Origin of the sequence: Aeromonas sp. RU39B (assembly GCF_900156095.1) — a bacterium.
Classification (GTDB): Bacteria; Pseudomonadota; Gammaproteobacteria; order Enterobacterales; family Aeromonadaceae; genus Aeromonas.
This window is the reverse complement of the sequence record NZ_FTMJ01000019.1, coordinates 1-57,671: the sequence shown is the minus strand read 5'-3', so window position 1 is coordinate 57,671 and position 57,671 is coordinate 1. Positions and strand designations below refer to the sequence as shown.

The 57,671-nt window shown below is 59.0% G+C and carries 46 protein-coding genes, 2 tRNA genes and 1 pseudogene (1 of these 49 running past the window's edge); 28 read left to right on the top strand and 21 right to left on the bottom strand.

Going from position 1 to position 57,671, the window contains the following annotated elements:
* The 3 genes in view from glnE to BW958_RS19185 are tightly spaced (at most 60 nt apart) and all read right to left on the bottom strand, a layout consistent with a single transcriptional unit that may run on beyond the window.
* Nucleotides 1–2,454, bottom strand: the 5' portion of a protein-coding gene (gene glnE / locus BW958_RS19195; protein WP_076577518.1) for a bifunctional [glutamate--ammonia ligase]-adenylyl-L-tyrosine phosphorylase/[glutamate--ammonia-ligase] adenylyltransferase. Its footprint begins 408 nt before the window's first position; 2,454 of the gene's 2,862 nt are visible here — the first part of the coding sequence; the start codon lies at nt 2,452–2,454; the stop codon falls past the left edge of the window.
* A 60-nt stretch (nt 2,455–2,514) separates the two neighbouring features.
* On the bottom strand, nt 2,515–2,937 hold the full coding sequence (locus tag BW958_RS19190; RefSeq protein ID WP_076577517.1) for a GNAT family N-acetyltransferase: 423 nt from the start codon (nt 2,935–2,937) through the stop codon (nt 2,515–2,517).
* A gap of 54 nt (nt 2,938–2,991) precedes the next feature.
* Nucleotides 2,992–4,242: a methyl-accepting chemotaxis protein gene (locus BW958_RS19185; RefSeq protein WP_076577516.1), complete on the bottom strand. Its 1,251-nt coding sequence runs from the start codon at nt 4,240–4,242 to the stop codon at nt 2,992–2,994.
* A 282-nt stretch (nt 4,243–4,524) separates the two neighbouring features.
* Between BW958_RS19185 and BW958_RS19180 the strand changes: the two genes are divergently transcribed.
* Nucleotides 4,525–5,124, top strand: a complete 600-nt coding sequence (locus BW958_RS19180) for a TIGR04211 family SH3 domain-containing protein (RefSeq protein WP_076577515.1) — start codon at nt 4,525–4,527, stop codon at nt 5,122–5,124.
* A 251-nt stretch (nt 5,125–5,375) separates the two neighbouring features.
* Nucleotides 5,376–8,540: a bifunctional proline dehydrogenase/L-glutamate gamma-semialdehyde dehydrogenase PutA gene (gene putA, locus BW958_RS19175; protein WP_076577514.1), complete on the top strand. Its 3,165-nt coding sequence runs from the start codon at nt 5,376–5,378 to the stop codon at nt 8,538–8,540.
* Between the two features lie 64 nt (nt 8,541–8,604).
* Here putA and tsaD read toward each other — a convergent pair whose 3' ends face one another.
* On the bottom strand, nt 8,605–9,618 hold the full coding sequence (tsaD, locus tag BW958_RS19170) for a tRNA (adenosine(37)-N6)-threonylcarbamoyltransferase complex transferase subunit TsaD (RefSeq protein WP_076577513.1): 1,014 nt from the start codon (nt 9,616–9,618) through the stop codon (nt 8,605–8,607).
* Nucleotides 9,619–9,799: 181 nt separating this feature from the next.
* Between tsaD and rpsU the strand changes: the two genes are divergently transcribed.
* From rpsU to BW958_RS19135, 7 genes and pseudogenes are all read left to right on the top strand, one after another.
* Nucleotides 9,800–10,015 (top strand): 30S ribosomal protein S21, encoded by a 216-nt coding sequence (gene rpsU, locus BW958_RS19165; protein ID WP_005309452.1) that lies wholly within the window; start codon nt 9,800–9,802, stop codon nt 10,013–10,015.
* A gap of 15 nt (nt 10,016–10,030) precedes the next feature.
* Nucleotides 10,031–10,474, top strand: coding sequence for a GatB/YqeY domain-containing protein (locus tag BW958_RS19160; protein ID WP_076577512.1), 444 nt, complete (start codon nt 10,031–10,033; stop codon nt 10,472–10,474).
* An 81-nt stretch (nt 10,475–10,555) separates the two neighbouring features.
* A pseudogene (gene dnaG / locus BW958_RS19155) lies at nt 10,556–12,344 on the top strand (DNA primase).
* 217 nt (nt 12,345–12,561) lie between these two features.
* Nucleotides 12,562–14,433, top strand: a complete 1,872-nt coding sequence (gene rpoD / locus BW958_RS19150; protein WP_076577510.1) for an RNA polymerase sigma factor RpoD — start codon at nt 12,562–12,564, stop codon at nt 14,431–14,433.
* 139 nt (nt 14,434–14,572) lie between these two features.
* Nucleotides 14,573–14,648 (top strand) — tRNA-Ile (locus tag BW958_RS19145).
* A 213-nt stretch (nt 14,649–14,861) separates the two neighbouring features.
* Nucleotides 14,862–15,551 (top strand): helix-turn-helix transcriptional regulator, encoded by a 690-nt coding sequence (locus BW958_RS19140; RefSeq protein WP_076577509.1) that lies wholly within the window; start codon nt 14,862–14,864, stop codon nt 15,549–15,551.
* Nucleotides 15,548–16,840 (top strand): L-cysteine desulfidase family protein, encoded by a 1,293-nt coding sequence (locus tag BW958_RS19135; protein WP_076577508.1) that lies wholly within the window; start codon nt 15,548–15,550, stop codon nt 16,838–16,840. The genes BW958_RS19140 and BW958_RS19135 overlap by 4 nt, the downstream gene beginning before the upstream one ends.
* A 57-nt stretch (nt 16,841–16,897) precedes the next feature.
* Here the strand turns inward: BW958_RS19135 and BW958_RS19130 are convergent, their stop codons facing one another.
* Entirely contained in the window at nt 16,898–17,653 is a 756-nt protein-coding gene (locus BW958_RS19130) for an outer membrane protein assembly factor BamD (protein ID WP_083687416.1), read from the bottom strand.
* A 117-nt stretch (nt 17,654–17,770) separates the two neighbouring features.
* On the opposite strand from BW958_RS19130, the gene rluD reads away from it, so the two are divergent.
* Together rluD and pgeF are read left to right on the top strand one after the other, a co-directional pair.
* Nucleotides 17,771–18,751, top strand: a complete 981-nt coding sequence (rluD, locus tag BW958_RS19125; protein WP_076577506.1) for a 23S rRNA pseudouridine(1911/1915/1917) synthase RluD — start codon at nt 17,771–17,773, stop codon at nt 18,749–18,751.
* A gap of 123 nt (nt 18,752–18,874) precedes the next feature.
* Nucleotides 18,875–19,618, top strand: coding sequence for a peptidoglycan editing factor PgeF (gene pgeF / locus BW958_RS19120; RefSeq protein WP_076577505.1), 744 nt, complete (start codon nt 18,875–18,877; stop codon nt 19,616–19,618).
* 78 nt (nt 19,619–19,696) lie between these two features.
* Here the strand turns inward: pgeF and BW958_RS19115 are convergent, their stop codons facing one another.
* Entirely contained in the window at nt 19,697–21,595 is a 1,899-nt protein-coding gene (locus BW958_RS19115; protein WP_076577504.1) for a PhoX family protein, read from the bottom strand.
* Between the two features lie 284 nt (nt 21,596–21,879).
* Here BW958_RS19115 and clpB point away from each other — a divergent pair, with 284 nt between their 5' ends.
* Complete coding sequence (gene clpB, locus BW958_RS19110; protein WP_076577503.1) at nt 21,880–24,453, top strand: ATP-dependent chaperone ClpB; 2,574 nt, start codon at nt 21,880–21,882, stop codon at nt 24,451–24,453.
* 477 nt (nt 24,454–24,930) lie between these two features.
* On the top strand, nt 24,931–25,392 hold the full coding sequence (gene asnC / locus BW958_RS19105) for a transcriptional regulator AsnC (protein ID WP_076577502.1): 462 nt from the start codon (nt 24,931–24,933) through the stop codon (nt 25,390–25,392).
* A 66-nt stretch (nt 25,393–25,458) separates the two neighbouring features.
* Here the strand turns inward: asnC and pntB are convergent, their stop codons facing one another.
* The 3 genes from pntB to yqhD all read right to left on the bottom strand — a co-directional run bounded on the left by pntB (nt 25,459) and on the right by yqhD (nt 30,102).
* Nucleotides 25,459–26,943: a Re/Si-specific NAD(P)(+) transhydrogenase subunit beta gene (pntB, locus tag BW958_RS19100; protein ID WP_076577501.1), complete on the bottom strand. Its 1,485-nt coding sequence runs from the start codon at nt 26,941–26,943 to the stop codon at nt 25,459–25,461.
* Nucleotides 26,944–26,954: 11 nt separating this feature from the next.
* Nucleotides 26,955–28,481: a Re/Si-specific NAD(P)(+) transhydrogenase subunit alpha gene (gene pntA / locus BW958_RS19095; protein ID WP_076577500.1), complete on the bottom strand. Its 1,527-nt coding sequence runs from the start codon at nt 28,479–28,481 to the stop codon at nt 26,955–26,957.
* A 463-nt stretch (nt 28,482–28,944) separates the two neighbouring features.
* Entirely contained in the window at nt 28,945–30,102 is a 1,158-nt protein-coding gene (yqhD, locus tag BW958_RS19090) for an alcohol dehydrogenase (protein ID WP_076577499.1), read from the bottom strand.
* Between the two features lie 193 nt (nt 30,103–30,295).
* Between yqhD and BW958_RS19085 the strand changes: the two genes are divergently transcribed.
* Together BW958_RS19085 and BW958_RS19080 are read left to right on the top strand one after the other, a co-directional pair.
* The gene (locus BW958_RS19085; RefSeq protein ID WP_306169670.1) at nt 30,296–31,150 is read left to right on the top strand and encodes an AraC family transcriptional regulator; all 855 of its coding nucleotides are present in this window, start codon (nt 30,296–30,298) and stop codon (nt 31,148–31,150) included.
* A 1-nt stretch (nt 31,151) separates the two neighbouring features.
* Nucleotides 31,152–31,658 (top strand): lipocalin family protein, encoded by a 507-nt coding sequence (locus BW958_RS19080; protein WP_076577497.1) that lies wholly within the window; start codon nt 31,152–31,154, stop codon nt 31,656–31,658.
* A gap of 56 nt (nt 31,659–31,714) precedes the next feature.
* Here BW958_RS19080 and BW958_RS19075 read toward each other — a convergent pair whose 3' ends face one another.
* The gene (locus BW958_RS19075; protein ID WP_076577496.1) at nt 31,715–33,604 is read right to left on the bottom strand and encodes a methyl-accepting chemotaxis protein; all 1,890 of its coding nucleotides are present in this window, start codon (nt 33,602–33,604) and stop codon (nt 31,715–31,717) included.
* Between the two features lie 232 nt (nt 33,605–33,836).
* Nucleotides 33,837–33,913: transfer RNA gene (locus BW958_RS19070), tRNA-Trp, on the bottom strand.
* 226 nt (nt 33,914–34,139) lie between these two features.
* Here BW958_RS19070 and BW958_RS19065 point away from each other — a divergent pair.
* The 4 genes from BW958_RS19065 (at nt 34,140) to BW958_RS19050 (ending at nt 37,039) form a co-directional block, all read left to right on the top strand.
* The gene (locus tag BW958_RS19065; protein ID WP_076577495.1) at nt 34,140–34,712 is read left to right on the top strand and encodes a hypothetical protein; all 573 of its coding nucleotides are present in this window, start codon (nt 34,140–34,142) and stop codon (nt 34,710–34,712) included.
* Between the two features lie 241 nt (nt 34,713–34,953).
* Entirely contained in the window at nt 34,954–35,874 is a 921-nt protein-coding gene (pyrB, locus tag BW958_RS19060) for an aspartate carbamoyltransferase (RefSeq protein ID WP_076577494.1), read from the top strand.
* Between the two features lie 10 nt (nt 35,875–35,884).
* Nucleotides 35,885–36,343: an aspartate carbamoyltransferase regulatory subunit gene (gene pyrI / locus BW958_RS19055; RefSeq protein ID WP_076577493.1), complete on the top strand. Its 459-nt coding sequence runs from the start codon at nt 35,885–35,887 to the stop codon at nt 36,341–36,343.
* A gap of 204 nt (nt 36,344–36,547) precedes the next feature.
* Complete coding sequence (locus BW958_RS19050; protein ID WP_076577492.1) at nt 36,548–37,039, top strand: arginine repressor; 492 nt, start codon at nt 36,548–36,550, stop codon at nt 37,037–37,039.
* 214 nt (nt 37,040–37,253) lie between these two features.
* Here the strand turns inward: BW958_RS19050 and BW958_RS19045 are convergent, their stop codons facing one another.
* Nucleotides 37,254–37,592: a DUF1496 domain-containing protein gene (locus BW958_RS19045; protein ID WP_076577491.1), complete on the bottom strand. Its 339-nt coding sequence runs from the start codon at nt 37,590–37,592 to the stop codon at nt 37,254–37,256.
* Between the two features lie 213 nt (nt 37,593–37,805).
* Here BW958_RS19045 and BW958_RS19040 point away from each other — a divergent pair, with 213 nt between their 5' ends.
* Nucleotides 37,806–38,879 (top strand): hypothetical protein, encoded by a 1,074-nt coding sequence (locus BW958_RS19040; RefSeq protein WP_076577490.1) that lies wholly within the window; start codon nt 37,806–37,808, stop codon nt 38,877–38,879.
* Nucleotides 38,880–38,933: 54 nt separating this feature from the next.
* Here the strand turns inward: BW958_RS19040 and BW958_RS19035 are convergent, their stop codons facing one another.
* On the bottom strand, nt 38,934–39,353 hold the full coding sequence (locus BW958_RS19035) for a hypothetical protein (protein ID WP_076577489.1): 420 nt from the start codon (nt 39,351–39,353) through the stop codon (nt 38,934–38,936).
* A 162-nt stretch (nt 39,354–39,515) separates the two neighbouring features.
* On the opposite strand from BW958_RS19035, the gene BW958_RS19030 reads away from it, so the two are divergent.
* The 3 genes from BW958_RS19030 to dhaR are packed head-to-tail and all read left to right on the top strand — an operon-like array spanning nt 39,516 to nt 43,882.
* Nucleotides 39,516–40,865 carry a bifunctional NUDIX hydrolase/phosphatase PAP2 family protein gene (locus tag BW958_RS19030; protein ID WP_256702080.1) on the top strand — a complete coding sequence of 450 codons (1,350 nt, stop codon included), beginning with the start codon at nt 39,516–39,518 and terminating at the stop codon, nt 40,863–40,865.
* On the top strand, nt 40,846–41,937 hold the full coding sequence (gene ydiK, locus BW958_RS19025) for an AI-2E family transporter YdiK (protein ID WP_076577488.1): 1,092 nt from the start codon (nt 40,846–40,848) through the stop codon (nt 41,935–41,937). The genes BW958_RS19030 and ydiK overlap by 20 nt, the downstream gene beginning before the upstream one ends.
* Before the next feature lie 43 nt (nt 41,938–41,980).
* Entirely contained in the window at nt 41,981–43,882 is a 1,902-nt protein-coding gene (gene dhaR / locus BW958_RS19020; RefSeq protein ID WP_076577487.1) for a dihydroxyacetone kinase operon transcriptional regulator DhaR, read from the top strand.
* On the opposite strand, the gene dhaM is transcribed toward dhaR, so the two are convergent.
* The 4 genes from dhaM to BW958_RS19000 form a co-directional block, all read right to left on the bottom strand.
* The gene (gene dhaM / locus BW958_RS19015) at nt 43,846–44,586 is read right to left on the bottom strand and encodes a dihydroxyacetone kinase phosphoryl donor subunit DhaM (RefSeq protein ID WP_076577486.1); all 741 of its coding nucleotides are present in this window, start codon (nt 44,584–44,586) and stop codon (nt 43,846–43,848) included. The genes dhaR and dhaM overlap by 37 nt on opposite strands.
* The gene (gene dhaL / locus BW958_RS19010; RefSeq protein WP_076577485.1) at nt 44,583–45,218 is read right to left on the bottom strand and encodes a dihydroxyacetone kinase subunit DhaL; all 636 of its coding nucleotides are present in this window, start codon (nt 45,216–45,218) and stop codon (nt 44,583–44,585) included. Before dhaL ends, dhaM begins: the two co-directional genes overlap by 4 nt.
* Before the next feature lie 9 nt (nt 45,219–45,227).
* Complete coding sequence (gene dhaK, locus BW958_RS19005; RefSeq protein WP_076577484.1) at nt 45,228–46,298, bottom strand: dihydroxyacetone kinase subunit DhaK; 1,071 nt, start codon at nt 46,296–46,298, stop codon at nt 45,228–45,230.
* 223 nt (nt 46,299–46,521) lie between these two features.
* Nucleotides 46,522–47,880: an NCS2 family permease gene (locus BW958_RS19000; protein WP_076577483.1), complete on the bottom strand. Its 1,359-nt coding sequence runs from the start codon at nt 47,878–47,880 to the stop codon at nt 46,522–46,524.
* 199 nt (nt 47,881–48,079) lie between these two features.
* Between BW958_RS19000 and BW958_RS18995 the strand changes: the two genes are divergently transcribed.
* Nucleotides 48,080–48,424, top strand: a complete 345-nt coding sequence (locus tag BW958_RS18995) for a cupin domain-containing protein (RefSeq protein WP_076577482.1) — start codon at nt 48,080–48,082, stop codon at nt 48,422–48,424.
* A gap of 43 nt (nt 48,425–48,467) precedes the next feature.
* Here BW958_RS18995 and BW958_RS18990 read toward each other — a convergent pair whose 3' ends face one another.
* Complete coding sequence (locus BW958_RS18990; protein ID WP_076577481.1) at nt 48,468–48,731, bottom strand: hypothetical protein; 264 nt, start codon at nt 48,729–48,731, stop codon at nt 48,468–48,470.
* Between the two features lie 24 nt (nt 48,732–48,755).
* Complete coding sequence (locus tag BW958_RS18985) at nt 48,756–49,127, bottom strand: YacL family protein (protein WP_076577480.1); 372 nt, start codon at nt 49,125–49,127, stop codon at nt 48,756–48,758.
* 89 nt (nt 49,128–49,216) lie between these two features.
* Here BW958_RS18985 and BW958_RS18980 point away from each other — a divergent pair, with 89 nt between their 5' ends.
* The 4 genes from BW958_RS18980 to BW958_RS18965 all read left to right on the top strand — a co-directional run bounded on the left by BW958_RS18980 (nt 49,217) and on the right by BW958_RS18965 (nt 53,543).
* A complete protein-coding gene (locus BW958_RS18980; protein WP_076577479.1) occupies nt 49,217–50,332 on the top strand; it encodes a sugar diacid recognition domain-containing protein in 1,116 nt (371 codons plus the stop codon).
* Between the two features lie 117 nt (nt 50,333–50,449).
* Nucleotides 50,450–51,712 carry a GntP family permease gene (locus BW958_RS18975; protein WP_076577478.1) on the top strand — a complete coding sequence of 421 codons (1,263 nt, stop codon included), beginning with the start codon at nt 50,450–50,452 and terminating at the stop codon, nt 51,710–51,712.
* Between the two features lie 10 nt (nt 51,713–51,722).
* Nucleotides 51,723–52,859, top strand: coding sequence for a glycerate kinase (locus tag BW958_RS18970; RefSeq protein WP_076577477.1), 1,137 nt, complete (start codon nt 51,723–51,725; stop codon nt 52,857–52,859).
* 114 nt (nt 52,860–52,973) lie between these two features.
* Nucleotides 52,974–53,543, top strand: a complete 570-nt coding sequence (locus tag BW958_RS18965) for an NnrU family protein (RefSeq protein WP_076577522.1) — start codon at nt 52,974–52,976, stop codon at nt 53,541–53,543.
* Between the two features lie 182 nt (nt 53,544–53,725).
* On the opposite strand, the gene BW958_RS18960 is transcribed toward BW958_RS18965, so the two are convergent.
* Both BW958_RS18960 and tmaR read right to left on the bottom strand, forming a co-directional pair.
* On the bottom strand, nt 53,726–56,818 hold the full coding sequence (locus BW958_RS18960) for a transglycosylase domain-containing protein (RefSeq protein WP_076577476.1): 3,093 nt from the start codon (nt 56,816–56,818) through the stop codon (nt 53,726–53,728).
* 204 nt (nt 56,819–57,022) lie between these two features.
* A complete protein-coding gene (gene tmaR / locus BW958_RS18955) occupies nt 57,023–57,343 on the bottom strand; it encodes a PTS system regulator TmaR (protein ID WP_076577475.1) in 321 nt (106 codons plus the stop codon).
* Nucleotides 57,344–57,671 lie beyond the last annotated feature (328 nt).

Sequence of the window (57,671 nt, the reverse complement as noted above, 5' to 3'; positions counted from 1 at the left end):
GCGCTCGCGGGAGAGCACCTCACGGCGCACCCGGGCAAAGTCAGCCAGCAGGGTGGCATCGCCGTGAATGGGGCGGGCGCGCACCAGCGCCTGATGCTCCCAGGTCCAAGCCTCGCTCTGTTGATAGTGCTCGAACGCCGCGAGGGAGCAGACCAACAGGCCAGCATCGCCGGAGGGGCGCAGCCGCATATCCACTTCATACAAAATGCCGGAGGCCGTGCGGGTGCTAAACAGGTGCAACACCCGCTGGGCCAGACGAATGTAAAACTGGCGACTGTCGATCGATTTGGGTCCGGTGGTGTAACCGGCCGGATCGCCGCCGTGCAAAAACACCAGATCGAGATCCGAGCCATAGCCAAGCTCAATACCGCCGAGCTTGCCATAGGCCACCACGGCAAACCCGCGCTCACCACTCTCGGCCACTTCGGGCGGCACGCCGTAGCGCTCGCTCATCTGGCTCCAGGCCAGATTGACCACCTCTTCCACAATCGCCTCGGCCAGCCAGGTGAGGTGATCGCTCACCTTCATCAGCGGCAAGGCGCCAGCAATGTCTGCGGCCACGATGCGCAGTAGCTGGATCTGCTTGAACTGGCGCAGCGCTTCCATCTGCTGCTCCACATCCTCTTCCGGCACCCGCAGCAAGAACTGACGCAATTGCGGCTTGTAGTGATCCAGCGGGGTCGGATGATACAGGTGCTGCGGATCGAGCAACTCATCGAGCAGGATCGGGTAGCGGGAGAGCTGCTCGCTGACCAGACCGCTAGCATCGCACAGGCGCACCAGCTGATGCAGCGCCGCCGGGTTTTCCACCAGCAGTTGCAGATAGGCGCTACGGGTAAAGATGCGGGTCAGCAGACGGGAGAGCCGCTCGAACAGAATGGCCGGATGATCGCTCTCCACCACCCGACGCAACAATTCAGGCATCAGCCAATCCAGTGCAGCCCGCCCCTGCGGCCCCATCTGACGGCGCCCCGCCTCATCACGGATGTGCAGCAGATGACCGGCCAGCGACGGCGCTTCGGCCGCGCCCTGCTCGTTGAGCTGGGCAATCAGCTCGTCACGCTCAAGGGAAGTGCGCCACAGATCGACCCACACTTGGGCCACGTTGGCCGGCGCCTCCTTCTCTTCCCCCACCACCTGCACAAACTCGCTGTGCACGGCGGCCATGGCGCTGTCGAGCTGACTCATCAGCGCATCCCAATCCGCCAGCTCCATGGCATGGGTCAAACGCAGGCAATCCCGCTCGTCGCCAGGCAGGGTCTGGGTCTGTTGATCGCCAATCTCCTGCAGCAGGTTTTCCACCCGGCGCAGCAACCGGTAAGCGGCCAGCAGACGGGCGCACGACTCGGGGCTCAGCGCACCGCTCTGCTCGATGGCAGCCAGCGCCAGCGGCAGATGGCGTACTCGCAGCGCCGGCTCGCGACCGCCACGGATCAGCTGCAGCGCCTGCACGATAAATTCCACTTCACGAATGCCGCCAGCGCCAAGCTTGATGTTGCCCACCAGTCCCTTGCGGCGCACTTCGGCGGCGATCATCGCCTTCATCTGGCGCAGGCCATCGATGACGCCGAAATCGATGTAACGGCGAAAGACGAAGGGGCGCAGCAACTCGCCCAGCTCGCGGCTGTAATCACATTCCGGACCGATCACCCGCGCCTTGACCATGGCGTAGCGCTCCCAGCTGCGCCCGTGGTGCTGGTAGTAATCCTCCATCGCGGCAAACGACACCGCCAGCGGACCGGCATCGCCAAACGGCCGCAGCCGCATATCGACCCGAAACACCTGACCGTCGGCGGTGCTTTGATGCAGCGCGTTGATGATGCGCTGCCCCAGCTTGATAAAAAACGGCTGATTGGCCATCTCGCGGCGACCACCGCGGGTCACGCCGTTTTCCGGGAAGGTAAAGATAAGATCGATATCCGAGGAGAAGTTGAGCTCGCCGCCGCCCAGTTTGCCCATTCCGAGGATCAGCAGCGGCTGCGGGTTGCCGGCTTCATCGCATGGCGTGCCCAGCTCGCGGCACTGCAGATCATAGAGCCAGTCGCGCGCCGCCCCGATCAAGGCATCAGCCAGCCGGGTCAGGTGGACAAAGCTCTCTTCCACTTCGCTGTGCCCGAGCAGCTCCCGCCAGGCAATCACCACCATGTGACGGCGACGAAAACGGCGCAGCGCCCGCTTGAGGGCCTCTTCATCCTGCACTGCGTCGAGCGCCGCCGTCAGCCATGCCGGATAGTGTGGCCAACGCTCACTCTCGGCCAGCTCGCCACTGTGCAGCAGATCGAAGAGCAGGGCTGGCTCGCGGATCAGCGACTCGCCCACAAAATCCGACAACCCCAACACCTGCAGCAGAGTGTCACGCTCTGCCAGAGGTAACTCAGCATAATGGGGCGCCAGTGCCAGCAAGCGCTGCCATTGACGTTCGGCGATAGAGGAAAGAGAGGCGGGCAGGGTCACAGCAGAGGCTTCCTTTGCAGCTGGTTATGGCTGCCAATCTAGCATCCCTGCTAGCTCAAGTCACAAGCTGCGCAGGTAGATATCAGGGTCGTAGCGCTCCATCAGACTCTCGGGCTTGGCTGGCGCCACAAAGCCGTGACGAGCGTAAAGTTGATGGGCATCCGAGGTAGCCAGCGCGAATCGGCGCAGCCCCTGCAAGTCAGGATGCGCCATGACAGCTGCGACAAGTGCTTTACCCAGTCCACGCCCCTGCGCCTCGGGCAGCACAAACACATCAGAGAGATAACCGTAGGTGGCGTAATCGGTGATCACGCGGCAAAACGCCAGCTGGTGTCCGTCTTCATACAGACCGAAGCACAGAGAATGCCGCAGGGCTTTTTCCAGGGTGGTGCGCGGAATAGCACGAGCCCAATAACTCTGCTCGCTAAGATAGTGATGGATCAGCCCGATATCGAGCCGGTGCGGGTCAGTTGAAATCTCCACGAGGACTCCCTGTCAAACAGTGGCAAGGAGTCCTTTATGGCGTGATATGGATGCTTAGTCCAGCTTGAAAGCGCGAATGGATTTGTCGAGCGACTGGCTGTGCTGCTCGACTTGGGCACTGGCCTCCATCAGCTCGCGAATGACGATGACCGAGCCCTCTACGATCTGTTTGACCTGAGTGAGGTTGCTCTCCATCTCTTCTGCCACCGTGCTCTGCTGCTCGGCGGCCGAGGCGATCTGAATGTTCATGTCCGCCACGCCGTGCACCCGCTCCACGATGGTTTCGAGCTGACTGCCGGCACGGTTGACCTGCTCTACCCCGGCATCGGCCTGGGCCACGCTCTGCGCCATCAGCTCGGTCGCCTGACGGGCGCCTTGCTGCAGCTGTTCGATCATCTGCTGGATCTCGACCGTTGCCGCTTGCGCACGATTGGCAAGAGAGCGCACCTCATCGGCCACCACCGCGAAGCCGCGGCCGGCTTCACCGGCACGCGCCGCTTCGATGGCGGCATTGAGCGCCAGCAGGTTGGTCTGTTCCGAGATGCTGCGAATGGTATCCACCACCGAGCCAATACGCTGCACACCATGCTCCACATCAGCCACCACGTTGGACGAGCGTTGAATGTTGCCCGACAGCGCCGAAATGGTTGCCACCGTTTCGGCTACATATCCCTGCCCCTCTTCAGCCAAGGTCCGCGTTTGCGTAGTTGCCCGCGATGCCTGTTCGGCGTGGCCGGCCACATCGCGCACCGACGCAGCCATTTCACTCATGGCACCGGCCAGTTGCTCAATCTGTTTGAACTCCTCGGAGATCGACTCATTCGCCTCTTCCATACAGAGGCTGACTTGCGAGGCAAGATCACCCATCTCCTTGCTGATGGCGCGTTGATGACCAAACACATCGCGCAGATGATCCTGTGAATTGGCCAGTGCCCTGGCTATATCACCAAACTCGTCACGGCAGGTGAGCTCGACCTTATGGCTGAGATCTTGCTGGGAAAAGCGCTGCAGGAAACTGACCAGATAGTGCACCTGACGCACCATCAACCGTGAACCGGCCATCAGCACGATGACAAAGAACACCCCCATGGCCCCTGTTTCCAGCAGGCCCGCCCACACCAGTCGATTAGCAATCTCTTCGGCTTGCGCCGGCAGGATCCCCGAGTCTCTCAGCGTGACTTCAAGATGACTGGCGTCAAACCACAGCTTGCCAAGCAGCAACACCGTACTGACGACCATTAATGCCACTACCTTTGGAACTAGACGAACATCGCCCAAACGACGCTCCAACGCATTAAAGCGCATCTTACTCCTCCCCCCGGATTGTCAGTTTTCCCTGACTGATCAACACATATCGACATATTCGACCCTTTCGTTAACACATCCCACGACCAGGACACAAAAATGGCATCTAGCTCACTACTTTGTTGTAAAGTGGATTCATTGGATACCTTTTCATTCATCCATGTTCTGTCGAGCGCCCCGCTGCCTGCCTCACACTCCCAACGACTTGTTCTTGTGGTTTGTCCCTGTCGCGGCTTAACATCCAACACTGTTTTTCCACCATTAGTGAGACCATTAACGATCATGCGTGTCCTCGTCGGGATTCTGCTCGCACTGTGCGCCCATCTGGCCCAGGCCGAGAGCCGTTATGTATCCGAAAATATCTACACCTACATCCATGGCGGCCCGGGAACCCAATTCCGCATTATTGGCAGTATCAAGGCGGGTGAACCGGTCGAGGTTCAGGGTCAGGGTGAAGGCGGTTTTCTCCAGATCGTCGATACCAAGGGGCGCAGCGGCTGGGTTAAAGCCGATGATCTGCAGAGCACGCCCAGCTTCCGTCAGCGTGAGGCCGAGCAGCAAAAGACCATTGATGAGCTCAAGGGTCGCCTGCAAAACCTCAATGGTGATAACGAGCGCCTGTTTGCCGAGAAGGATGAGACCATCAAGTCCCAGCAGCAGCAGCTGGATAGCCTGAAGGCGCAACTCAAACGTCAAACCGATCAGATTGATACCCTCAAGCAGCAAAATGAGGCGCTCAATCAGGGCTATGACAATCGTGAACACGACATGCAGATGGACTGGTTTATCCGGGGTGGCCTGATGGTGGCAGGCGGTCTGGTACTGGGTCTGCTGCTGCCGATGCTGCCGCGTCGTCGCCGCAAAGATCGCTGGATGGATTGATTGCACGAGAGTGATTGATGAGAGGGCGCCCAGGCGCCCTCTCTGCTTTGGCGCCTGCTCGACAAAAATCGTATACGATTTTTATTATCTAAGACCCATAAAGCCCCAAAGAGCGCCGCAATTGGGACCTGATTCGCGATTTTTAACCAGATAAAAACATTTCCATTTCATACATCATAGAGAGATTGTATACATTACTGTCACTCAGGCCATGCGCCATCCCATCCACGGGTGTACAGGAAGACCCCTCTATGTTTAAAGCAACCCAGGTTCTCGCCCCCGATTACCGACCCACCGATCTCGCCGCACTGCGGGAAGCCATCACACAAAACTATGTGGTGGATGAAAATGCTTACCTTGCCGAGCTATCAGCCATGCTGCCAAACGATGGCGCATCACTCGAACGCATCACGGCACGGGCGCGGGCTTTAGTTGGCAAGGTGCGCGAAGAGAACGGCGCCGGTGATGGCATTGATGCTTTCTTGCAGGAGTACAGCCTGGATACCCAGGAGGGTATTATTCTGATGTGCCTGGCCGAAGCCTTGCTGCGCATTCCCGATGCCGAGACGGCCGATGCCCTGATCCGCGACAAGCTCTCCGGTGCCAACTGGGCATCCCACTTTCGCAAAAGTGACTCGACCCTGGTCAATGCTTCGACCTGGGGTCTGATGCTGACGGGTAAGATCATCAAGCTCGACCACAAACTCGACGGTAATCCGGCTAACCTGCTCGGGCGCATGGTCAGCAAGCTGGGTGAGCCCGTGGTGCGCTCGGCTATGTATGCCGCCATGAAAATCATGGGCAAACAGTTTGTCCTCGGCCGCGACATGAAAGAGGCGCTCAAGGCGAGCCGCAAGCAACGCGAACAAGGCTTTACTCACACTTACGACATGCTGGGAGAGTCGGCGCTGACCCTGCAGGATGCCGACAAATACCTGACCGATTATCGCAACGCCATCGAAGCGGTTGGCAGTGAGCGGATCAATGATGGTGGCCCGGCGCCGTCCATCTCCATCAAACTCTCGGCCCTTCATCCGCGCTATGACGTGGCTCACCGCGAGCGAGTGCTCGGCGAGATGGCGGATCGTCTGATCGGCCTGCTGCAGTTGGCCCGTGAACGGGATGTGGCCATCAGCATTGATGCCGAAGAGATGGATCGTCTCGAGTTGTCGCTCGATCTGTTTGAACTCCTCTATCGCAGCGAGGCTAATCGCGGCTGGGGCAAGCTGGGGATGGTGGTGCAGGCTTACTCCAAGCGGGCACTGCCGGTATTGTGCTGGCTGACCGCGCTGGCGCGCGAGCAAGGTGATCTGATTCCGGTGCGGCTGGTCAAGGGCGCGTATTGGGACAGCGAGCTCAAATATGCCCAGCAGGCTGGCCTGCCCGGCTATCCGCTGTTTACCCGCAAGGCAGGAACTGATGTCTCCTACCTCGCCTGTGCCCGCTACCTGTTGAGTGACGCCACTCTGGGCGCCATTTCGCCCCAGTTTGCCACCCACAATGCCCATACCGTGGTCACCATTCTCGACATGGCCGGCCATCGCGCCATCGAGTTTCAGCGCCTGCACGGCATGGGCGATGAGCTCTATCACACGGTTTTGAAGGAAAATCCGGGCTTGGCCTGCCGCATCTATGCACCGGTCGGAGCCCACAAGGATCTACTGCCCTATCTGGTACGCCGGTTGCTCGAAAACGGCGCCAACACCTCCTTTGTGCACAAGCTGGTCGACCCTGACACACCGGTTGACCATCTGGCCGAGCACCCTCTGCGCACCCTCAAACGCACCCCGAGTCTGGCCAACGACCGGATTCCACAGCCGGTAAACCTGTTTAGCGACCGCAAAAATTCCAGCGGCGTGAACATGAATATTGCCTCCATCCAGCGCCCCTTCTTTGCCAGGTTAAAAGAGTTGGAAAACCAGCAGTGGCAAGGCGGCCCTATCGTGAACGGCCAGACGCTGACATCCGGCGAAGCGCGTCATGTTTTGAGCCCACAGGACATGAGCCACAGCGTTGGCAAGATCCACTGGGCCGACAGCCATGCCGTGGAGCTGGCGCTGGCGTCCGCTCACAGCGCCTTCCCGCGCTGGCGTGACACCCCGGTACATCAGCGCGCCGCCGCACTGGACAAACTGGCCGACCTGCTGGAAGCCAACCGCGAGCAGTTCATCTCGCTGTGTACCCGCGAAGCCGGCAAGCTGCTGCAAGATGGTATCGACGAAGTGCGCGAGGCCGTGGATTTCTGCCGCTACTACGCGCTGCAAGCCCGCAACATGATGAACAAGGCGACCTTGTTGCCCGGCTATACCGGTGAGCAAAATGAGCTGTTCTTGCAAGGGCGCGGCGTATTTGTCTGTATCAGTCCGTGGAACTTCCCGCTCGCTATCTTCCTGGGCCAAGTGGCGGCGGCCCTTGCCACCGGTAATAGCGTGATCGCCAAACCGGCCGAGCAGACCGGGTTGATTGCCCACCTGGCGGTGACGTTGGCACATCAGGCCGGCATTCCAGGCGATGTACTGCATCTGCTGCCGGGTGATGGTGCCAGCGTCGGGGCGCCTCTGACCGCCGATCGCCGTATCGGTGGCGTCTGCTTCACCGGCTCCACCGAGACCGCCAAGCTCATCAACCAAACCCTGGCCAACCGGGATGGCGCGATCCTGCCGCTGATTGCCGAAACCGGCGGTCAGAACGCCATGATTGTGGATTCCACCGCGCTGCCCGAGCAGGTGGTGCGTGACGTAGTCAGTGCCGCCTTCCAGAGTGCCGGCCAACGCTGCTCGGCCCTGCGCGTTCTCTATTTGCAAGAGGAGATCGCCGATCGGGTACTGGAGATCCTCACCGGTGCGATGCAGGAGTTGGTCGTCGGCAATCCGGCCGAGCACGCCACCGATGTTGGGCCGGTGATTGATGCCGATGCCAAAAATGGCTTGGAGCTGCACTTGGCGCGGATGATGCCCAAATGCCGCCTGATTGCCCAAGCGCCCATGCCCAGGGCGACGCTGGAGGGACACTTCGTACAACCGACGGCGCTGGAGATCCGCTCCATCACCGAGCTGGAGCGCGAACAATTTGGCCCGATCCTGCATGTAGTGCGCTACGCCGCCCGCGATGTGGAGCAGGTCATCAACGAGATCAACGGCACCGGCTATGGGCTGACCCTCGGCATTCACAGCCGTAATGAATCTCACGCCGAAGCACTGGCCAGCCGGATCCAGGCCGGTAACGTCTACATTAACCGCAATCAGATTGGTGCCGTCGTCGGCGTGCAACCGTTTGGTGGTCAAGGCCTCTCCGGCACCGGCCCCAAGGCGGGCGGCCCGCACTATCTGCACCGCTTCGTGACCGAAAAGACCCGCACCATCAACACCACGGCGGTCGGCGGCAACGCCAGCCTGCTGGCGATGGGCGATGCCTGACGATATGCCATAAATGACAAGAGCCGCCCGAGGGCGGCTCTTTACTTGAGGAGGATCGTCCGGATCACACCGGATCCAGCGTATCGAGCGGCCAACGTGGCACGGCTTTAACTTCAAGCGATTCGAACACGCCTGCCTTAAGGCGCTGCATACCGGCATAAGCGATCATGGCGCCGTTGTCGGTGCAATATTCGGTGCGCGGATAAAACACCTCGCCACCGAGATCCTGCATCATCTCGGCCAGCTGGGCACGCAGATAGCGGTTGGCACTCACTCCGCCCGCCACCACCAGACGCTTGAGGCCGGTCTCTTTCAAAGCCCGGCGGCACTTGATGGCCAGCGTATCCACCACCGCAGCCTGAAACGCGTGGGCGATATCGGCACGGGTCTGCTCGTCACTCCCCTCGGCCGCAATGGTATTGGCCGCGAAGGTTTTAAGGCCGGAGAAGCTCATGTCGAGCCCGGGCCGGTCAGTCATCGGTCGCGGAAACACAAACCGACCCGGAGTGCCCTTCTCGGCCAGCCGTGACAGCAGCGGACCACCCGGATAATCGAGCCCCATCAGCTTGGCCGTTTTGTCGAACGCTTCACCGGCAGCATCGTCAATGGACTCGCCAAGCACCTGATAGCGGCCGATACCATCGACGCGGACCAGCATGGAGTGACCCCCCGAGACCAGCAGGGCAACAAAGGGAAATTCGGGCGCTTGCTCTTCGAGCATGGGAGCCAGCAAGTGGCCTTCCATATGATGCACAGCCACAGCCGGCTTGCCCCAGGCCATGGCCAGGGAGCGACCAATGGTGGCACCGACCAGCAGGGCGCCAACCAGACCGGGACCGGCGGTGTAGGCGATGCCGTCGATGTCATCTTTGCCAAGGCCGGCTTCTTTCAATGCGGCCTGGATCAAGGGGATCGTCTTGCGCACATGGTCACGACTCGCCAGCTCCGGCACAACACCGCCGTAATCCGCATGGAGCTTGACCTGGCTATAGAGTTGGTGGGAGAGGATCCCATGTTGATCGTCGAAGATCGCGATCCCGGTTTCGTCACAGGACGTCTCGATACCCAATACACGCATTGCTTTGAATTTTTCACTGCTAAAATGTGGCGGGTATGGTACCCTTCGCGGGTTTTTTAGACCAGCGATCTCTGCCGGGTTTACTTTCATTCCCGAAGCTGAGTATAATTTCGCACCATTTTAAGTCATGCTGTTCGCGCCTCGCGCCCAGCAACCCATTTATCACCGAGGTGAAAGGCACATGCCCGTAATTAAAGTCCGTGAAAACGAGCCGTTTGACGTAGCCCTGCGTCGCTTCAAGCGTTCTTGCGAAAAGGCCGGTATCCTGTCCGAAGTTCGTAGCCGTGAGTTCTACGAAAAGCCGACCACTATCCGCAAGCGCGCCAAGGCTTCCGCTGTTAAGCGTCACGCCAAGAAGCTGTCTCGCGAAAACGCACGTCGCATCCGTCTGTACTAATCCGGGAACACTGCCGTGTCTCTGAAGGATCTGCTCAAGGATCAACAGAAGGCTGCCATGCTGGCCAGAGCTAAGGCCCGTCTTGGCACCATTCGTCTGTTGATGGCCGAAATCAAGCAGCGCGAAGTCGATACCCGCACTGAATTGGGTGACGAGGAAATCCTGGCTGTGGTGACCAAGATGGTCAAACAGCGTCGTGATTCCATCTCCCAGTTTGAGGCCGCTGGCCGCCAGGATCTCGCCGATGCGGAAGCCGCCGAGATCAGTGTGCTGCAGGAATTCCTGCCGCAACAACTGAGTGCCGAGGAGATCGCCGCCCTGATCGAGCAAGCCATTGCCGAAACCGGTGCCGCCGCCATGGCGGACATGGGCAAGGTGATGGGCGTCCTGAAGCCGAAGATCCAGGGACGTGCCGACGTTGGCGCTGTTAGCGCACAGGTGAAAACCCGTCTGGCATAAGGCAGTTTTCGTATTAGTGACAAAAGAAGCCGTGCTTCTCCGGAATGCGCGGCTTTTTTATTCTCTTGAAACAGGGCAACCATGGCAGGCAGGATTCCACAATCCTTTATCGATGACCTTTTGGCCCGTACCGATATTGTCGAGCTGATCGACAGTCGGGTGCGCCTCAAGAAAGCCGGTAAAAACTATCAGGCCTGCTGCCCGTTTCATAACGAGAAGAGCCCCTCTTTCTCCGTCAGCCCGGAAAAGCAGTTTTATCACTGCTTTGGTTGCGGCGCTCACGGTAACGCCATCGGGTTTGTCATGGCCTACGATGGTCTGGAATTTCCGGACGCCATCGAAGAGCTGGCCAACCTGCATGGCATGACGGTCCCACGCGAGCAGAGCGGCGGCGGTACGGGGGGTTCCTCCCAGCCCGCTGTCAGTAAAGATCTGTTCGAACTGATGGTACAGATTGCCCGCTTCTACGAATCGAATCTCAAGTCGGCGCCCCAGGCGGTGGAATACCTCAAGGGACGCGGCCTGACCGGGGATGTGGTCAAGAAGTTTGCTATCGGCTATGCCCCCAACGAGTGGGATCAGGTTCGCCGCCGCTTCGGTGCCGGTCGTGAGCAAGAACAACAGCTGATCACCGGCGGCATGCTGATCACCCGGGACAATGGTCCGGGCAGTTATGACCGTTTCCGGGATCGCATCATGTTCCCGATCCGCGACAAGCGCGGCCGGGTCATCGGCTTTGGTGGCCGGGTGTTGGGTGAAGGGACGCCCAAGTATCTCAACTCTCCAGAAACCCCGATCTTCCACAAGGGGCGTGAGCTTTACGGCCTTTATGAAGTGCGCCAGGCCCACAAGGACCCGCGCCGAGTGCTGGTGGTAGAAGGCTATATGGACGTGGTGGCACTGGCTCAGTACGACATCGATTACGCTGTCGCTGCGCTCGGTACTGCCACCACCAGTGACCATATCCACACCCTGTTTCGCACGACGGCCGAGGTAGTCTGCTGCTACGACGGCGATAATGCCGGACGCGAGGCCGCCTGGCGGGCACTGGATAACGCCTTGCCCCATCTGCAGGATGGGCGAGAACTCAAGTTCGTGTTCCTGCCGGACGGGGAAGATCCGGACTCGCTGGTGCGCCAGATTGGCAAGGCCGAATTTGAGGCGCTGCTCGAGCAAGCGCAGCCCTTTGCCGAGTTTATGTTCGAGCGTCTCGAGCGCGATGCCGCCCTAGAAGGGGAAGCAGGACGTTATGAGGTGGCCAACAAAGCTGCTGAGCTTATTCGCCGGGTACCGGAAGGATTTACCCGCGAGGGGTTGATTACCCGCCTGTCACGCATGATGCGCTGGGGTGAGAACAAGCAGCGTATCGACGAGCTGTTTGCTCGCCACAGCCAACCGAAAACCGACCAAGCGCGTCCGCAGCGCGGCAAACTGACGCCGCTGCGCCGGGCACTGGCCTTGATGGTGCAATATCCGGTGCTGGCCGCCGAACTGCCCATCATGCCTGAGCTGGCAGAGCTGCGTTTGGCCGGCATGACGTTTCTGCTTAAGTTGCACGAGCAGATCGTCAGCCACCCCTCAGTCACCACCGCCATCCTGCTGGAGCACTGGCGTGGTAGCAAAGAGGGAGAGATCTTGTCGCAACTGGCGATGCATGATCTCTATGAAGGGATGGACATTGAGCAGGATGCCGTGCAGCAAGAGCTGGAAGATACCTTTGTCGGGTTTATCAACCAGTTTCTCAAGCAGAGAGTGGACGATCTGCAAGCCAAAGTAAGCCAGGAAGGGCTGACGCAGGATGAAACCCGCGAGCTGCTGTTACTGCTCAAGGAAGTTTCACAAGAAAAAAAGAAATGACAACGGGGCTTGAAATTTGCCGGTCCAGCCCCTATACCAGAGCTGTTGCCCGAATCAGCGGGATGAAAAGAAGCAATATGATCACTGACCACCTGGCCCACTCATACCACTGGGCAGGGGTTTCTCTCAGTAACGCCGCAACCAGACATGGCATGTCTGGCGGTTTTCTATTAGAATTGGCTATTTGCGCATCAGCGCATTGAATCGCGCAACCTAGCAACACCAACCGGATGAGTTCTATGGAGCAAACCCCGCAGTCTCAGCTTAAACTCCTCGTTGCCAAAGGTAAAGAACAGGGCTACCTGACCTATGCCGAGGTGAACGATCACCTCCCGCAGGATATTGTCGACTCCGATCAAATCGAAGACATCATCCAGATGATCAACGATATGGGTATCCAGGTGGTGGAAAACGCCCCCGATGCCGACGACCTGATCATGTCTGACGCCACTGCCGACGAGGATGCTGCCGAAGCCGCCGCCCAGGCTCTGGCATCTGTTGAATCCGAGATTGGCCGCACCACCGATCCCGTGCGCATGTATATGCGTGAAATGGGCACCGTTGAACTGCTGACTCGTGAAGGCGAAATCGACATCGCCAAGCGAATCGAAGATGGTATCAACCAGGTTCAGAGCTCCGTGGCCGAATACCCGGAAGCGATCACCTACCTGCTCGAACAGTACGACAAGTTTGAAGCCGAACAGCTTCGCCTCTCTGACATCATCTCCGGTTTCGTTAACCCTGACGAAGCCGATGATATGGGCCCTTCCGCCACTCACATCGGCTCCGAGCTCGGTGAAGATGACTTGGCTGATGAAGACAGCTCTGATGACGAAGACGAGGACGAAGACGAGGAAGGCAACGACAACAGCGACGACGATGGTGATGGTGGTCCGGATCCGGAAGTCGCCCGCGAAAAATTTGGCGAACTTCGTGATCAATACGAAGTCACCCGCCAATCGATTCGCAGCAAGGGTCGTGCTCACCCCGAAACCCAGGCCGAAATCGCCAAGCTGGCTGATGTATTCCGCCAATTCCGCCTGATGCCCAAGCAGTTCGACCGCTTGGTCAACAACATGCGTGACATGATGGAGCGCGTGCGTGTGCAAGAGCGCATCATCCTCAAGCTGTGTGTTGAACAGGCCAAGATGCCGAAGAAGACCTTTGTCACCGCATTCACCAACAACGAGTGCGAAACTGCCTGGTTTGAGTACCAGAAGCAGGCTGGCAAGGCTTGGTCGACCTCGCTGCAAGGCGTCGAAGAAGAGGTGCTGCGTGCGATTACCAAGCTGCAGCAGATCGAAGAGGAGACCGGTCTCTCCATCGCCCAGATCAAGGATATCAACCGTCGCATGAGCATCGGTGAAGCCAAGGCTCGCCGTGCCAAGAAAGAGATGGTTGAGGCCAACTTGCGTCTGGTTATCTCGATCGCCAAGAAGTACACCAACCGTGGTCTGCAGTTCCTGGATCTGATCCAGGAAGGCAACATCGGTCTGATGAAAGCGGTAGACAAGTTCGAATACCGTCGTGGCTACAAGTTCTCGACCTATGCAACCTGGTGGATCCGTCAGGCCATTACCCGCTCCATTGCGGACCAGGCCCGTACCATCCGTATCCCGGTACACATGATTGAGACCATCAACAAGCTCAACCGCATCTCCCGTCAAATGCTTCAGGAGATGGGCCGTGAACCGAGCCCGGAAGAGCTGGCCATGCGTATGGGCATGCCGGAAGACAAGATCCGCAAGGTGCTGAAGATCGCCAAGGAGCCTATCTCGATGGAAACCCCCATCGGTGATGATGAAGACTCCCATCTTGGCGACTTTATCGAGGATACCACCCTCTCCCTGCCGGCCGATGCGGCTACCAGCGAAAGCTTGCGCAACGCTACCCGCGAAGTGCTGGCCGGTCTGACTGCTCGTGAAGCCAAGGTACTGCGCATGCGTTTCGGTATCGACATGAACACTGACCACACCCTCGAGGAAGTGGGCAAGCAGTTCGATGTGACCCGTGAACGTATTCGTCAGATCGAGGCCAAGGCCCTGCGTAAACTGCGTCACCCGAGCCGCTCGGAAGTGCTGCGCAGCTTCTTGGACGAATAACTCGCCAAGACTCATTGAGGCTCCTTCGGGAGCCTTTTTTATTTCCAAGCTCACTGCTCAATCCGTCGACAAGTGATTGATCCGACTATGGACGCTCTCCGGTGATTCCCCTATAATCGCCGCCACAAAATGCCATTTCGGCCCCTTAGCTCAGTGGTCAGAGCAGGCGACTCATAATCGCTTGGTCCCCAGTTCAAGCCTGGGAGGGGCCACCACCTTACCTGCGGCTCACGTCTTTATGACGTGGGCCGTTGTCGTTTCTACAGCGTGCCCAGCATCGTAGCGCCAGCCAGAAGGTTGCACGCACATACATTCTGTTGAGAATAATCCTAGTTATTCTCAACAGTGGGGATTGAATAGCCAATTTATGGCGACTATCATGGCGCTCCATCGCATTTACTCAACTTTTGTTGAAAGTGGAACGCCCCATGCAATCTCTTGGCCCCGGATTACCGCTTACCGATGAGGATCGTCACCTGATCGCCAGCTTCGAGCCGGCAGTCGAGGCCATCGCAGCCCTGTTTGGCGACGGCTGTGAAGTGGTTCTGCACGCCTTCGATAACCTGCACGCATCGGTGATCAAGATTGCTAACGGTCACGTCACCGGTCGTCGTGAAGGGGCCCCGGTCACCGATTTTGCCCTCTCCCGCCTCACCAGCGCCGAAGGGATACAGTGGAGCAGCTATTTCACCCGTACCCGCGAAGGCGGCATGATGAAATCGGCCTCGGTCACGATCCGCAATCGCGCCGGTCAGGCCATCGGCATGTTGTGCGTTAACTTCAGCCTGGATGCCCCGCTCGGTGGCCTGCTGCAAGCCCTGACGCCGGTGATGAACCCGGAGGCGACCCGCCATGAGACCTTTGCCCATTCGGTAGAAGATCTGGTCGATCAGGTGATCGCCCGGGTGGATGAAGACCCGGACCAAGGGATCGGTTCGCGCAATAAGGCGATCATCTGCCATCTTTTTGATCAGGGTATCTTTGATATCAAAGATGCCGCCCAGCAGGTTGCCGACCGCCTTGGCATCTCGCGCCACACAGTTTACCTGCATATACGCAATCATAAAGCTACCCAGGCTACGGCCGAGGGCACATCCCACACAGAGACGTCGACATGACACAACAATGGTCTGATTTTATTGTCCTGCTCAAGCGGGAAGTAGTGCCTGCCCTGGGCTGTACCGAGCCGATGTCGGTGGCCCTGGCGGCCGCCAACTGCCGCAAACTGCTAGGCTGCGAGCCTGAGCGCATGATGGTGTGGGTCAGTGGCAACCTGTTCAAGAACGGCATGGGTGTCGGCGTGCCCGGCACCGGCATGATCGGTCTGCCAGTCGCTGCCGCCGTGGGCGCTGTCGGAGGCAACCCGGAGGGTGGTCTGCAGGTACTCAAAACGCTGACAGCCGAGCAGGTAGAGCACGCCAAGACGCTGCTGCCGACCATTGCTGTCGATGTGAAGGATGTGCCCGATGTGCTCTATGCCGAGGTTGTGGCAGAGGCGGTCGGCCACACGGCACGCGTGGTGATTTGTACCGATCACACCCGCATCATCCTGATGGAAAAAGATGGTGAGGTGGTGATGCAGCAAGGCAGCGCCCCTGGCGTGCAGATTCAAGCGGCCAAATCTGACAAGCCCGCCATGTCACTGCGCGAGATTGTCGACTTCGCATTGAGCGTACCGCTGACCGAGATCGACTTCATTCTCGAAGCCGCGCGTCTTAATCAAGCACTGGCGGATGAAGGCTTGCAGGGCTATGGTCTGCGCATCGGCCAGATCCTCACCCAGCAGGTAGAGCGCAAGCTGCTCTCTGATGATTTGATGACGCTGGCCATGCGTCTCTCTTCTGCCGCCTCCGATGCCCGGATGGATGGCGCCATGCTGCCGGCCATGTCCAACTCCGGCTCGGGCAACCAAGGAATCGCCGCCACCATGCCGGTGGTCGCTGCCGCCCGTTTCCTTCATGCCGATGACGAGCAGCTGACCCGGGCGCTGGTGATGAGCCATCTGATTGCCATCTACATCAAGACCTATCAGAACAAGCTCTCCGCCCTGTGTGCGGCCAGTACCGCCGCCATGGGGTCGGGCGCGGCTATCACTTGGCTGCTGGGCGGCCAGTACGAGCAGATCAGCCACTGCATCAATAACATGATTGGCGACGTATCCGGCATTATCTGTGACGGTGCGGGCAGCGCCTGCTCGATGAAGGTCTCGACCTCCACCTCGGCAGCGGTGAAATCCTCCCTGCTCGCCATCAACAATCTGCGCGTGACCCAAAGCGAGGGGATCGTGTCGGATAATGTGGATCAGACCATCGCCAATCTGGGGCGGCTGTCCAAGGAGGGGATGCTCGATACCGACATCGAGATCATCAATATCATGCGCACCAAGCAGCAGAAGAGCGCGGGCTAGCGGATAAAAAAAACCGGTGCAGTTGCACCGGTTTTTTTACTCAACCGAGAGAGGGCGTTAGCCACCCACCAGCTCGTTGTTCGGATAGTTCTTGGCCAGCACGGCACGGGCGTTTTGGGCCATGGCCGGCATCTTCAGGTCAGTGTAGGCATTGACCATCAGCTCCAGCGCCTGCTCGGTCTGCGGCGTATCCGGGAAGTCTTCCACCAGTTGCTTGGCGCGGTTGGCGGCAGCAATCAGGGCACCACGCTTGACGTAGTACTGAGCCACGCTCAGGTCATACTTGGCCAGCCGGGTTTTGAGGCTGATCATACGGGCACGGGCGTCGGCAGCATACTGGCTGGTCGGATAGTTCTGCAGCAGCAGCTTGAAATCCTTAAACGCCTGACGGGCATAGGACGGATCCTTGTCATCACGATCGATGCCAAAGAAGTCCTGGAAGAAGTTAAAGTCTGCCGCCATGTTGGTAAGGCCACGCATGTAGTAGACGTAATCGATGTTCTTGTGCGCCGGATTCAGACGGATAAAGCGATCGATGTTGGCAATCGCCTGAGCGGTATCATCCTGCTTGTAGTAGGCATAGATGAGATCCAGCTGCACCTGCGTGGAATAGGCACCGAACGGGTAGCGTGAATCGAGCGCCTCAAGCAGTTCGATGGCACTGGCATAGCTACCGGAGTCGAGCTTGACGCGGGCTTTCTGATAGAGAACCTCGGGCGGCTCATCCGGGATCTTGGGCTTGGTGCTGGAACAGCCGGTGGCCATCATGGTGACCAAGGCCAGCGACAACAGCAGGCGAGACTTCTTTCCCATCAACAATATCCGGTCCATTTCCACGAAATTGGCAAAGTATCCGTTATGCTTGGCTAAAAGAAAAGCTAGAATGTCGTGATTATTTTTGAATTGATAACCCAGCTCAAGAGACGTTAGATGAGCCAGCAAATCGAACTGACAGGTGCATTCCAGGATCACCAATACGGGCAACGCCTCGACCAGGCTCTGGCCGAACTGTTTCCCGACTACTCCCGGACCAGAATCAAGGAGTGGATTCTGCAAGATCGCGTGACCCTGGATGGTCAGGTTGCCAACACCCCGCGGGAAAAAATTCTCGCCGGGCAGAACGTCCATATCCAGGTGGAGCTGGAGGATGACACACGCTTTGATGGTCAGGATATCGACCTGAACATCGTTTTTGAAGATGAACATATTCTGGTGATCGACAAGCCGGCAGGTCTGGTGGTCCACCCGGGCGCCGGTACGCCGGATGGCACCGTACTGAACGCCCTGCTGCACCGCTACCCCGGCATTGCCGAAGTGCCGCGGGCCGGCATCGTGCACCGCCTCGACAAGGACACCACAGGTCTGATGGTGATTGCCAAGACGGTTCCGGCGCAAACCCACCTGGTCACTGACTTGCAGGCGCGTCAGATCACCCGTGAGTACGAAGCCATTGCCATCGGTCATATGACGGCAGGTGGCACGGTTGACGCCCCCATCGGTCGCCATCCGACCCAGCGTACTCACATGGCGGTTGTGCCGGGCGGACGCCCCTCGGTCACTCACTATCGGGTGCATGAGAAGTTCCGTGGTCACACCCGTCTGCGTCTGCGCCTGGAAACCGGCCGGACTCACCAGATCCGGGTACACATGGCCCATATCAAGCATCCGCTGGTCGGCGATCCGGTCTATGGCGGTCGTCTGCGCCCGCTGCGTAACGCCACCCCGGAGCTGACCGAAGCGCTGCGCGGTTTCCGTCGTCAGGCGCTGCACGCCACCATGCTGCAACTGGCTCACCCCATCACCGGCGAGATGCTGCAGTGGCACTCCCCAACCCCGCAGGACATGCTGGATCTGATGGAGGTGCTGCGCGCCGACACCGAGGCCAACCCGGACGATCTGGTCTGGATGTAAGCATTAATCTGTAACGGGGCTGCGGCCCCGTTTTTTATTTCTCCGTGTTTTCGCCACCCCCTCAGTTGCCTGACAGACCTCATCCCGTTATGGTCATGGGCATTCTGTTGTCGGAGCTTATTCATGTCCCTTGATTTCATCACACCTGACTGGCCGGCTCCGGCCACGGTTCGCGCACTCTCAACCACCCGAGCAGGCGGCGTCAGCGGCGGCGTGTTTCGCGCCCTGAATCTGGGCGACCACGTCGGTGACGATCCAACCTGCGTGGCAACCAACCGCCGCTTGCTGCAGCAGACAGCGGGCATTCCAGGCACCATTCCCTGGCTCTCGCAGGTCCATGGTTGCGTGGTGCATCCTGCCGATGCGCCCTACCGTGCAACGCCAGAAGCTGACGCAACCTGCGCCCATGTCGCCGGGCAACCTTGCGTGGTGATGACGGCAGACTGCCTGCCGGTGCTGTTTTGTAATCGTGCCGGTAGCGTTGTTGCTGCGGCGCACGCTGGCTGGCGTGGTCTACACGGTGGCGTATTAGAGGCGACAATTGCCAGTATGGGCTGTGCGCCAGGGGATCTGCTCGCCTGGATGGGACCGGCTATCGGCCCGGAGGCGTTTGAAGTCGGCCCGGAAGTGAGAGAGGCGTTTATCAGCGAGCAGGCCGAAGCGGCCACAGCGTTTCAGCCCTCGCCCCATCAGGGCAAATGGTTGGCGGATATCTATCTGCTGGCCAGATTGCGCCTGGCGCGAGCGGGCGTGTCGGCTGTCTATGGCGGGGAGCATTGTACCGTCAGCGCGCCAGAGCGTTTCTTCTCTTATCGCCGTGACGGACAGACTGGCCGCATGGCCAGCCTGATCTGGATTGAGCCGTAATCAGCGCCGGACAAACCGCCCCGGCGCATCGTCTGCATGATAGGAAAGCCGGCTCCGAATGAGCGAGCCGGCACCTCGTCATCCCAGTTCTGGCATGCCTGTGACATACCCTACCGCCGCCCCAAAGCGGTCGCGATAGTTGGCTCGCACCAGCGGATCGAGCGTCTCTTTGACCACATCATGCAGTGGGCTCTCCCAATCGCCGGGGTGCTGCAGGTTGCTCATGATGTAGGTCCAGCCATTGATCTCATCCACCGCATGCAGGCCGGTTGACTCGGCGCCTGCCGGGCAGGAGAGGATACGGCTGAGCTCACGGGTATCGACGTTGTAGGCCCACAGGAAGTTGTTGACGTGGTTGCCGCTGTCTTCGCCGATAAACAGGGTGCGTAACTTCTCCGAGAACTTCAGATTGTCGGGATTGGCAATCTTGTCGGCATGTGCCGTGTTGCCGAGGGCATCGGCCTTGGAAAGATCTTCCCCCACCAGCGCAGCCGGCGGTGCCATGTGCGTGGAGACCCACTCACTGTCGATGGGCTGACCGTCGAGATCCTGTTGGCCGCCCTGCAGAATGTGCTCATACACCGCTCCTGCCTTTGGCCCCTCGACGTGAATGTCGCCGCTGCCATCAGTCATGCTTTTGTAGACATACGACATGGCCGAATAAGCGCGCTTGTCGGCAATGTTGAGGGTCGTCCCTTCCATCTTGCTAAAGCCGAGCGAGCCACCAACCAGCGCAGCGTAGCGGTGGGTTTCGAGAAACGCAGCTGCTTTCTCCATGCCCGGTTGCAACTTCACCCAGTGTGGCTTGCCGTTAAAACCGATCTTGGTAAATGACGCATCGCCCGGATCTTTAAAGGCCACCGTCATGATCTGCTCGGGCTTGATACCACCTGCCACCAGCGCCTTGATCTCATCGCTGCTGGCGTGACCGAGCTTGATCCAGCTGATGTCACCCGCCCCCGGCCCTTTACCGGAAACCTGCTTCCACTTGGCCACATACAGGGTGCCGGCAGAGAGATCGCGCGGCCGGTCGGCCACAAACATAAACAACCCACCATTGGTGGCATCGTCCCCCATCAGCACGGTGCGCTCATCCGGCATCACCTGTACCAGCTCATGAGAGATGCGCCCCAAACAGTAGTGTTTTTGCACACTGCCGCTGCCATCAGGATGGACGGTCACTTCGGGCAGATGGCCGTAGTGGTAAGGGTTGGCCTTGGCCGGATCGCCAAACAGATGCTGGCTGTAGCCCTGAAACTGCTCATCACCGGCCGCCTTGAAGGCATCGGGCTCGTACTCTTCACTGGAGAGATGCGTATTCCAGGGGGAGAGGCTAGCGCCACAGGTGATCCACAATCCCTGTACCGGACTGGTATCGACATTGTGGTACTGCACCAGCGTCAGCTCGCCGGTGTCGGGGTTCTGATCGAGCGTCAGCACCGCAATCGGTGATGGCAACTTGCCATACATGTCATCGCCGTTCGCCGCCCGCGAAGTGTATTCAAACTGCACCACGGCAAACACCGTATGACCTTTAACCCCGGCGACCTTGGCGCCCGGCAACGTCAGCAGGCTGCTGCCATCGGGGCAATCAGAGAAAAATTGCTGACCGTTGGTATTAAGGATGGGGGCATGGTGAATATCGTAATACCCCCCTGCCAGAAGGGTGCCGCCCTTGCCGTCCGGCACTTGATCCCCGGTAATAAAGAACGGCTTGTAGCCAAGGCGGAAGGTTTTGCTGCTGCCATCGCTGTAGTTCACCACCATGCTCGATTTGACGGTAGTGGTCGCCATCTCGGCCGGATTGGCCAGTGTAGGCGCCGCCATAGGCACAAAACGAACGGAGGCGGCTTTCAGATCGGCGGCGAACACGCTGTTGCTTATCATGCCAGCTAGTCCACCGGCCAGCGGCAACAGAGGGGTTCCGGCAATAAATTGCAGCAGTTTGCGACGCGCCGGATCTACGCTATGGGTCATGGAGAAACTCCCTTGGTCGAGGATCAATGCCACCTTGCCCACTGGCGCTGGCAGCCCATACCCACCACTAATATCTCTACCAGGTGACAGGGATTTGACAAACCAGCAGCATTTTTCACATCCCTCATCAGTGGGATACTCCCACTGCTCAGCAAGACAACACGGCTATTGAGGAAAAAATCACCAATGGAGCCCTTGAAATCCTAGCTGCGGCCCACATTTTGCTCTGTAGATAATGCTGTTCATGCCGCTAAAGCGGTACTCGCTCTCGAAGGGGGAATGCGATGCGTCTTGATCGCCTCACCAGCAAGTTCCAACTTGCTATCTCCGATGCCCAGTCACTGGCACTGGGTCGTGATCACCAATTTATTGAACCCGTCCACCTGATGGCCGCCCTGCTCAATCAGGACGGTGGCTCCATTCGCCCGCTGCTTAGCCTGACCGGTATGGACGTCAACGCGCTGCGCTCGCGTCTGGGCGAAGAGCTCGATCGCCTGCCGCGTGTCAGCGGAGTGGATGGCGACGTGCAGCTTTCCCAGCAGCTCGGCCGCCTGCTCAACATCTGTGACAAGCTGGCCCAGCAGCGCAAGGATCAGTTCATTTCGTCCGAGCTATTCGTGCTGGCCGCCCTTGAGGATAAAGGCATGCTCGGCGAGCTGCTGCGCGCTCAGGGGCTAACCAAAGAGAAGTTGGAGGAAGCCATCGACAAGGTACGTGGCGGCAAAAAGGTTGACGATGCCAACGCCGAAGAGAATCGGCAGGCTCTTGAGAAGTTCACCATCGATCTGACCGAGCGGGCGGAGCTCGGCAAGCTCGACCCGGTCATTGGCCGTGACGATGAAATTCGCCGCACCATCCAGGTGTTGCAGCGCCGCACCAAGAACAACCCGGTGCTGATTGGCGAGCCCGGCGTCGGTAAAACCGCCATCGTCGAGGGGTTGGCCCAACGCATCATCAATGGTGAAGTGCCGGAAGGACTCAAAAACAAGCGGGTGCTGTCGCTCGATATGGGCGCGCTGGTGGCCGGCGCCAAATACCGTGGCGAGTTTGAAGAGCGCCTCAAGTCGGTATTGAACGACTTGGCCAAGGAAGAGGGGAACGTCATCCTCTTTATCGACGAGCTGCACACCATGGTTGGCGCCGGTAAGGGCGAAGGGGCCATGGATGCCGGTAACATGCTCAAACCTGCGTTAGCGCGCGGTGAGCTGCACTGCGTCGGTGCCACCACGCTCGATGAGTACCGCCAATATGTAGAAAAGGACGCCGCCCTTGAGCGCCGCTTCCAGAAGGTGCTGGTCGAAGAGCCCACCGTCGAGGACACCATCGCCATTTTGCGTGGTCTCAAAGAGCGCTATGAGCTGCACCACCATGTGCAGATCACTGACCCGGCCATCGTGGCCGCGGCCCAGCTGTCGCACCGCTACATTGCTGACCGCCAGTTGCCGGACAAAGCTATCGATCTCATTGACGAAGCCGCCGCCAGCATCCGGCTACAGATCGACTCCAAACCGGAGGCGCTGGATCGCCTCGAACGGCGCATTATCCAGCTCAAGCTCGAGCAGCAGGCGCTGATGAAAGAGTCCGACGATGCCAGCCGCAAGCGTCTCGAACTGCTCAACCACGAGCTGGGCGAGAAAGAGCGTGAATACAACGAGTTGGAAGAGGTGTGGAAGGCCGAGAAAGCAGCTCTGGCCGGCACCCAGCACATCAAGGCCGCGCTGGAGCAGGCGCGGCAGGATCTCGACGTGGCTCGCCGCGCCGGCGATCTCGCCCGCATGTCCGAACTGCAATATGGTCGGATCCCCGAGCTTGAGAAGCAGCTCGACCTCGCCACCCAGGCTGAGATGCAGGAGACCAGTCTGCTGCGTAACCGCGTCACCGACGTGGAGATTGCAGACGTGCTGGCACGCTGGACCGGCATCCCGGTCGCCCGCATGCTCGAAAGCGAGAAAGAGAAGCTGCTGCGGATGGAAGAGCAGCTGCACAGCCGCGTGATCGGCCAGAACGAGGCCGTCGATGCCGTCTCCAACGCCATCCGCCGCTCTCGTGCCGGACTCTCCGATCCGAACCGCCCCATCGGCTCCTTCCTGTTCCTCGGGCCCACCGGGGTCGGTAAGACCGAGCTGTGCAAGGCGCTGGCCGAGTTCCTGTTCGACACCCAGGACGCCATGGTGCGTATCGATATGTCGGAGTTCATGGAGAAGCACAGCGTGGCTCGTCTGGTCGGGGCGCCCCCCGGCTACGTGGGTTACGAAGAGGGGGGTTATCTGACCGAGGCGGTGCGTCGCCGTCCCTACTCGGTGATCCTGCTCGACGAAGTGGAGAAAGCGCACCCGGATGTGTTCAATATCCTGCTGCAAGTACTGGATGATGGCCGCCTGACCGATGGTCAGGGTCGCACCGTCGATTTTCGTAATTCGGTGGTCATCATGACCTCCAACCTCGGCTCGGATCTCATTCAGGAGCACCATGCCGAGAAGGATTACGACGACATGAAGGCCTTGCTGATGGAGGTGCTGACCCGCAGTTTCCGTCCGGAATTTATCAACCGGATCGACGAAACCGTGGTGTTCCACCCGCTCGGCGAAGATCACATCAAGTCGATCGCCCGCATCCAGCTCAAGGGGCTGGTGGGCCGGCTTGAGCAGCAGGGTTTCCAGGTCGAGCTCAGCGAAGATCTGCTCTCGCGCCTCGCCCACGCCGGTTTCGACCCGGTATACGGTGCGCGTCCGCTCAAGCGGGCGATTCAGCAAAAGGTGGAGAACCCCCTGGCTCAGGCCATCCTCTCTGGCCGGGTGGTGCCGGGCAAACTGCTGCGTCTGGCCGCCAACAACGACGGATTGATTCTGGAGCAGTAAGCCAGCTCACCGTGATTGTCACGCCGGCATCTTGCCGGCGTTTTTTTTGGCAAAAAAAACGGCAATCCGCCGATTGCCGAGAGGAATGTTGCGTGCGGCCGAACGTGGGTTGAGCGGGCCGCAGGGGTATCCACCCCCAGGGAAGGCATGCCTTCACACCATGCTTCGCAAGAACGCTCTCTCTGGCGACTCATGGCTACCGGTGCAAATTTTCCGGATCCTTCCGGAAACGTCATCGCGAAACCCGCTCTATTCACAGGTGTCACCCTGAGCGGTTGCAACCAGTAATGGATCACATGACGGCTGGATGGAAGGTGGCGCGAGCCGCTTTCACACCCAAACCGCACTGCGTGATAGTGATTCTTCAACAAAACAGGCCTACATTTCAATAACCCACAAACAAAATGGCCTATCGGCATTTTTTACGATAATTTGAAGCTGATATTTTTGAATTATCATCAAATGGTGTTCTAAAAAGTGACCGAAAATTATCGAATCGACAATCTGGATCAATCCATCCTCGGCGCCCTGATGGAGAACGCCCGTATCCCTTATGCCGAGTTGGCCAAACGCTTTGCGGTCAGCCCCGGCACCATCCATGTGCGTGTGGAGAAGATGAAACAGGCGGGGATCATTGAAGGGACGCGGGTGCAGGTCAACGCCAAGCGCCTCGGCTATGATGTCTGCTGCTTTATCGGTATCAATCTCAAAAGCGCCAAAGACTATCCGTCAGCGCTGGACAAACTACGCCAGCTCGATGAAGTGGTTGAGGCCTACTACACCACCGGTCACTACAGCATCTTTATGAAGGTGATGACCCGCTCCATCGACGAGTTGCAGACGGTGCTAATCAACAAGATCCAGACCATCGACGAGATCCAGTCCACCGAAACCCTGATCTCGCTACAAAACCCGATTCAGCGCGATGTGAAGCCCTGAGAGCTCAAGGCGCTAGCGGATTAAACAAAAAAGGAGGCCGAAGCCTCCTTATTTACGTCTATACCCTTACAGGGATTTGAGGATCGCCTCGACGCTGGCCTTGGCATCGCCAAACAGCATCTGGGTGTTTTCCTTGAAGAACAGCGGGTTCTGTACGCCGGCATAACCGGTGTTCATGGAGCGCTTGAAGCCGATCACGGTCTGCGCCTTCCACACTTCCAGAACCGGCATCCCGGCGATCGGGCTGCCCGGATCTTCCATCGCAGCCGGGTTCACGGTGTCGTTGGCACCGATCACCAGCACCACGTCAGTCTCGGCGAAGTCTTCGTTGATCTCGTCCATTTCGAGCACGATGTCGTACGGCACTTTAGCTTCAGCCAGCAGTACGTTCATGTGACCAGGCAGACGGCCGGCAACCGGGTGGATACCAAAACGCACCTTGATGCCGCGATCACGCAGCTTCTGGGTGATTTCAGCCACCGGATATTGCGCCTGTGCCACCGCCATACCGTAGCCCGGGGTGATGATGACAGAGCCGGCAGCCTTGAGCAGCTCGGCCACATCTTCAGCGTTGGTCTCGCGGTATTCACCCATCTCCTGATCAGAGGAGGAGGTGCCACCTTCGGTACCAAAGCCACCGGCAATCACCGAAATGAAGGAGCGGTTCATCGCCTTGCACATGATGTACGACAGGATGGCGCCGGAAGAGCCCACCAGCGCACCGGTCACAATCAGCAGGTCGTTGGAGAGCATGAAGCCCGCCGCCGCCGCCGCCCAACCAGAGTAGGAGTTGAGCATGGAGACCACCACCGGCATGTCAGCACCACCGATGGACGCCACCAAATGCCAGCCAAACGCAAAGGCAATCAGGGTCATCACCAGCAGGGCCGGGGTAGAGCCACCTACCTTCACGAAGTAAACCAGCAGCGCCAGTACCACCAGTACGGCCAGCAGGTTCAGCTTGTGACGATGCGGCAGCATCAACGGCTTGGAGGAGATGAGACCACGCAGCTTACCGAAGGCCACCACCGAGCCGGTGAAGGTCACCGCACCGATGAAGATACCCAGGAAGATTTCAACCAGGTGGATGTTGAGCATGGCGCCAGTGAGCGGCTCATGCTGGGCAGCCTGGCTGGCTTGCTCAAATGCGGCGCGCGCGGCTGCCAGGGTGGCGTCCAGATTGGAGCCAACGCTGACCACAACTTCAGCCGGCGCAGCCGGGTGCAGATCGATGAAGCTGTTAAAGCCTACCAGCACGGCGGCCATACCCACGAAGCTGTGCAGCACGGCCACCAGCTCGGGCATTTCAGTCATCTCAACCTTGAGCGCCAGACGCACACCGATGGCACCACCGATGACCATGGCCAGGAGGATCCACTGAACGCCAGTGGTCTCCGGATTGAGCACGGTGGCCAGCAGAGCGATGGCCATACCGGCAATACCAAACAGATTGCCGTGCTTGGCCGTCTCCTGCTTCGACAGTCCCGCGAGACTGAGGATGAAAAGTACGGCGGCAACGATATAGGCTGCTGTTACCAGTCCTTGATACACGTTAAACCCCCTTAATCCTTACGGAACATCTTCAGCATGCGCTGAGTGACGGTGAACCCGCCAAAGATGTTGATACTGGCAATCAGCACAGCGACAAACGCCAATCCGGTGACCAGCGCCGAACCCTGCCCAATCTGCAGCAGAGCGCCAACCACTATGATGCCGGAGATGGCATTAGTGACTGACATCAGCGGCGTGTGCAGCGCATGAGTCACGTTCCACACCACGTAGTAGCCGACCACGCAGGAGAGCACGAACACGGTGAAGTGGGTCAGAAACTCGCTGGGCGCCACGGAAGCGATCCAGCCGAAAGCAGCGATGCCGAGTGCACCCCAGATAAACTTCTTGTTGGAGGGCTTGGCAGGCTCTTTCTTGGCGGCCGGTTTGGCAGCAGCCGGTTTTTGCGGCGCAGCCGACACCGAGATGGCAGGCGGCGGGAAGGTCACGTCACCGGCCTTGACGACCGTCATGTTGCGCATGATGACGTCTTCAAAGTCGATAACAGCGTTACCATCCTTCTCCTTGCACATCAGCTTCATCAGGTTCACCAGGTTGGTGCCGTAAAGCTGGGAGGATTGCGCCGGCAGACGACCCGGCAGATCGGTATAACCGATCACCTTGACGCCGCTTTCGGTGACATGCAGTTCACCCGGCTTGGTGTATTCGCAGTTACCACCGGTGGCAGAGGCCAGATCCACGATGACCGAACCGGGCTTCATGCTATCAACCATCTCTTTGGTGATGAGCTTGGGAGCCGGTTTGCCCGGGATCAGGGCGGTGGTAATGATGATGTCCACTTCCTTCGCCTGCTCGGCAAACAGGGCCATCTCGGCTGCAATGAACTCTTCGCTCATCACCTTGGCATAACCGTCACTCGACGAGCCATCTTCGCCGCCGAAGTCCAGCTTGAGGAACTCGCCGCCCATGGACTCGATCTGTTCGGCCACTTCCAGACGGGTATCGAAGGCACGCACGATGGCACCCAGCGAACCGGCTGCACCGATGGCCGCCAGGCCGGCTACACCGGCACCGATCACCAGCACCTTGGCAGGCGGAACTTTACCGGCAGCGGTGATTTGACCGGTAAAGAAACGACCAAACTCGTGGGCCGCTTCAATCACGGCACGGTAGCCACCGATGTTGGCCATGGAGGAGAGGGCATCGAGTGCCTGGGCGCGGGAGATACGCGGCACCATGTCCATGGCCATGACATTGATATTACGCTGGGAGAGTTTCTCGACCAGCTCGGGATTCTGGGCAGGCCAGATGAAACTGACGAGGGTTGCACCCTCTTTAATTACGGCAATTTCGGCGTCGGTAGGCGCGTTGACCTTGAAGATCAGGTCGGCATTCCACACGCTCTCGGCCACCTCGGCTCCAGCGGCCACGAAAGCAGCGTCATCGAAGCTGGAAAGACGGCCGGCACCGCTCTCCACCACCACGTCGAAGCCGAGCTTTTTCAGCTGCTCGACGGTGGCCGGGGTCGCAGCGACCCGGGTTTCACCGGCAAGACTCTCTCTCGGTATTCCAATCTGCATGACTATTCCCTGATGGTTAGTAAATTATCGCGACCCGCTGTCCCACTGGCCTGTAAACAGACCTGGTCTGGGTTGACTGGCAAGACTGACAGGAAGAAAAACGACGGTCAGCAGCGCAACGTCCTGTTACTTCCACGACCCGCTTTTCAGACGCGAGCGTGATTAATATCAAATTTTGGAGATTTCTGACAACCAGACCTTGCGCCGACCTTGCACAGATTTCAATCCATCGTGGGATGGGCAACCAAAAAACAAACCAAATTAAAGAGTTATAACCGACTTTTTGGCGGGCTACAGAGCTCCAACCAGTCAAAAAAAATGTTTTGACTACTGCCTAAGTTAGCGTTTTTTGTTCTTACAAAACACTCTTTTGTCTGGTTTATCTGTACGACGGTGGCAAATATCGCACACGCCAGGAATGAACAACCCCCGGCCGGGATGGTCGGGGGCTGCAAGGCAAACGTTAGCGAGCGGCTTGATAGAGACGACGACTCACTTCCAGCGTCACATCCCCATGCTCACCAAGGCCCAGATAACCGTGCTCGGCCAGTTTGGCGACCATGCCTTCTACATCCGGCTGGTCGATGCCGTAATCGCGCAGGTGGGTCTTCACGCCCATCCGCTCGAAGAAGGCGCGGGTTGCCGCAATGGCCAGATCGATACGCAGTCCCTCTTCGCCGTGAGTGATGCCCCATACGCGCTCGGCGTATTGCAGCAGTTTCTCTCTCTTTTGCTCGCGTTTTTCATCAAGCATCAGCGGCAGAATCACCGCCAGGGTTTGTGCGTGGTCAAGGCCATGACGGGCGGTGATCTCGTGGCCCAGCATATGAGTTGCCCAGTCCTGCGGCACACCGGCACCAATCAGGCCGTTGAGCGCCATGGTGGCACTCCACATCAGGTTGGCACGCACCGCGTAGTTTTCCGGCTCGCGCAGCGCCTTAGGGCCCTCTTCAATCAGGGTCAGCAGCAACCCTTCGGCGAAGCGATCCTGCACCTTGGCATCCACCGGGTAGGTCAGGTACTGCTCGACCACGTGGACAAACGCATCCACCACGCCGTTGGCAACCTGACGCTCAGGCAGGGTGTAGGTCAGCACCGGATCGAGCACGGCAAAACGCGGCATGACATGGGCCGAGTGGAAGTGACGCTTGTCGCCGGTACTGTGGCGGGTGATCACGGCCCCCATGTTCATCTCGGAACCCGTTGCCGGCAGCGTCAGCACCGAGCCAAGCGGGATGGCGCCGTGCACATCAGCACCGGCATTTTCCAAAATCTGCCACGGGTCGTTCTGGTAATGGGTAGCGGCTGCGATAAATTTGGTGCCATCCAGCACCGAGCCACCACCGACAGCCAGCAGGAAATCAACCTGCTTTTCACGCGCCAGGTGAACTGCTTCGACCAGGGTTTCGTAATGGGGGTTGGGCTCGATACCACCGAATTCAAACACAGTCAGGCCGGACAGCACTTCACGGATACGTGCCAGCAGGCCGCTTCGAACCACGCTACCGCCACCATAGGTAATCAGAACGCGCGCCTGATCCGGGATCTGGCTGCGCAGGGCACTGACTTGACCCTCGCCAAACAGAATCTTGGTCGGGGTGTGCAGGGTAAAGTTATGCATCTCTCTTTTCTCCGGGAAGGTGAAGCAAAATCTTAGGTTTGCATTTTTCTCCAAAGCACCCTTGCCAACAAGGCAACATCCTGCCTATCTTTTGCCTAATTCTCTTGATGTCAGAACGACAGAGCAATCCAACATGCTGCTTTCCCCCTCTCGCCAGCAAGCACTGGTGACCCAGCTGGCCCGCTTGGCCACCATGCAGGGCGTCTCCCCCTCCCCAGTACCGGGGGTGGAGCTTATCTATACCCGCGAGCATCACGGCCGTGAGCCGGTGCTCTATCGCCCCCGGATGATCCTGATCCTGCAAGGACACAAAGTTGGCTATCTGGCCGATCAGGTGTTTCGCTACGATCCCCAGCACTACCTTTTGATGACCCTGCCGCTGCCCTGTGAGTGCGAATGTTTTGCCTCAGTCGAACAGCCGCTGGTTGGCCTGACGCTGGAGATCGACCCGGTACAGCTGCAGGCGCTGCTGCTGGAGATTGGCGACAGTCTGCATGCAAGCGATCCACCCCGTGGCAGTGGCGTGCAATCGGTACCGCTAACAGAATCCATGCTGTGCGCCGCCGAGCGGCTGATTGAGGTGATGGACAAGCCGGTGCATGCCAGAGTACTGGGGCCGCAGATTGTGCGTGAGATGCTGTTTCATGCCCTGCACGAAGCCGGCGGCGGCGCCCTGCAGGCGCTGGCCAGTCGCCATGGTCAGGTCAGCCAGATTGCCCGGGTGCTGCGCCTGATTGAACAGCGCTTCACCGAGAACCTCACCATGGAGGAGCTGGCGCGCAGTGCCAACATGAGCGTGTCGGCCTTCCACCACCACTTCAAAGCGGTCACCGCCACCTCGCCGCTGCAGTACATCAAATCGCTGCGCCTGCACAAAGCCCGCCTGATGATGCTGGGGGACGGGATCAAGGCCGGGACAGCCGCCGCCCGCGTCGGCTATGAGAGTAGCTCCCAGTTTAGCCGCGAGTACAAACGCTTCTTCGGCAGCACGCCGAGCAACCAGGCCAGCCAATTTCGACAAGGTCAATTGAGTATCACGGAGGGGTAAGATGCGAACTATGTGGGTGTTGCTGCTCGGCCTGCTGGCCGGAGCATGTACCGGAATTCCGGTAGGTCATCAGGTGGTCAAATCGTTCCAGCTCGACCGCTATCTCGGCACCTGGTACGAAATAGCCCGTCTCGATCATGGTTTCGAAACCGGTCTGAATCACGTCACCGCCACTTACAGCCTGCGCCCGGATGGCGGCGTCAAGGTGATCAATCGTGGTCAGGAAGCGAGCGGCAGCTGGCGTGAAGCCGAGGGCAAGGCCTATTTTATCGGCGCCACCGACGAGGGGCGCTTCAAGGTGAGCTTCTTCGGTCCTTTCTATGGCAGTTACAATATTCTGGCGCTGGATCCCGATTATCAGCTGGCGCTGGTGAGCAGCTACAACCTTGACTACCTGTGGATTCTGTCGCGCACACCCAAACCAGCGAAAGAGCAGGTGGCGGCACTGGTGCAGCAGGCACATAGCCTTGGCTTTGCCACCGACAAGCTGATCTGGGTCGAGCAATAAGCGCCGACAAAAAAACGGGGTGGCCTTGGCCACCCCGTTTTTTTTTATTGCATGGCTCAGAGCCGGAAGCGACCTACTTCCTGCTCGAGCTGTTCGGTCAACTGCTTGAGCCGGGCAGCTTGCTCGGCCTCTGCGCTGGCTTGGGCCGCAAACTCCTGAGCCACACTGCGGATATTCTCGGTATTGCGGCTGATCTCGGCAGTCACCGAGGTCTGCTCTTCGGCGGCCGTCGCAATATGGGTCACCATGTCGCTGATAGAGCCTATCGCCTCGTTGATCTGCAGCAGGCTGTCGTTGGCCGAGCTGGCATCCACCACGCTGGTGTCAGCCAGTGCCCGGCTCTCGTCCATGCCGTTGACGGCCCGGCGGGTGGTCAGCTGCAGGGTTTCGATCATCGCCTGAATTTCGGCGGTGGACGCATGGGTACGCTGGGACAAGACCCGCACCTCATCGGCGACCACCGCGAAGCCACGCCCCTGCTCACCGGCACGAGCCGCTTCGATGGCGGCGTTGAGTGCCAGCAAGTTGGTCTGCTCGGCGATGCCGCTGATGGTCGCCAGGATCGAGTTGATCTTCTGGGCGTGGCCGTCGAGTTCGGTGATCACCTGACCAGCACCGGCCACCTTCTGCGCCAGCTCGCTGATACTGGCGCTACTCTTGCCAACCTGGCCCTGGCCCTGTTGGGCCAGTTTAACCGTATCCCCGGCCGTACCGGCCGCATATTCGGCGTTACCGGCGATCTCCTGGGTGGCCGACGCCATCTCGGTGACCGCTGTCGCCACCATGACGATCTCATCTTGTTGCTGCTTGACCTGCTGGGCGCGGCCAGCGGCACTCTGGGCTTGCAGGCGCGACTGCTCAGCCAGCGCAATCGCCACGTCACGCAGGCGGCTGACGATACCGTGCAGGCGACCCACAAACTGGTTAAAGCTTTGCGCCAGTTGGCCCACTTCATCCTGGCTGCGGGTCTGAATATGCACAGTCAGATCCCCCTCCCCGTGAGCAATCGCAGTCAGTGCCTGCGATACCCGGCCAAGGTCGGCAAACAGCACCCGGAACATGATGGTCAGTGCAACACTCACCAGCACCAGCAACAACACGGTGACGCCCACCAGTTGCCAGAGCAGGGTATCAAGCGGTGCATTGAGGACATCCTCATACATCACCATGGTCAACAGCCAGTCGGTATTGGGCACGGCCTGCACCGATAGCAACGCCTGACGACCACCAACGTTAACCGAATGCAGCACACTGTCCTGCGCCCACTGCTGCAGCACACTGGCAGACAGTTCGGGTGACAGCTCGTTTACCTGCTTGAGTGCCAGATCCTTTTGCGGGTGGCCAACGATAAGACCGGAGCGATCCAGCAGCATGGCATAGCCTTCACCCTGCACCTTCATGGCCAGTACGTCGTTGATAAGCTCATCGAGTGCCAGGTTGGCACCCACCACACCAATTGCCTGCCCCTGATGACGAACCGGCTCGGCCAGCGTCACCACCAGCTTCTGCATGGTCACGCTGACATAGGGTGCAGTAATAATTAGCTGGCCAGCTTTCATGGCATCCTGATACCAGGGGCGCTCACGCGGATCATATTTACCGGTGTTGAGTGCCGGGTCCTGGCGGGTCATCTTGCCCTGTTCATCCCCGTAGTAGGTCAACCCAAACCCACTGGTCGCGTGGGTTTGCAGCAGATGGGGGATCAGATTGACCTGCGGGTCGGCCGCAATGGTATTCACCAGTGCATCAACACTGCTGCGCTTGTCTGCCATCCAGTCACCGACCCCTTCGGCGTAGGCATGGCCGTAGTTGAGGGCTTCGCTTTGAATCGCCTCCAGACTGCGGGTTTTAAGGGTATGAAAAGCCACAATTCCCAGCAGTGCGGCCATTAAAAGAACCAGACTGAGGCTGGTCGCCAACAACTTGCCACGCAAGGTCAGTGTCATGACAGGCATCCTTGATCATGTTGTATGAGAGGGAAACGGTTCCCTGTCTCTGAGCAGGAATATCGGCCAAAAGAGGTACAGACTTTAGTCAATTAAATTAGTGAGTTAACTATCATCAACTGTTTTGTGAGCGACTTGGCACCATGGCCAACATGCAGCAATTATGGTGGGATCGACAGGAAAGCCATAAAGCAAAAAGCCAGCTCAATGAGCTGGCTTTTCTTGAATTTAATGGCAGGGGCGGCAGGACTCGAACCCGCAACCATCGGTTTTGGAGACCGCTGTTCTACCAATTGGAACTACGCCCCTGCAACAAACGAGGCGTAGTATACAAAGCCTCGATCAAAGGTAAAGGCTTTTTTCTGCCCTTTCATACTGATTGGCGAAACTGTCGGCAATTTCTGCCGGTTTTGTTCTGCCATGTGACATCGGACGGCCTTTTGTTACGGCAAGATGGACAAGATTGATACAACGGGGTGGGCAAGCGAGACGCTTAGGAGTAGGGTAATGAGTAGGTCATCAGGGAGGAGGAGCCATGCTCAATTATCGCCTGCTGCAACAGTTGGCCCCACTCAATTTCCGTTACGAAGATCGCACCGAATCCTTGCCTGATTACCTGCTGCGGGTCTCACCCCTGTTGCCCGGCGTCCCCCCCAATCTGTTGGCCCAGTGGATCTATCGCCACTGGCGCGGCTTTGAGTCGAACTGGAGCTTCCTCGACCTTTCCCGCATGCAGGTGCATCCCCAATGGCTGAGCACGAGTCAGCTCTGTGAACAGGTCGATACCCGCCACCGCGACGTGGTGGAGCGCTGGAGCGACATGCTGCGCAGCAACCGCTATGTACGCCGCTCCTGGTTGGCAGAGTACATGATGACCCACGGTACCTGGCCGGAACCCATCATCGTACTGGCGCCGCAAGAGGGAGAAACTTATCCGGATGGCGCCCTGATGCCTCGCCCTTGGGCGCTGCTGGAAGGGCATCATCGGCTGGCTTATCTCAAGTGCCTCTCCGAGGATAACCATCCACTGCAAAATCGCCATCCGGTGTGGGTTTTGCAGCACGTTAGCCAATGTAAAACGTTTTTAATGCAGGAAATGGCGTCGTAAATAAAGTTTTGACAAACTTTTTTGCGCCACTATAATCCTTCCGATTTTGCATAGGGACTGGTTATGTTGTCGCCAAACATGCTACGGAAACAGGTCGTGCCGAGCGGTGCCCAGCACCGAGCCCACCCCGTTTTCATTGGCTGCCGACCCACCGATCCCGCACTGTTTTTAAAAAGAGCCCCTGTTTCAGGGGCTTTTTTTTTGTCCCCCCACCTCTCCTCTGTCAAAGGGAATGCAGACGATGACCAATCCGCTCTATAAGAAACACGTCATCTCCATCTCCGACCTGACCCGGTCAGAAATGGAACTGGTGGTCGAAACGGCCCAACGCCTCAAGGCCGATCCCAACCCCCGGCTATTGCAGGACAAGCTGGTGGCGAGCTGCTTCTTCGAGCCCTCGACCCGTACCCGTCTCTCGTTTGAAACCGCCGTTCAGCGCCTCGGTGGCAACGTCATCGGCTTTGCCGACGGCGGTAACACCAGCGCCAAGAAGGGAGAGACCCTGGCTGACTCGCTCAAGATCATCGGCTCCTACGCCGACGCCATCGTGATGCGCCATCCCCGTGAAGGGGCGGCCCGGGTGGCATCCGAGTTTTCCAGCGTCCCGGTCATCAATGGCGGCGACGGCGCCAACCAGCATCCGAGCCAAACCCTGCTCGACCTGTTCACCATTCGCGAGACCCAGGGGCGCCTTGATAACCTGAATGTGGCGTTTGTCGGTGACCTCAAATATGGCCGTACCGTGCACTCCCTGGCCCAGGCACTGAGCCTGTTCAACTGCCGCTTCTACTTCATCTCGCCGGAAGCGCTGGCCATGCCGGACTACATCTGCGAAGAGCTGGAAGAGAAGGGCATTCGCTTTAGCGTGCACGCCACCATGGAAGAGGTGATGCCGGAGTTGGACATCCTCTACATGACCCGCGTCCAGAAAGAGCGATTTGACGAGACCGAATACAAGCACATGGCCGCCAAGTTCATCATCGATGTTGCGACCCTGGAAGGGGCCAAGCCGACCATGAAGATCCTGCACCCGCTGCCGCGTGTGGATGAAATCACGGTCGCCGTCGATAAGACGCCCTACGCCGCCTACTTCCAGCAAGCCGAAAACGGCGTCTATGCGCGCCAAGCCCTGCTGTCCCTGGTACTGAATGAAACTGTCTGAGGAAACGAGCATGTCCGAGAAAATGCAGGTAGAAGCCATTTGCAACGGCTCCGTCATCGACCATATTCCGGCCGGGCAAGGCATCAAGATCCTCAAGCTGTTCCAGCTGGTCGAAACCAGCGAGCGCATCACGGTCGGCTTTAATCTCAAGTCCGGCCAGCTCGGCAAGAAGGATCTGATCAAGATCGAGAACACTCGCCTGACCGAAGAGCAAGCCAACCAGCTGGCGCTGTTTGCCCCCAAGGCGACGGTCAACATCATCGAAGAGTTCGAGGTGGTCAAGAAGCACCAGCTTGAGCTGCCGGCCTTTATCGAGGGAGTATTTGAGTGTCCCAACTCCAACTGCATCTCCCACAGCGAGCCGGTTCCGACTCACTTCAAGGTGCGTGAAGTGAAAGGTGAAGTGCGCATGAAGTGCAAATACTGCGAGAAATCCTTCACTCAGGATATCGTCAGCGCGCTGTTCTAATGAATTTATGCAAAAGTGTGACTAGAAAGGGCCCATCAGGGCCCTTTTTTGAGCCCAGTCACAGCTGTTTTTTGACCTCTTAGCTACAATCTTGCCACTTAGCAGTTGGATATTAAGCGTGCGCATGACTATTTGGCACATTCCACTGCATAAGTCATTTTTCACATCATTGATTACGACGAGCAGCGCAAAGAGGAAGGGTGTATGGGCAGACTGGCCACAGGGGAGAGAGAGATTGTCCATGACAGCGCCCAGCTGGAGGCCTGCCGTCAGATCATCGCCCGTCACTGCTACGGTACGCAGGAAGAGATCCGCCGCGAGCTGGCCGGTTTCGGCTTTCCCGATATCAGCCAATCCACCGTCTCGCGCCTGCTGCGCAGACTGGGGGTCGCCAAGGCGCAAAACGCCAACGGCCGCAAGATCTATACCCTGGTGGAAGAACAACTCGAGAACGTCGACAGCACCCACTCGATTCACGACATGGTGCGTTCGGTTGAGCACAATCAGCAGCTGGTGCTGATCCACACCTCACCGGGTGCCGCCACCGTGGTGGCTCGCATGCTCGACCGGCACGCCAGCCCGGAGATCATGGGCGCGGTTGCCGGCAATGACGTGGTACTGGTCGCCCCACGCCACATCAGCCGCACCCGCAAGACGCTCGAAGCGGTGATCCGTACCTTAAAGAAGGCCCACTAAGCAGGCCTTCGGTCGCCTAGTATCAGTCGCGAACAGAGCGCGCTTCCCGCTCGGCCCGTTCCCGTGCCAGCAGACGCTTGTACCACCAGCTGTTACGGCGACGATGGGTATGAGAGGAGCGACGAGCCATGATTCGAGTTCCGAAGCGCAGGAAATGGGTGGGCATTATGCGTCAAAGGCCCCTTCCCTGTCTTTATCTGGATCAATAAACCACTCAGCCGCCGGCGTGCAGGATAACGCTATCTCCTTGCTGCGTTTGAGTTTCTTTCTCAGCGGCCAGCGGGTGCCAGCTAAGCGCACTATTGGTCTCGTGCGGATTCTGCGGCGCACAAATCAGCGTCTCTTCCCCGCTTTTGACAATGGCGCCCAAGGAATAGCGGTGATCGTCAAACCAGCAGATCCGCTCGCCCATGCCATCCGGCAGTTTCAGGTGCAGGGCAGTACCCTGCTGCTCTGAGCTGCTCACCGAGGTCTGTTGCTCGGCCCAAGCCCCGGTTGCTGACACCATCAATAGCAGGCCGCCGATCGCGCCGCTGTAAGCTGTGAGTTGCATCTTTTTCTCCCAAGCGATCGCCCCTCTTTTCGCCACAGCGACCAACGCTACAAAAAAATAAAGTCTCCGAATGGGCAAGGCTGGCTTTCCCACGGGAATGTGATAGCCTGCGCGCCAACCGCTTTGGGCAGTTTGTGCTCAGTGTCTCCTGCTTACAAGGGAGGCGGTCAGTGAGGTTTTTTGTTGTCCATCACCCCTGTCTGGATGTCATCAATGCGTATCGTCTCCTTCTTCAAGGTGGCGCTGCTGGCCCTGTTGCTCGGCGGCTGTGTGGCGCCCCTGCTTATCAACCCGGCTGGTCAGCTGATGTGGGCGCTGCTCAAGCCCATGGTCGGTCTCGATCCCAATGAAGCCAATCTGTTTGAACAGCCCCTGGTCAAGGATCGTATGACGGCCATTCTCGGCCCCCACTACGACACCACGGTCAGCCTGCTCAAAACCGCCACTGAGTTACAGCAGGAGGGGCCACTGTTCTACGTGCTCTCCCGTTACAACAATAGCGATCCTGCTGCCCAGAAAGCCGGTCTGGTCTGGGACTCCAGTGCTAACCAGATGTCGGTCATGCTGGTCGATAAGCAAGGTCCGCAAGTGTTCAGCGAAAATGGTCAGCAACCCTCCTGGCCGCAAGCAATGCAGAGCTGGAGCAGCGCCATGGGAAGCACTGGGGTAGCCGGCACCGCAGCACAAACCGCCGCCTCGGGCCTTAATCCGCTGGCAGCGGTCGGCTCAACCCTGGGCGCCCTGAGCAATCCACAACAAGCGCTCGGTGGCTTGCTGCAACGAGGCAGCAGTGCTGTGCAGCAGGGAACCCAGAAGGCCGCCGCAACGACAACCCAAGCGGCCAGCCAGAGCGTGACTGCCGCGCAAACCGCAACCACCAGTGCAGCGCAAACGGCCACCAGCAAGGTAGCCCAGAGTGTCGATAGTGCCGCAAGCGCAGCCTCTGCCACCGTGCAAAAGAGCGTCGCCGAAACGACCAGCGCGGCAACCGCTACGGTGCAAAAAGCCGCGACGGATACGGCCAGCAGCGCCTCGACCACAGTACAAAAAACCGCGAGTGAAACCGCCAGTGCTGCCAGTAGCTCAGTGCAAAAGGCGGCCACCGATACCACCAACGCCGCATCTGCCACGGTACAAAAAGCCGTGACTGAGAGCACCAGTGCGGCCAGCAGCACGGTGCAAAAGACCGTCACCGAGAGCACTAGCGCGGCCAGCAGCACGATAATTCCTGTCACCGACAACAGCCGTGCAGCGGCCGAAGCCGAGCTGGAAAAAGTGCTGAACTAATTCGGTAAAATGCAAAAGGCCACCATCCCGGTGGCCTTTTTTATATGGCGCGACTTACTGGTAGTAGCGATCACGCCCCTGCGGGGTATTGCTCTGCCCCATGCCATTGTCAGGCTGGGTCGGGTTTTCAGCAGTGCGCGCGCCATGTTCAATCGAGGTGCGAATCAGATCGACACCGGCGCGCAGGATCAGCACGCCCATGTGCACCAACTGCACACAGACCCAGAGGAAAACCATCAGCAGGATCAGCTTGAGGATGGTCTGGAATGCCTCAAGGAAGTTCTGCTCGAGCTGTGCGGTCAGACCGCTGGCACTGCTCATCAGCCAGTCGTAGATCTCGCGCACGAACGGGATGCGGCTCGGCATCTCCAGCACATCGAGCGCGGCAGGCAACGCCTGGAAGATCACCACAGCGCCAAACAGGATCAGAATCACGCCAAGGGTGATACCAAGAAAAAAGCCAAATTGTTTCATGTCATGACCACATCGGGATTGGGTGAGCAAACTATAGCGGCGGACTGGCCGGGTGTCATGAAATGTCGCATCCCCAATGATGGGCGCGGCGGGTCTTTTGTCCTTGTTCCGACTGACACTTTCTGTGACCCTATAAAGCGGGATGCAGCGAGGAGCAGAACAGTGAAATACTGGCTGTGGGGATGCTGGTTGATGGTCAGCGTCTGGTGTCAGGCACAAGAGGTCAATTCGGCTGTCTGTGTGATCCAGAATCAGGGCAAACTGCTGATGGTTCAGGATCGGGTCTCGGGACGCTTTGGACTCAGTGGCGGTTACATCGAACCCGGTGAAACGCCCGCCCAAGCGGCGCTGCGGGAGTTGCATGAAGAGACCGGTCTCACTGCCGAGATAGTGCGTCCGCTCGGTCGGCTACGCAACAGTGAAGCCTTTGTCTGTCGCTCGCGGACCCCGATTGCGGCCACCCCGGCTGGCATCGTCGATCTGCTCAGCGCCCCTAATTTGGGTGGCGAGATCCTGCAGGCCCGGCTAATCACTCCCGAAGCGCCGGAAGCGCCCCAGCGTTTTGCCGACCAACTGCCCTGGCTGCAGCACAAGTTGCAGCCGCAAGATGACAGCCCAATTCAGCTGCATGACAACTTTATCGCCCAGGCTAGCCTGCTGCACCGGGCAGAACTGCCCTGGATCGGGCGGATCCAGCAGTGGAGCGAACCGCTGGAGCCACTGTTGACCATCGCCAACCTGTTTGGTGAACAGACCCTCTATATGTTGCTGCTTCCCCTGCTGCTTCCTCTGCTCGGCTGGCAAAAGGTGCGGGAGTTGCTGTTTGCCTTTGGCACTCTGACGCTGCTTATCACCCTCGCCAAGATCGCCGTCGGTTGGCCACGCCCGTTCCATTTCAACCCGCAACTGGCCGATCTGGCCAGCAGCGGCTTTGGAATGCCAAGTGGCCACACCGCCACCGCCATGCTGTTTTGGGGCTGGTTGTTGCTGGAGTGGCCGCGTTGCCGGCAACCCTTGTTATGGGCCACGCTGGCGGCGTTTCTAACTGGCTGGGCCCGGGTACAACTCGGCGTTCACTTCCTCTCGGATGTGCTGGTTGGTGGTGTGATTGGCGCCCTGCTGTTGCGCCTGCGCCCCTGGCTGATCCGGGCCGGTACTAACCTGCGCTGGTGGTGGGGACTCTCTGCCGTTTCGCTTCTTTTTGCCTGGCTGACCCAATCGCCCAATCTGGCAGCACTCACCAGCTTAGGGGTCGGTCTTGCCTTGGGACAAGCCCTGCCACTGGTACGCCACAGCCGCAAACCGGTACAAACCACCCTGTTGGCACTGCTCGGCAGCATCGCCTGCGCCCTGCTACAGTGGCAGCTGCCGGCCTTGATGATCGGCAGCCTGCCCATTTTGCTGCTGCAATGGTCTGCCATGGCCCTGCTTGGCCTCTGGCTGGCAGCCGGCATCTGGTGGATCGCCTCACTTCCCGTAACTGGAGCTGACGATGAACGACAACAAGCGTGACCTTGCCAAGATCACCCTGGGAGTGCTGTTTATCGGCATTCTGATTATCTCGACGTTGTGGGTACTGCAGCCGTTTTTACCGGCGCTGGTGTGGGCCACCATGATCTCGATTGCCACCTGGCCCCTGATGCTGCGCCTGCAACGACTGCTGTGGAACCGGCGCCTGCCAACCACTCTGCTGATGATGCTGGTGCTGCTGTTGCTGTTCGTCATCCCGCTGCTGATGGCACTGGCTACCTTTGCCGAGAAGGTGCCCCAACTGCTCGACTGGGCAGGCCAGCTGAGCAACACCACCCCGCCGGAGCTGCTGTGGCTGCAAGATATTCCGCTGATTGGCGACCGGTTGTTCGAGCTCTGGCAACAGGTGCTGGCCAGTGGTGGCCAACTGCTGTTTGCCAAAGCCACTCCCTATCTCGGTCTGGTCGCCAAGTGGCTGGCTGCCCAAGCCGGCAATCTGGGGATGGTGATCGTCCACTTCCTGCTCACCGTCGTGGTGTGTGGCCTGCTCTACTACTCGGGTGAACAAGCCTCTTACGGTATTCGCCGGTTTGCCCACCGGCTGGCGGGCAAGCGTGGCGATCAGGCCACTCAGCTGGCCACTCAGGCCATCCGTGCGGTCGCCATGGGGGTGGTCGTCACGGCGCTGGTGCAATCCCTCATCGCCGGCATCGGCCTGATGATCGCGGGGATCCCCTATGTAATGCTGCTGACCTTGCTGATGTTCATTCTGGCGATTGCCCAGATTGGTGCGGTGCCGGTGCTGGTTTGCAGCGTGCTCTATCTCTACTGGAGCGGGGACACCACCTGGGCTACCTTCCTGCTGGTGTGGACCCTGGTGGTGGGCAGCATGGACAATATTCTGCGCCCGCTGCTGATCCGGCAAGGTGCCGACCTGCCACTGATCCTGATCCTCTCTGGCGTTATCGGTGGCCTGCTCGCCTTTGGCATCATCGGTCTGTTTATCGGCCCGGTGGTGCTGGCGGTGGCCTATACCCTGCTCGATGCCTGGATCCGTGAAGGGGAGCTGCGCGAAGCGCAGAGACAGAGCGAGATCACTGACACACCGCGCTAAATCGTGCTGCAATGGGGCTTCGCCGTCTTGTCGGAGCCCTCTCATGAACGCGCCACGGATCCCCCCTGCCCCGCCAGCCTGGCTGCTGGCCTCCTGGCGGCGCTGTCACCATCAGATGAGCCCTTCCCCCTGGCTGGCGCCCCACAAGGCGCGCGGCCAGACCCTGCAGAGTATTTTGCAGCGCAAGCGTGACCTGCTGGTCACCAGCGAAATGGCCCTCGAAGATCTCTACGAATACATGGAAGGGCGCCACTGCGCCCTGCTACTGACCGACGAGAGCGGCTGCCTGCTGACCCGGGTCGGCCATCCCCACACGCTCGCCGAACTGACCGCATTGGGCCTCGAGCAAGGTGCGTTCTTTAGTGAAGGACGGATGGGCAGCAATGCGGTTAATCTGGCGGGTCAGGAGGGAATGCCCATCACTCTGCGCGGTCAGGAACATTTCAAAGAGGCGCTGCACAACTGGGCTGGCGCCGCCTGTCCGGTGTTCAATCCACAAGGGCGGCTGGTCGCCATTCTGGCCCTGTATTGTCCGCTGGCCGAAGCTAATCGCAGCGATCTCGCCCTGACGCTGGCCGCCAGCCGCGAGCTGGCCAATCTGCTGCAAGTGGACGGTTTGATGCAGGAGTCCCACCGCCACTTGAGCGAGCTATATGCCTTGCTGGAAGGGATGGACGACGGGGTGCTGGCCTGGGACCATCAAGGGCGGCTGCACTACCTCAACCAATTAGCCGCCGAGCGGCTGCGACTCGATCCCAAGCGGGTGTTGGGTCAGCCCCTGGCCCAGCATCTGCGTCTGCCACAGCGCATGCTGCAGGCGATGGAGCAGGGTGAGAGCCTGAGCCACGTCGACCTGATTCTGGAGCGGGAGGGGCAGCTTATCCCGGTACTGCTCAGCCTGAAATCGATCGCCACCGCTCAGGGCAGCCACTTTATCGCGCTGCTGCATCCGGTTGAACGTCTGGATGAGCTTTGGCAGCGGCGCCAGTCCCTGCGCCCGGCCGCGCTGGTGGCTGACTCACGCCCCATGCGCCAGACCCTGCGGCTGGCGCGACAAGCGGCGCACGGTCACGGCCCGATCTTGCTGCGTGGCGAACAAGGCGTCGGCAAGGGCATGTTGGCCTCGTTTATCCATCAAGAGAGCGCGCTGGCCGACGGTCCCTTTGTGGCCGTTGATTGTCAGGCGGTGCCGGGCGAGCGGCTCGAAAGTCTGCTGATGGGGTGTGACGAGGCGGGGCTGGAGCGTGCCGGTATGATTGAGCAGGCCCACGGCGGAACCTTGTTGCTTGAGCAGGTAGAAGCCCTGACGCCGGCGCTGCAAGGCGCGCTGCTGCAACTGCTTAAAAGTGGCCGCCTGCAACGCTTTGATTCGCCGCGAGTGCTGGCGCCGCGCATCCGGCTGATCGCCACCAGCAGCGGCGATCTGGAGCAGGCGGTGGCGGCTGGTCAATTCGGACGACAACTGCTCTACGCCCTGCAAGCCTTCGAACTGCATCTGCCCGCCCTGCGCGAGCGCACTGCCGATCTGCCGGGGCTTATCAACCACCAGCTGGAGCAAAGCGGCCAACCGTTAACGCTCTCTGCTGCCGCTCGCGACCTGCTGCTGGCCTACCCCTGGCCGGGTAATCTCGACGAACTGCATGCGGTGATAGAACAAGCCTGGCTGCGCGCCGATGGAGACAGCATCCTGCCCGAGCACCTGCCGCAAACACTGCAGCATGCTGCGGTCAGGGCGCCAAGCAACAGCGCACCACCGCCGACACTGGCAGAACAAGAGCGGCGAGCGCTGTTGGAAGCCGCCCGCCGCTGTCATGGTCAGGTGCAACTGATGGCCAACGAACTTGGCATCAGCCGCACCACCTTATGGCGCCGTCTCAAGCTGCTCGGCGTCGATCCTGCCAGTTACCGTCAGGCCGGCTCACCGAAGCGCTCCGCCGCCAACTGACGAAAGCAGCTGACGACCTCGGCGGCATCCTGACCGCGTGCGCGCAGAGTAAGTTGATCCCCTTTGCGCACATCCAGCATGGCCAGCCGGCTAAGACTGCGCGGGTTGACCTCCTTCTCGCCACGGCGTAACCATACCTCGGCGGTAAACGGGCGCAGGGCTGCAGCCAATTTGGCGGCTGGGCGCACGTGCAAGCCGTGCTGATTATCGATGGTCACAGCGCACTCGAGCCAGGGCTCTGCATCAGCGGGAGCTGCCGGCTCTGGTGCCACCACCACCGGTTCGACCATGGGTTGGCGGGGGGCCAGCATCGCCTGCTTGGGCTCAAGGGAACGCACCGCCTCGGCCATCACATCCTCCATGCCAAGACCATTGCCCGCCGCCACCACCGCAGCCAGCGTGCCTTCCACCAGCGGCGCCGGACAGAGCCGCACTCGGGCGGAGAGCTCACCAGGCAGCAACTCCAGCGCAGTTTCGGCGCTCAGCAGGGCACTACCCAGATCCATCAGTACCAACACACCGTCACCGTCATCGGCCGCCTCAATGGCGTTCATCACCGCCAGTGCATCGGTACCGATGGGATGATCCGGATCGTCCACCCCGGCCGCCACCTCCAGCCTCGCTGGTGAGGCGAGCTGGGAGGCCAGCTCGCGCACACCGTTGGCCAGCGTGGCGCTGTGTGACACCACCACGATACCGATCATGCCGCCTCCCCGACCTGACGAGCCAGTGTCGCCAACAGCAGGCAAGAGGAGGTAGCGCCCGGGTCCTGATGGCCGATGCTGCGCTCACCCAGATAGCTGGCGCGCCCTTTGCGAGCCTGCATCGGGATGGTCGATTTCACCGCCTGTTCAGCCACTGCGACGGCGCGCTCGAGTGCTTGGGTAAGGGACAAGCCATCGCGCTCGGCTTCACCCAACGCCGCTAAAACCGGCCACCAGACATCGCACATGGTCTTGTCGCTGGGCTCGGCGCGGCCACGCGAGACGATGCCTTCGACCCCATCGCTCAACATCTGGCGCACTTCCGCCAGCGTCAGGCTCTGGTGGGCATCGGCCACTCCGGCGGCACGGATAAAGAAGGTGCCATACAGCGGACCACTGGCGCCCCCCACCGAGGAGAGCAGCGTCATACCGGTGGTTTTCAGGATCTGCCCGATATCCTTGTCTGCCACAGCGGGCAGCTTCTCGGCCACCTTGGCAAAACCACGCTGCATGTTGATGCCGTGGTCGCCATCGCCAATGTCGGTATCGAGCCCGGTCAGAAAGTCGCGCTGCTCGGCAAACACTTCGGCACAGGCCTTAAGCCAGGCCACAACCTGTTCTCTGGTCAGCATGACAGCTCCTTAGCAACCACGGCGCAGAGCCGGAGTGTGAACCGGCGCATCCCACAGGGTCATCATCTCATCGTCCATCTTGACCAGCGTGATCGAGATGCCGGTCATGTCGAGCGAGGTGCAATAGGGGCCAATCATGTTACGCACCAGATGCAGCCCGGACTTCTCACACAGCTCCGAAAAGCGACCATAGACGCCATAAAGCTCGGAGAGCGGAGTGCCGCCCAAGCTGTTAACCAGCGCCAATACGCGATCGCCCGATTGCAGATCCTCAACCGTGACCGCCTCTTCCTGCCAGACACCTTCGCTGCGATCCCATGTCCGCAAGGTGCGGGTATAGCGGCTGTTCTCCAGCAGGTTGGCAAACAGTTGATCGACTAGCGTATTGAGGTCGGTGTAGGTGCGGCGTGCAATGCCCGGTTCACCGTGGATACCGACGCCAAACTCCATCTCGTTATCCGCCATGGTGAACGAGGGCTTGCCAGCGGCCGGCACGGTGCAAGCATGCAGCGCGACACCGATACTGCGGCTACGGTTATTGATGCGCTGGGCCAGCGCTTCGCACTGCTCCAGGTTGTAACCGGCTTCAGCAGCGGCACCGACCATCTTCTCAATCAGAACGGTAGCGGCAACACCCCGGCGACCGGCGGTGTAGAGGCTGTCTTTGACCGCCACATCATCGTCAATCAGAGCAAAGGCGACCTTGATGCCATCGCCATGCAGCAGTTCAACGGCCGTTTCGAAGTTGAGCACGTCACCGGTGTAGTTCTTGACCAGGAACAGCACACCAGCCCCGCCATCAACGGCGCGAGCACACTCATACATCTGATCTGGCGTCGGTGAGGTAAACACTTCGCCCGGACAGGCGCCATCAAGCATCCCCTTGCCGACCAGACCGCCGTGCATCGGCTCGTGACCACTACCACCACCACTGATGATGGCGACTTTGCCAGCCACCGGAGAATCGGCGCGGGTGATGAAGTGCGGCTCGATGCGCACCTTGAGTTCAGGATGGGCAGCGGCCATCCCCATCAGTTGTTCGCGGACGACGGCATCAACGGTGTTGATCAACTTTTTCATCTTGTGTCCCTCCGATTGCCCTGTGGGCGTGGTTGATGGGACCAGTCTATGGTGTCGGAGGGGCGAACCAAGTGCCCGAATACAGGTTGCAGAGTGAAACCGGTTTGCTGCGGATCACGTTTCAACCTGAAACATCAGAGAGGGAAAAGGGGAGAAAATGTGAACGAACGCAGAAGATCAAAAAGGGCACCCGCAGGTGCCCTCTAAACCTTGACCAAATGGGTCAGATAGCCCAGCCGCCAGCGTAGAACACCACCAGCGCGATGGCGATCAGTACAGTGCCGATATTGAGCTTGCTTGCTTCACCACCGACCAGACGGCCAATTACCAGCGAAGCAAAACCGATCATGATACCGGTCACGATGTTGCAGGTGAGCACGATAAAGACCGCGCACAGCATACCGGAGAGCGCATCAACGCTATCTTTGAAGTCCAGCTTGGCCACGTTGCCCAGCATCAGCAAACCCACATACATCAGGGCCGGTGCAGTGGCGTAGGCCGGCACCAGATAGCTCAGCGGGGAGAGGAACAGCATGAACAGGAACAAGACGCCAACCACGGTAGCGGTCAGACCGGTCTTGCCACCGGCTGCGGTACCGGCTGCAGATTCGATATAAACAGCGGCTGGCGCACCACCCACCAGACCGGCGACGATGCTGCTCATGGAGTCGGCAGTCAGCGCCTTGCCACCACTGATGATGTGACCACGCTCGTTGACCAGACCGGCTTGGCCGGCCACGGCACGGATGGTACCGGTCGCGTCAAACACCGCAGTCATCACCAACGCCAACACGCTCGGGATGACAGCTGCATTGAGTGCGCCCATGATGTCGAGGCTACCCAGCAGGGAGCCCTTCTCACCGGCGAGGCTCGGCAGGGCGAAGAAACCTTGCCAGGTCACCTTGGGATCAAACACCAGACCGAGGATCGAGATGGCGATGATCACCATCAGGATACCGCCCGGTACGCGGCGACGCTCCAGACCGAAGATGGCAGCCAGACCGAGCAGGCTCATGATCACCGGGAAGGAGGTGAACTCACCGAGTTGTACCGGCAAGCCGGCGCCCGGGTTTTTCACCACCAGACCGACACCATTGGTGGCGATGAGCAGCAGAAACAGACCGATACCGATGCCGGTGCCGTGGGCAATGCCGGACGGCAGGTTAGCCAGGATCCACTGACGGATACCAGTCACGCTGATCAGGGTAAACAGTATACCCATCCAGAAGATGGCACCCAGCGCCACCGGGATAGAGATACCTTGACCCAGCACCAGGCTGAACGCGGTAAACGCGGTCAGGGAGATAGCGCAACCGATGGCCATCGGCAGGCGCGCCCACAGACCCATGATCAGAGAACCAAACGCGGCAATGATACAGGTGGCGACAAACACCGGCCCCTGTTCAAAACCGGCGGCTCCCAGCATGTTGGGCACCACGATGATGCTGTAGACCATGGCGAGGAAGGTGGTCAGTCCGGCGACCACTTCCTGGCGCACCGAGCTGCCGCGCGCATGGATCGAGAAATAGCTGTTCAGGAAACCACCCTGTGCGGACGGGGTGATCGTATGCTGCTCTGCCATAGTGACTCTCGCAAAAGTGTGAACGAAATCGTTTATATTATGGGCGCGCAAAATAACAGGAAATCGGACAAATTGCAGCGCTTTGCTGAAACGTTTTCACCCTTTTTAGCAATTTTGTCACCAAACGGGTATCTATCTGCCCCCCTGCGACTTACTCTGCCAACAGGCGATCCCTTTTCGTTCGAAGGAGAGACCTGTCATGCATGTCGGCAACCTGTTGCAAACCCTGCCCAAGTCACTACCGCACGAGCTGTTTGAAGATCTGCTCAGCACACCCAACCTGCGCATCGAGCGCATTCTCTCGCAAGGGCACTTCACGCCGCCGGGAGAGTGGTACGACCAAGAAGAACACGAGTGGGTTCTGTTACTGCAGGGTAGTGCCACCCTCAGTATTGAGGATCCTGACGGCGGTCCTGCCGAATTGATCCAGCTAGAGCCCGGCGCTCACGTCAATCTTCCGGCCCACTGTCGCCACCGGGTAGAGTGGACCGCACCGGACACCACCACCATCTGGCTGGCGATCTTCTACTCCACCAGTGAATAACAAAGAGCCCCGCCGAAGCGGGGCTCTCAACTAACAACAAACCTTAGCGGCCGCTTTCGGCCATCACACGAGCGATCAGGTCACCGCGCGAAGTGGCATCCATCTCTTCGAGTGCGATCAGGGCCGCCTTGATCAGTACGCTCTTGGGTAGGCTCAGATCGTCAAAGGTCGTGGTGGCATCCAGATGCAGGGCGTGCAGACGCGAGGCATCTTTCGGGCCCAGCGTCAGTTGCAGGGTCAACGGAGAGCTCTTTTTCTTGTTGGCCTTACTGGCCTTGTCGGCCTTTTTGTCATCAAAATCAGACATGTTATCAATCCTGTCAGTGGGGACTTACCAGTCCTCGTTACGAACAAACGCGCGCCAAGAGGTCAGCACTGCGGCGAAATCCTCGAGTCCGCACAACGCCAGCTGCTCATCGTCATAGTAGGCGAGATCGTCCAGATCCTCGTCGAGGCTGATATTGAGCACATTGGCTTTCACCTCGGCCTCTTCCTGGGTCAGGGTCAGCGAATAATCGCGCCCCGGCAGGTGATACTCTTCCAACTGGCGGGCGCTAAGACGGTCAATCAGAGTCAGCAGTTCATCAACCTTGTCATCATCCTTGCCAACCTCGTCGATCAACCATTGGCCAATCGCTTCATGCCCCATGGAGAAGAGGGCGCGATAGCCGCCAAAGCCGTCACGCCGAAATTCATAGTCCATCGTGGTGTCCATCTGGGATAAAGTGGCGCCTATTCTAGCGGTCTGTGACCGCAAGGGACACCCCGCCCGCTCTCTGACCAGGAACCAGCATGGAACTTGATGACAAGATTGCCCGCCAGATCGTGATGCGCGCCATGAAGATTCTTCCGTATTCGGTCAACGTAATGGACCGCCATGGCCACATCATCGCCTCGGGCGACCCCAGTCGCCTGCAACAGCGCCATGAGGGGGCCATCCTCGCGCTCAACGAAAACCGAGTGGTCGAGATTGATGAAGCAACCGCCCAACGGCTGAAAGGGGTGCGTCCCGGTATCAACCAGCCCATCACCTTCCAAGGTGAGCGGATCGGCGTTATCGGCATCTCTGGCGATCCCGAACAGGTGCGGGCCTACGCCGCGCTGGTGCAGATGACCGCCGAATTGATCCTCGAGCAGGCGGCGCTGTCGGAACAGTTGCAGTGGGATCGCCGCCACCGCGAAGAGCTGGTGTTGCAGTTGCTGCGTCAGGATGGCAAACCGGCCCACCTTGCCCGGGCAGCGGAGCGGCTCGGTATCGATCTGGCTCAGCCGCGGGTTGCCACCGTGATCCGGCTGGAACAACCCGAACCGGATCGCCTGCGCCATCTGGTACATCTGCTGGAGCACCCCGAACGGGACAATCTGGTAGCCATCCACGGGCTGGACGAGATCGTGGTGCTCAAACCCATCCAGTTGACCGATAAGGGGTGGCATACCGGCCTCGAGCGTGAACGCATTCGCAGTTTGCTCGAGCGCATCGGCAGTGCGCGGGTTCGTATCGCCGTAGGTGACTACTTCCCCGGCATCGACGGACTGGCGCTCTCCTGGCACACCGCCTGCGAAACCCTGCGTCAGGGCAATCGCCATGCGCCGCGCCGACAGGTCTACTTCTTCGAGGAGTTCCGGCTACCTGTGCTGCTCGCCTCGCTGGCCAACTCATGGCAGACCAGCCGCTTGGTCGAACCGATGCAGAAATTAATCCAGAAGGACCCGAAAGGAGCACTTCGCAAAACCCTGCACCATTATTTCTGCGAGAACTGTGATCTGCATCAGGCCGCTGCCGCCCTGTTTATTCATCCCAATACCCTGCGTTATCGACTCTCTCGTATCGAGGAGATAACAGGTTTAAATATCAATAAGTTAGATGAAAAATTCCTGCTCTATCTGGCGCAAGAACTCAATCAGTGATTAGGACATTCATACAATTGATTGGCCATTCATAGGCCTAATCTTCGTTGGATTCAACAAAGACAGTTTCTGACGCTTGGCCATAATGCGACCATTCCAACAAACCTGGTACCCGAGATGACATCCATCACCGCCTTAGGCGCACTGGCCGCGCTTGTAATATCCATCACGTTGATTTTAAAGAAAGTTCCGCCCGCTTACGGGATGCTGGTCGGCGCCCTGGCCGGTGGCCTGATCGGCGGGGCCGATCTCAGCCAAACCGTCACCCTGATGATTGGTGGCGCCCAAGGCATCACCACAGCAGTGATGCGTATTCTGGCTGCCGGTGTTCTGGCTGGCGTACTGATTGAATCGGGCGCAGCGACCACTATTGCAGAAACCATCGTCCGCAAACTGGGCGAAACCCGCGCCCTGTTGGCACTGGCACTGGCGACCCTGATCCTGACGGCCGTCGGCGTATTTATTGACGTGGCGGTCATCACGGTCGCCCCGATTGCGCTGGCTATTGCCCGCCGCGCCGATCTCTCCAAGCCGGCCATCCTGCTGGCGATGATCGGTGGTGGTAAAGCGGGCAACGTGATGTCCCCCAACCCCAATGCGATTGCCGCAGCCGACACCTTCCACCAACCACTCACCTCGGTGATGATGGCCGGTATCATTCCGGGCCTGTTCGGTCTGGCTCTGACCTACTATCTGGCCAAGCGTTTGAACAACAAGGGCAGCAAGGTGGCTGAGCAGGAGGTGATCAATACCCATGGTCTGACGCTGCCAGCCTTCACCGCTGCTATCAGCGCGCCGCTGTGCGCCATCCTGCTGCTGGCCCTGCGTCCGCTGGCTGGCATCGTGGTTGACCCCTTGATCGCACTGCCGCTCGGCGGTCTGGTCGGCGCCCTGATGATGGGCAAGTTCAGCCACATCAACCAGTATGCCGTCTCCGGCCTCGCGCGCATGGCGCCGGTCGCCATCATGCTGCTGGGTACCGGTACTCTGGCCGGCATCATTGCCAACTCGGGTCTCAAGGATGTGATGATCTCCGGTCTGACCGCTTCCGGCCTGCCCTCTTATCTGCTCGCTCCGGTCTCCGGCGCCCTGATGTCGCTGGCTACCGCATCGACCACAGCCGGTACTGCAGTCGCCTCCAGCGTCTTTAGTCATACCCTGCTGGAGCTGGGCGTCAGCGCCCTGGCCGGTGCCGCCATGATTCACGCCGGTGCGACCGTGTTTGATCACATGCCGCACGGCTCCTTCTTCCACGCCACGGGTGGTAGTGTTCATATGAGTGTGGGTGAGCGTCTCAAACTGATCCCCTACGAAACGGCTGTCGGTGCCACCATCGCGCTGGTTTCCACCCTGATGTTTGGCGTATTTGGTCTCGCTTAAGGAAAACACCATGAAAATCGTGATTGCCCCTGACTCTTTCAAAGAGAGCTTAAGCGCCATGCAGGTGGCCGATGCCATCGAAGCCGGCTTTCGTCAGGTACTGCCTGATGCCAGCTATATCAAGCTGCCGATGGCTGATGGCGGTGAGGGCACGGTCCAGTCACTGGTGGATGCGACCGGCGGGCGGATTGTTCCGGTAGAGGTAACCGCTCCGCTCGGTAACCGGGTTGAGGCCTTTATCGGTCTGCTCGGTGACGGCAAGCGTGCCGTGATCGAGATGGCCGCCGCCTCTGGCCTGCATCTGGTGGCTCCCGAGCTGCGTAACCCGCTGCTGACCACCACCTATGGTACCGGTGAGTTGATCCTGGCGGCGCTCGATCTGGGCGTGGAGCACCTGATCCTCGGCATTGGCGGCAGCGCGACCAACGATGCTGGTGCCGGCATGATTCAAGCGCTCGGTGGCCGCCTTGATAAGGCGGATGGCACACCAATTGGTGCGGGGGGCGGCGCCTTGGCCGAGTTGGCCAACATCAATCTCTCCGGGCTCGATCCGCGGCTGGCAACGCTGCAGATTGAGGTGGCGTGCGATGTGAACAACCCGCTGTGTGGCCCCAAAGGTGCCTCGGCGATTTTCGGTCCGCAGAAAGGGGCAACCCACGAGATGGTGGCTGAACTCGACGCCAATCTGGCTGCCTATGCCCATCGTATCGAGCAACAATTGGGACGTCAGGTCGCCAATCAGCCCGGTGCGGGGGCAGCCGGTGGCATGGGAGCAGCCCTGCACGGTCTGCTCGGCGCCGAGCTCAAACCCGGCGTGGAGATCGTGCTGGAAGCATTGAAACTGGCCGATGCCGTATGCGATGCAGATCTGGTGATCACCGGCGAAGGGCGTATCGACAGCCAAACCATCCACGGCAAGACGCCGATCGGCGTGGCACGCTGCGCCAAGCGCTTTGGCAAACCGGTCATCGGGATTGCCGGTTGCCTGTCGGATGACTGCGGTGTGGTGCATCAGCATGGTATCGATGCGGTTTTTGCCATCGTTAATCGCGCTATGGCACTGCCGGAAGCGCTGGCCACCGCCCACAACAATTTGGAGCTCACAGCCCGTAATGTGGCGGCGCTATGGACACTCTCACGCAGCTAAAGCACTCCATTTATGACCAAAGCCGGCCACACGCCGGCTTTTTTCTTGCCGTGGCTGCACAAATTCAAGGGGTTACGGCATCATGAGACTCTGCATCTGGCTTCGGAGGCATTCATGCTGCTGCTCACCCTGGGTGTGCTTCTGTTTACCCTGCTTCATCTCTCGGTGGCCATGTGGCCGACCCGACGAGCCTTGCTGATCGAGCGGCTGGGCGAGCAGCGCTATAAGGGGGTGTTTTCACTCGGCGTGGTGATCGCATTTGGCTGCATGCTGGCCGGTTGGCGTGACAGCCTAGCCACCCCTTTTTATACGCCACCGGGTTGGGGGGCAGCAGCGGCCATGGTGATGCTGCCACTTGCTATCTGGTTGCTGTGCTGCAGTATGGGCCCCAACCATCTGCGCCGCTGGCTGCGCCATCCACAGCTGCTGGCAGTGCTGTTGTGGTCACTCGGGCATGTGTTGGTTAATACCGAATCCCGCGCCCTGCTGCTGTTTGGCGCATTGACACTCTGGTCAGCCATCGAAATCATTCTGATTATTTACCGCGATGGCTGGCGCACACCTGTGATGACGCCAGACTGGCGTTTTGATCTCGCCAGCTTTTCGGCTGCGCTGCTATTGTTGGCCGCCTTGTGGTGGGATGGCCATGCCTGGTTGACTGGGTTACCTCTGCCACGCATTTAACTCGCCAACCCATTCACATAAAAAAAGCGCCTCAAAAGAGGCGCGATAATGACAGATTGGAAGCGTCACATGAGAGCCACTCAAACCGGGGTGGGCTTGACGTGTATTGCTAACCTACGCCTGCCAGACTGAAGCCATTCTGAGTGGTTTCTTCATCTGCTGTTCATATTCAAACCGCCACTTCACTGCTCCGAAACCGGTGCCAATGCAGCCCGGCATTCGGTATGGGCACCCGGCTGCAGATAGGGTGTCAGAATCGGTGCCATCCCCTTGAGCACCTGAACCGGCAGCGCCGAGGTGAAACGGAACTTGTCCGATTCGCTGCCCGGCACATAGGCGGTCAGGGTGCCGAAGTGGTCAGCGCCGATGTAGAACACGAAAGTCGCAGTACGGTTACGTGCCAGCGAACTAACTACGCTACCACCCCGACCAAAGGTCTCAAGTCGGTTATCGCCGGTACCGGTCTTGCCGCCCATGATCAGCGGCGACCCATCCGGCAGGGTGAAGGCGCCGGAAATCCGCCGTGCGGTGCCCGCTTCGACCACTTGTGACAGTGCACCACGCAGCGCCGTCGCCACTTCACTCGGCAACACGCGCACGCCCGCAGCCGGCCGTGGCAGGAACTCGGTCTGGAACGGTGTCCCCTCGCCAAAGGCGAGGCGATCGATACGAATACTCGGCAGACGCACGCCATCGTTCATGATGATCCCCATCAGCTCGGCCAGTGCCGCCGGGCGATCCCCCGAGCTACCCAGCGCGGTCGCCAGCGAGGGCACCAGATGGTCGAACGGATAACCGAGCCGCTGCCAGCGTTGATGGATATCGAGGAACGACTCAACCTCGAGCATGGTGCGGATCCGGCTGTCACGAGCGCTGCGATGACGGGTCTTGAACAGCCAGCCATACACCTCCTGGCGCTCATCACGGCTGGCCACCACCGCATCGCTGAACGTGGGTTTGTCGGCATGCTTGAGATAGCCCAGCATCCACAACTCCAACGGGTGTACCCGCGCGACGTAACCTTGATCCGGCAGTGAGTATTTACCCGGGCCATAGCTGTCATAGAGCTGGCGAATCCGCTTGTCACCGAGTTCATTGCGCATGGCCTTGGGCAGTCGCTGACTCAGGAAGTCAGTGAACTGCTCGATGCTGGCTTCGGGGAAGAGATAGCGGTGAACCGCCGCCAAACGCACCGCACTGGGTTTCAGGCCATCAAGGAAGGTATCCATCCGATCATCGGCGCTTTTATCCTGATACTTACGCCAGAAGCGCAGCAGATAGGTCTGCCCCTCCTGGTCAGCAAAACGCTTCAGATAGTCCATACGGCGCGGGTCATTATCATCGCGCAACAGCTCGGCCCGGTTCCCTTCGCGATAGAGGCTATAACGCGAGATATCACGCAGCAGACGAACAAACGGCAGGTTGATCGACTCACGCAGCGACTCGCGCATGGTCGGCAGGCGGTCATTATCTTCTTTACGGAAGTTATTGAAGGTGTGCATCCCACCGCCGGTAAAGAACCCTTCAAACGGGCTGGCGGAGTACTTGCGATCGAGCGCCGCTTCCAGCATGGCCGGCAGGTTACGATCCTCGTTAGCCATCAGCCAAGAGATTGCCCAACGGCTGAGATTGTCCTGCACTTCTTGCTTGCGCAGCATATCAACCGGCATCGCGAAATAGCGGTCATGCAGTTCGGCCACAATCTCAAGGTAAGTGGTCAGCACCCGCAGTTTGGCGGTCGAGCCGAGCTCCAACTTACTGCCCTCGTTAATATCGAACGGCTGGTCGGTGTTATCGGTCTGAACCCGGACGCGGAAACCATCTTCTCCCCGCTCAAACAGGGTAAAGCTGTAACGAACATCACCGGTCTTTTCAGGCGAGAGCAAACGCTCACCAAACAGACCGACTTCGGCTGCATAGGTCGGATCGGCCAATCGATGCAGGTAATCGGTGACCTGGGATTGCAGATCGAAGTTAAGACTGGTGTCAGCAATCAGGTCCATCCGATCGAGATCATAGAGCTGCACACCGAGCTGGCGCCCAAGACGGGAACGGGCAACCTGTAACCCCTTGCTGCTATTGACCTTGATGATGGCGGGCGAAGCACTGAAATTGCGAAATTTCAGTTCGGTACGCAGTGCCGCCGCCATCAACCGCGGCTCAATCATCCCCTCTTGCACAAACAGGCGCAGATAGCTGTCGGTCAGTGCCGCCAGATCATTGCGTCCTTGCGCCAGATAATAAGATGGACGGCGGTGAGCAATCATCAGGGCTACCACCTGACGCAGTGCCAACCCCTGCTCCTCCAGCGTGGTGTTTTCATTGCGTAACGGGTCGAGCAGCATATTGACCCGGGCCGGATCTGCGCCAAACCACACCCACAATCCATCACCCAGACCGTGTACTTCACCGTGGCCCGGAGCCGCTGAGAGTGGCACCGAGTTGAGATAGGCCCAGGCGACCAGCTTACGTGCTTCCAGTGTCTGCGGCCCGAGGCGATAGGCACGAACACTGGCCGAGATCATCTGCAGCAGCTTCTCTTTGGGCGAGGAAGTCAGTCCATCCGGTGAGTGACGGTACTTTTCGACCTGGGTGGCCAAGGTACTGCCGCCGGCCGAGGTGTCCTGCATTTCCAGCTTACGGCCAACCTGCGAGATAGCGGCTTTAAGAAAACGCGGCCAGTCTACCGCCGGGTTTGCCAGGGGCTCTTTGTCACTGAGCAGATTCCGGTTCTCGATAAACAGCAGCGACTGCACCACAAGCGGTGGGATCGACTTGAAATCGGGGTAGTGATAACCGGGATAGCGGTATTGATAGACCGGCTCTGCACGGCAATCGTGCAGGGTTAAGCCCGCCTGTACCTTCTCGGTATAGGGGACATAAAAACCATGCTGGGCATATTGGAACAGCGCATCGGAGAAGCGCACCTGTTTGCTGATCTCATAGCCCCGCTGCAACAGACGCTGCTGGATGTCAGGCAGGGCAACATATCCCAAACGCCGGTCAAACGGGCCATCTTTCGGGAAAGAGATCTGCGGGCTCGCCCCCTTGTCCACATAGTAGGTGAGATCGGCAGCGTAACGGGAAAACTCCCGAGATTGCAGCGTCGATGTCTTCATCTCGAATCCCACCAGTGCGGCCACTGCACCTAAGACGATGAGAAACAATATGAGAAACAGCCATTTAACCCACCAAAAACGACCTTTCGGTGGTTTTACGCTCAGCTTATCCTCTGATGCCACTTTTTCATTATCGGTCTGCGAGGGTGCGCCCATTCAAAACCTCACCATGGTTGCACAACTTATTAGTCTTGTAGTTGGTAACAAGGCGACCAGTCGCAATCCAGCGCTTGAGCCTGTTAATAAAGATGGTATCAGGCCCACAGGGAGAAAGGCAAAAAGGGAGTCATTAGTCACTTACAATTCTGTGACGATAAAGACATCATTAAGAAAAACCGGCCTGTCGGCCGGTCTATGTGATTACTTCTGCTGCGAGCTCATCGCCTTGAGCTTGATGCCCAGTTCGCGACGCTCCTTGGAGAGCTCAGCATTTTTGATGATGTAATCATCAACACGTTCATCGTAGTCAGAGCGCATGTTGGCAATGATCGCCTGCACCTCTTCGATGCTCATACCCGGCTTGATGTAGTCGCTCAGGTTATCGAGCAGCAGCACACGCTTCTGGTTGTCACGGATCTTCTTCTCGTTGTCCGAGATTTCGCGCTTGAGCTTGTTTTGACGACGGGACATACGCACATATTCCAGTACATCGCTGAATGCAGACTTGTTTACTTGTTCCATATCAGTACCGCAGAGTAAGTGTCAAAAATGTGCAGGAGCGATCCCGCAAACCTGTGGTTACTCTACCTAGTTCGGCCAAGGAAACAAAGCCTGGCTCAGCGATTCCAGCAACAAAAGAGCAGTAGAGACCATTGCTAAGACAAGGTTTGCCAATGTATCGGGACGAACAAGGAGTAGAATTAACTGAAACGCTGACGCAAAAAAGCCCATCTCATACGAGATGGGCTTTTTAGTTCAATTGGGTGCCTGGCAGTGTCCTACTCTCACATGGCATCTGCCACACTACCATCGGCGCTACGGCGTTTCACTTCTGTGTTCGGCAAGGATA

Coding starts and splice junctions, on each gene's coding strand:
- rpsU (WP_005309452.1), top strand. CDS start 9,800: ATGCCCGTAATTAAAGTCCGTGAAAACGAGCCGTTTGACGTAGCCCTG.
- rpoD (WP_076577510.1), top strand. CDS start 12,562: ATGAGTTCTATGGAGCAAACCCCGCAGTCTCAGCTTAAACTCCTCGTT.
- dhaM (WP_076577486.1), bottom strand. CDS start 44,586: ATGATCGGTATCGTGGTGGTGTCACACAGCGCCACGCTGGCCAACGGT.
- pyrB (WP_076577494.1), top strand. CDS start 34,954: ATGACCAATCCGCTCTATAAGAAACACGTCATCTCCATCTCCGACCTG.
- yqhD (WP_076577499.1), bottom strand. CDS start 30,102: ATGCATAACTTTACCCTGCACACCCCGACCAAGATTCTGTTTGGCGAG.
- pgeF (WP_076577505.1), top strand. CDS start 18,875: ATGTCCCTTGATTTCATCACACCTGACTGGCCGGCTCCGGCCACGGTT.
- BW958_RS19115 (WP_076577504.1), bottom strand. CDS start 21,595: ATGACCCATAGCGTAGATCCGGCGCGTCGCAAACTGCTGCAATTTATT.
- BW958_RS19040 (WP_076577490.1), top strand. CDS start 37,806: ATGCGTATCGTCTCCTTCTTCAAGGTGGCGCTGCTGGCCCTGTTGCTC.
- BW958_RS19035 (WP_076577489.1), bottom strand. CDS start 39,353: ATGAAACAATTTGGCTTTTTTCTTGGTATCACCCTTGGCGTGATTCTG.
- BW958_RS19185 (WP_076577516.1), bottom strand. CDS start 4,242: ATGCGCTTTAATGCGTTGGAGCGTCGTTTGGGCGATGTTCGTCTAGTT.
- pyrI (WP_076577493.1), top strand. CDS start 35,885: ATGTCCGAGAAAATGCAGGTAGAAGCCATTTGCAACGGCTCCGTCATC.
- BW958_RS19085 (WP_306169670.1), top strand. CDS start 30,296: ATGCAGGGCGTCTCCCCCTCCCCAGTACCGGGGGTGGAGCTTATCTAT.
- BW958_RS18995 (WP_076577482.1), top strand. CDS start 48,080: ATGCATGTCGGCAACCTGTTGCAAACCCTGCCCAAGTCACTACCGCAC.
- BW958_RS18965 (WP_076577522.1), top strand. CDS start 52,974: ATGCTGCTGCTCACCCTGGGTGTGCTTCTGTTTACCCTGCTTCATCTC.
- ydiK (WP_076577488.1), top strand. CDS start 40,846: ATGAACGACAACAAGCGTGACCTTGCCAAGATCACCCTGGGAGTGCTG.
- pntA (WP_076577500.1), bottom strand. CDS start 28,481: ATGCAGATTGGAATACCGAGAGAGAGTCTTGCCGGTGAAACCCGGGTC.
- tmaR (WP_076577475.1), bottom strand. CDS start 57,343: ATGGAACAAGTAAACAAGTCTGCATTCAGCGATGTACTGGAATATGTG.
- dhaL (WP_076577485.1), bottom strand. CDS start 45,218: ATGCTGACCAGAGAACAGGTTGTGGCCTGGCTTAAGGCCTGTGCCGAA.
- BW958_RS19045 (WP_076577491.1), bottom strand. CDS start 37,592: ATGCAACTCACAGCTTACAGCGGCGCGATCGGCGGCCTGCTATTGATG.
- BW958_RS19075 (WP_076577496.1), bottom strand. CDS start 33,604: ATGACACTGACCTTGCGTGGCAAGTTGTTGGCGACCAGCCTCAGTCTG.
- BW958_RS18970 (WP_076577477.1), top strand. CDS start 51,723: ATGAAAATCGTGATTGCCCCTGACTCTTTCAAAGAGAGCTTAAGCGCC.
- dhaR (WP_076577487.1), top strand. CDS start 41,981: ATGAACGCGCCACGGATCCCCCCTGCCCCGCCAGCCTGGCTGCTGGCC.
- BW958_RS18985 (WP_076577480.1), bottom strand. CDS start 49,127: ATGGACTATGAATTTCGGCGTGACGGCTTTGGCGGCTATCGCGCCCTC.
- BW958_RS19065 (WP_076577495.1), top strand. CDS start 34,140: ATGCTCAATTATCGCCTGCTGCAACAGTTGGCCCCACTCAATTTCCGT.
- rluD (WP_076577506.1), top strand. CDS start 17,771: ATGAGCCAGCAAATCGAACTGACAGGTGCATTCCAGGATCACCAATAC.
- BW958_RS18975 (WP_076577478.1), top strand. CDS start 50,450: ATGACATCCATCACCGCCTTAGGCGCACTGGCCGCGCTTGTAATATCC.
- BW958_RS19180 (WP_076577515.1), top strand. CDS start 4,525: ATGCGTGTCCTCGTCGGGATTCTGCTCGCACTGTGCGCCCATCTGGCC.
- BW958_RS18990 (WP_076577481.1), bottom strand. CDS start 48,731: ATGTCTGATTTTGATGACAAAAAGGCCGACAAGGCCAGTAAGGCCAAC.
- BW958_RS19050 (WP_076577492.1), top strand. CDS start 36,548: ATGGGCAGACTGGCCACAGGGGAGAGAGAGATTGTCCATGACAGCGCC.
- clpB (WP_076577503.1), top strand. CDS start 21,880: ATGCGTCTTGATCGCCTCACCAGCAAGTTCCAACTTGCTATCTCCGAT.
- tsaD (WP_076577513.1), bottom strand. CDS start 9,618: ATGCGTGTATTGGGTATCGAGACGTCCTGTGACGAAACCGGGATCGCG.
- BW958_RS19000 (WP_076577483.1), bottom strand. CDS start 47,880: ATGGCAGAGCAGCATACGATCACCCCGTCCGCACAGGGTGGTTTCCTG.
- BW958_RS19130 (WP_083687416.1), bottom strand. CDS start 17,653: ATGGGAAAGAAGTCTCGCCTGCTGTTGTCGCTGGCCTTGGTCACCATG.
- BW958_RS19080 (WP_076577497.1), top strand. CDS start 31,152: ATGCGAACTATGTGGGTGTTGCTGCTCGGCCTGCTGGCCGGAGCATGT.
- dhaK (WP_076577484.1), bottom strand. CDS start 46,298: ATGAAAAAGTTGATCAACACCGTTGATGCCGTCGTCCGCGAACAACTG.
- BW958_RS18980 (WP_076577479.1), top strand. CDS start 49,217: ATGGAACTTGATGACAAGATTGCCCGCCAGATCGTGATGCGCGCCATG.
- BW958_RS18960 (WP_076577476.1), bottom strand. CDS start 56,818: ATGGGCGCACCCTCGCAGACCGATAATGAAAAAGTGGCATCAGAGGAT.
- BW958_RS19140 (WP_076577509.1), top strand. CDS start 14,862: ATGCAATCTCTTGGCCCCGGATTACCGCTTACCGATGAGGATCGTCAC.
- BW958_RS19135 (WP_076577508.1), top strand. CDS start 15,548: ATGACACAACAATGGTCTGATTTTATTGTCCTGCTCAAGCGGGAAGTA.
- putA (WP_076577514.1), top strand. CDS start 5,376: ATGTTTAAAGCAACCCAGGTTCTCGCCCCCGATTACCGACCCACCGAT.